The sequence below is a fragment of the Pigmentiphaga aceris genome (assembly GCF_008119665.1).
Lineage (GTDB): Bacteria > Pseudomonadota > Gammaproteobacteria > Burkholderiales > Burkholderiaceae_B > Pigmentiphaga > Pigmentiphaga aceris.
Map to the genome: position 1 here is coordinate 6,097,121 of NZ_CP043046.1, position 57,671 is coordinate 6,154,791.

50 protein-coding genes and 1 tRNA gene (2 of these 51 running past the window's edge) are annotated in these 57,671 nt (G+C 61.1%); 22 read left to right on the forward strand and 29 right to left on the reverse strand.

Annotated elements, in window-relative coordinates; translation table 11 throughout:
* The 3 genes in view from FXN63_RS26360 to FXN63_RS26370 are tightly spaced (each overlapping or abutting the next) and all read left to right on the forward strand, a layout consistent with a single transcriptional unit that may run on beyond the window.
* A protein-coding gene (locus tag FXN63_RS26360; RefSeq protein WP_148818647.1) for an MHYT domain-containing protein crosses the window boundary here: on the forward strand, nt 1-587 show its final stretch. It extends 2,758 nt beyond the left edge of the window; only the last 587 of its 3,345 coding nucleotides appear in the window; the start codon falls outside the window, past its left edge; the stop codon is at nt 585-587.
* A complete protein-coding gene (locus tag FXN63_RS26365) occupies nt 574-1,617 on the forward strand; it encodes a response regulator (protein ID WP_148818649.1) in 1,044 nt (347 codons plus the stop codon). Before FXN63_RS26360 ends, FXN63_RS26365 begins: the two co-directional genes overlap by 14 nt.
* Nucleotides 1,598-2,914, forward strand: coding sequence for a methyl-accepting chemotaxis protein (locus tag FXN63_RS26370; protein WP_148818651.1), 1,317 nt, complete (start codon nt 1,598-1,600; stop codon nt 2,912-2,914). The genes FXN63_RS26365 and FXN63_RS26370 overlap by 20 nt, the downstream gene beginning before the upstream one ends.
* Nucleotides 2,915-3,040: 126 nt before the next feature.
* Here the strand turns inward: FXN63_RS26370 and FXN63_RS26375 are convergent.
* Nucleotides 3,041-3,116, reverse strand: a tRNA-Arg gene (locus tag FXN63_RS26375).
* Between the two features lie 325 nt (nt 3,117-3,441).
* On the opposite strand from FXN63_RS26375, the gene FXN63_RS26380 reads away from it, so the two are divergent.
* The gene (locus tag FXN63_RS26380) at nt 3,442-4,008 is read left to right on the forward strand and encodes a c-type cytochrome (protein ID WP_148818653.1); all 567 of its coding nucleotides are present in this window, start codon (nt 3,442-3,444) and stop codon (nt 4,006-4,008) included.
* Nucleotides 4,009-4,169: 161 nt separating this feature from the next.
* On the opposite strand, the gene FXN63_RS26385 is transcribed toward FXN63_RS26380, so the two are convergent.
* The 21 genes from FXN63_RS26385 to FXN63_RS26485 form a co-directional block, all read right to left on the reverse strand.
* Nucleotides 4,170-6,200: a UvrD-helicase domain-containing protein gene (locus FXN63_RS26385; RefSeq protein WP_148819868.1), complete on the reverse strand. Its 2,031-nt coding sequence runs from the start codon at nt 6,198-6,200 to the stop codon at nt 4,170-4,172.
* A 205-nt stretch (nt 6,201-6,405) separates the two neighbouring features.
* The gene (locus tag FXN63_RS26390; RefSeq protein WP_148819870.1) at nt 6,406-8,517 is read right to left on the reverse strand and encodes a primosomal protein N'; all 2,112 of its coding nucleotides are present in this window, start codon (nt 8,515-8,517) and stop codon (nt 6,406-6,408) included.
* Nucleotides 8,518-8,969: 452 nt separating this feature from the next.
* Nucleotides 8,970-10,046, reverse strand: a complete 1,077-nt coding sequence (gene hemE, locus FXN63_RS26395; RefSeq protein WP_148818655.1) for a uroporphyrinogen decarboxylase — start codon at nt 10,044-10,046, stop codon at nt 8,970-8,972.
* A 171-nt stretch (nt 10,047-10,217) separates the two neighbouring features.
* A complete protein-coding gene (locus tag FXN63_RS26400; protein ID WP_148818657.1) occupies nt 10,218-10,919 on the reverse strand; it encodes a helix-turn-helix domain-containing protein in 702 nt (233 codons plus the stop codon).
* Nucleotides 10,920-11,390: 471 nt separating this feature from the next.
* A complete protein-coding gene (locus FXN63_RS26405) occupies nt 11,391-11,807 on the reverse strand; it encodes a F0F1 ATP synthase subunit epsilon (RefSeq protein WP_148818659.1) in 417 nt (138 codons plus the stop codon).
* A gap of 25 nt (nt 11,808-11,832) precedes the next feature.
* On the reverse strand, nt 11,833-13,254 hold the full coding sequence (atpD, locus tag FXN63_RS26410; RefSeq protein ID WP_148818661.1) for a F0F1 ATP synthase subunit beta: 1,422 nt from the start codon (nt 13,252-13,254) through the stop codon (nt 11,833-11,835).
* 43 nt (nt 13,255-13,297) lie between these two features.
* Nucleotides 13,298-14,176, reverse strand: coding sequence for a F0F1 ATP synthase subunit gamma (gene atpG, locus FXN63_RS26415; RefSeq protein ID WP_148818663.1), 879 nt, complete (start codon nt 14,174-14,176; stop codon nt 13,298-13,300).
* 76 nt (nt 14,177-14,252) lie between these two features.
* Entirely contained in the window at nt 14,253-15,794 is a 1,542-nt protein-coding gene (gene atpA, locus FXN63_RS26420) for a F0F1 ATP synthase subunit alpha (protein WP_148818665.1), read from the reverse strand.
* Between the two features lie 47 nt (nt 15,795-15,841).
* Nucleotides 15,842-16,381, reverse strand: a complete 540-nt coding sequence (locus FXN63_RS26425; RefSeq protein ID WP_148818667.1) for a F0F1 ATP synthase subunit delta — start codon at nt 16,379-16,381, stop codon at nt 15,842-15,844.
* A gap of 84 nt (nt 16,382-16,465) precedes the next feature.
* Nucleotides 16,466-16,936 (reverse strand): F0F1 ATP synthase subunit B, encoded by a 471-nt coding sequence (locus FXN63_RS26430; RefSeq protein ID WP_148818669.1) that lies wholly within the window; start codon nt 16,934-16,936, stop codon nt 16,466-16,468.
* 96 nt (nt 16,937-17,032) lie between these two features.
* Nucleotides 17,033-17,287, reverse strand: a complete 255-nt coding sequence (gene atpE, locus FXN63_RS26435) for a F0F1 ATP synthase subunit C (RefSeq protein ID WP_148818671.1) — start codon at nt 17,285-17,287, stop codon at nt 17,033-17,035.
* 134 nt (nt 17,288-17,421) lie between these two features.
* Nucleotides 17,422-18,294: a F0F1 ATP synthase subunit A gene (gene atpB, locus FXN63_RS26440; protein ID WP_148818673.1), complete on the reverse strand. Its 873-nt coding sequence runs from the start codon at nt 18,292-18,294 to the stop codon at nt 17,422-17,424.
* Nucleotides 18,295-18,351: 57 nt separating this feature from the next.
* Complete coding sequence (locus tag FXN63_RS26445; protein ID WP_148818675.1) at nt 18,352-19,080, reverse strand: ATP synthase subunit I; 729 nt, start codon at nt 19,078-19,080, stop codon at nt 18,352-18,354.
* Between the two features lie 455 nt (nt 19,081-19,535).
* The gene (locus FXN63_RS26450; RefSeq protein ID WP_246164978.1) at nt 19,536-20,456 is read right to left on the reverse strand and encodes a ParB/RepB/Spo0J family partition protein; all 921 of its coding nucleotides are present in this window, start codon (nt 20,454-20,456) and stop codon (nt 19,536-19,538) included.
* 39 nt (nt 20,457-20,495) lie between these two features.
* Nucleotides 20,496-21,308 (reverse strand): GNAT family N-acetyltransferase, encoded by an 813-nt coding sequence (locus FXN63_RS26455; RefSeq protein WP_148818677.1) that lies wholly within the window; start codon nt 21,306-21,308, stop codon nt 20,496-20,498.
* A 6-nt stretch (nt 21,309-21,314) separates the two neighbouring features.
* Nucleotides 21,315-22,169 carry a ParA family protein gene (locus FXN63_RS26460; protein WP_148818679.1) on the reverse strand — a complete coding sequence of 285 codons (855 nt, stop codon included), beginning with the start codon at nt 22,167-22,169 and terminating at the stop codon, nt 21,315-21,317.
* A 62-nt stretch (nt 22,170-22,231) separates the two neighbouring features.
* Complete coding sequence (locus FXN63_RS26465) at nt 22,232-22,777, reverse strand: lipocalin family protein (protein ID WP_148818681.1); 546 nt, start codon at nt 22,775-22,777, stop codon at nt 22,232-22,234.
* Complete coding sequence (gene rsmG / locus FXN63_RS26470; RefSeq protein ID WP_246164979.1) at nt 22,774-23,484, reverse strand: 16S rRNA (guanine(527)-N(7))-methyltransferase RsmG; 711 nt, start codon at nt 23,482-23,484, stop codon at nt 22,774-22,776. Before rsmG ends, FXN63_RS26465 begins: the two co-directional genes overlap by 4 nt.
* Nucleotides 23,481-25,403 carry a tRNA uridine-5-carboxymethylaminomethyl(34) synthesis enzyme MnmG gene (gene mnmG, locus FXN63_RS26475; protein WP_148818683.1) on the reverse strand — a complete coding sequence of 641 codons (1,923 nt, stop codon included), beginning with the start codon at nt 25,401-25,403 and terminating at the stop codon, nt 23,481-23,483. The genes rsmG and mnmG overlap by 4 nt, the downstream gene beginning before the upstream one ends.
* A 1,553-nt stretch (nt 25,404-26,956) precedes the next feature.
* The gene (locus tag FXN63_RS26480) at nt 26,957-27,730 is read right to left on the reverse strand and encodes a sulfite exporter TauE/SafE family protein (RefSeq protein ID WP_148819876.1); all 774 of its coding nucleotides are present in this window, start codon (nt 27,728-27,730) and stop codon (nt 26,957-26,959) included.
* Between the two features lie 311 nt (nt 27,731-28,041).
* Nucleotides 28,042-28,503 carry a fasciclin domain-containing protein gene (locus FXN63_RS26485; protein ID WP_148818684.1) on the reverse strand — a complete coding sequence of 154 codons (462 nt, stop codon included), beginning with the start codon at nt 28,501-28,503 and terminating at the stop codon, nt 28,042-28,044.
* A 184-nt stretch (nt 28,504-28,687) separates the two neighbouring features.
* On the opposite strand from FXN63_RS26485, the gene FXN63_RS26490 reads away from it, so the two are divergent.
* A complete protein-coding gene (locus FXN63_RS26490; protein ID WP_148818686.1) occupies nt 28,688-29,707 on the forward strand; it encodes a D-2-hydroxyacid dehydrogenase family protein in 1,020 nt (339 codons plus the stop codon).
* 121 nt (nt 29,708-29,828) lie between these two features.
* Here FXN63_RS26490 and FXN63_RS26495 read toward each other — a convergent pair whose 3' ends face one another.
* Nucleotides 29,829-30,035, reverse strand: coding sequence for a cold-shock protein (locus FXN63_RS26495; RefSeq protein ID WP_148818688.1), 207 nt, complete (start codon nt 30,033-30,035; stop codon nt 29,829-29,831).
* A 325-nt stretch (nt 30,036-30,360) separates the two neighbouring features.
* Between FXN63_RS26495 and FXN63_RS26500 the strand changes: the two genes are divergently transcribed.
* From FXN63_RS26500 to FXN63_RS26515, 4 genes are all read left to right on the forward strand, one after another.
* Nucleotides 30,361-31,527: a methionine aminotransferase gene (locus tag FXN63_RS26500; protein ID WP_148818690.1), complete on the forward strand. Its 1,167-nt coding sequence runs from the start codon at nt 30,361-30,363 to the stop codon at nt 31,525-31,527.
* A gap of 936 nt (nt 31,528-32,463) precedes the next feature.
* Nucleotides 32,464-33,597: a metallophosphoesterase family protein gene (locus FXN63_RS26505; protein ID WP_148818692.1), complete on the forward strand. Its 1,134-nt coding sequence runs from the start codon at nt 32,464-32,466 to the stop codon at nt 33,595-33,597.
* The gene (locus FXN63_RS26510; RefSeq protein WP_342791216.1) at nt 33,594-36,257 is read left to right on the forward strand and encodes an AAA family ATPase; all 2,664 of its coding nucleotides are present in this window, start codon (nt 33,594-33,596) and stop codon (nt 36,255-36,257) included. Before FXN63_RS26505 ends, FXN63_RS26510 begins: the two co-directional genes overlap by 4 nt.
* Nucleotides 36,258-36,745: 488 nt before the next feature.
* Nucleotides 36,746-37,654, forward strand: coding sequence for an EamA family transporter (locus tag FXN63_RS26515; protein ID WP_148818694.1), 909 nt, complete (start codon nt 36,746-36,748; stop codon nt 37,652-37,654).
* 63 nt (nt 37,655-37,717) lie between these two features.
* On the opposite strand, the gene FXN63_RS26520 is transcribed toward FXN63_RS26515, so the two are convergent.
* On the reverse strand, nt 37,718-38,617 hold the full coding sequence (locus FXN63_RS26520; protein WP_148818696.1) for a LysR family transcriptional regulator: 900 nt from the start codon (nt 38,615-38,617) through the stop codon (nt 37,718-37,720).
* Nucleotides 38,618-38,761: 144 nt separating this feature from the next.
* Between FXN63_RS26520 and FXN63_RS26525 the strand changes: the two genes are divergently transcribed.
* Nucleotides 38,762-39,868 carry an NADH:flavin oxidoreductase/NADH oxidase gene (locus tag FXN63_RS26525; protein ID WP_148818698.1) on the forward strand — a complete coding sequence of 369 codons (1,107 nt, stop codon included), beginning with the start codon at nt 38,762-38,764 and terminating at the stop codon, nt 39,866-39,868.
* 151 nt (nt 39,869-40,019) lie between these two features.
* Here the strand turns inward: FXN63_RS26525 and FXN63_RS26530 are convergent, their stop codons facing one another.
* Complete coding sequence (locus tag FXN63_RS26530) at nt 40,020-40,673, reverse strand: GntR family transcriptional regulator (protein ID WP_148818701.1); 654 nt, start codon at nt 40,671-40,673, stop codon at nt 40,020-40,022.
* A gap of 272 nt (nt 40,674-40,945) precedes the next feature.
* On the opposite strand from FXN63_RS26530, the gene FXN63_RS26535 reads away from it, so the two are divergent.
* The 10 genes from FXN63_RS26535 (at nt 40,946) to FXN63_RS26580 (ending at nt 52,796) form a co-directional block, all read left to right on the forward strand.
* Nucleotides 40,946-41,998, forward strand: a complete 1,053-nt coding sequence (locus tag FXN63_RS26535) for a TRAP transporter substrate-binding protein (RefSeq protein WP_148818703.1) — start codon at nt 40,946-40,948, stop codon at nt 41,996-41,998.
* 85 nt (nt 41,999-42,083) lie between these two features.
* Nucleotides 42,084-42,722: a TRAP transporter small permease subunit gene (locus FXN63_RS26540; protein ID WP_148818705.1), complete on the forward strand. Its 639-nt coding sequence runs from the start codon at nt 42,084-42,086 to the stop codon at nt 42,720-42,722.
* Nucleotides 42,719-44,002, forward strand: a complete 1,284-nt coding sequence (locus FXN63_RS26545) for a TRAP transporter large permease (protein ID WP_148818708.1) — start codon at nt 42,719-42,721, stop codon at nt 44,000-44,002. The genes FXN63_RS26540 and FXN63_RS26545 overlap by 4 nt, the downstream gene beginning before the upstream one ends.
* Nucleotides 44,003-44,114: 112 nt before the next feature.
* Nucleotides 44,115-44,801, forward strand: a complete 687-nt coding sequence (locus FXN63_RS26550; protein WP_148818710.1) for a DUF2848 domain-containing protein — start codon at nt 44,115-44,117, stop codon at nt 44,799-44,801.
* Between the two features lie 49 nt (nt 44,802-44,850).
* Nucleotides 44,851-46,146, forward strand: a complete 1,296-nt coding sequence (locus FXN63_RS26555; protein ID WP_148818713.1) for an amidase — start codon at nt 44,851-44,853, stop codon at nt 46,144-46,146.
* A 259-nt stretch (nt 46,147-46,405) separates the two neighbouring features.
* Nucleotides 46,406-47,101: a hydrolase gene (locus tag FXN63_RS26560; RefSeq protein WP_148818715.1), complete on the forward strand. Its 696-nt coding sequence runs from the start codon at nt 46,406-46,408 to the stop codon at nt 47,099-47,101.
* Between the two features lie 141 nt (nt 47,102-47,242).
* Nucleotides 47,243-48,154, forward strand: coding sequence for an alpha/beta hydrolase (locus FXN63_RS26565; protein ID WP_148818717.1), 912 nt, complete (start codon nt 47,243-47,245; stop codon nt 48,152-48,154).
* Nucleotides 48,111-51,389, forward strand: coding sequence for a sensor histidine kinase (locus tag FXN63_RS26570; RefSeq protein WP_148818719.1), 3,279 nt, complete (start codon nt 48,111-48,113; stop codon nt 51,387-51,389). Before FXN63_RS26565 ends, FXN63_RS26570 begins: the two co-directional genes overlap by 44 nt.
* A 67-nt stretch (nt 51,390-51,456) precedes the next feature.
* Entirely contained in the window at nt 51,457-52,077 is a 621-nt protein-coding gene (locus FXN63_RS26575) for a response regulator transcription factor (RefSeq protein ID WP_246164980.1), read from the forward strand.
* A 137-nt stretch (nt 52,078-52,214) separates the two neighbouring features.
* Nucleotides 52,215-52,796 (forward strand): helix-turn-helix domain-containing protein, encoded by a 582-nt coding sequence (locus FXN63_RS26580; protein WP_187395044.1) that lies wholly within the window; start codon nt 52,215-52,217, stop codon nt 52,794-52,796.
* Nucleotides 52,797-52,881: 85 nt separating this feature from the next.
* On the opposite strand, the gene FXN63_RS26585 is transcribed toward FXN63_RS26580, so the two are convergent.
* The gene (locus tag FXN63_RS26585; RefSeq protein ID WP_148818722.1) at nt 52,882-54,111 is read right to left on the reverse strand and encodes an acyl-CoA dehydrogenase family protein; all 1,230 of its coding nucleotides are present in this window, start codon (nt 54,109-54,111) and stop codon (nt 52,882-52,884) included.
* Between the two features lie 380 nt (nt 54,112-54,491).
* On the opposite strand from FXN63_RS26585, the gene FXN63_RS26590 reads away from it, so the two are divergent.
* Both FXN63_RS26590 and FXN63_RS26595 read left to right on the forward strand, forming a co-directional pair.
* Nucleotides 54,492-55,058, forward strand: coding sequence for a cysteine dioxygenase family protein (locus FXN63_RS26590; protein ID WP_148818724.1), 567 nt, complete (start codon nt 54,492-54,494; stop codon nt 55,056-55,058).
* Nucleotides 55,059-55,244: 186 nt separating this feature from the next.
* Nucleotides 55,245-55,694, forward strand: coding sequence for a hypothetical protein (locus FXN63_RS26595; protein ID WP_148818726.1), 450 nt, complete (start codon nt 55,245-55,247; stop codon nt 55,692-55,694).
* Nucleotides 55,695-55,764: 70 nt separating this feature from the next.
* On the opposite strand, the gene FXN63_RS26600 is transcribed toward FXN63_RS26595, so the two are convergent.
* The 3 genes from FXN63_RS26600 to FXN63_RS26610 all read right to left on the reverse strand — a co-directional run.
* Nucleotides 55,765-56,580 (reverse strand): MetQ/NlpA family ABC transporter substrate-binding protein, encoded by an 816-nt coding sequence (locus tag FXN63_RS26600; protein ID WP_148818728.1) that lies wholly within the window; start codon nt 56,578-56,580, stop codon nt 55,765-55,767.
* A 108-nt stretch (nt 56,581-56,688) separates the two neighbouring features.
* Nucleotides 56,689-57,150 (reverse strand): Lrp/AsnC family transcriptional regulator, encoded by a 462-nt coding sequence (locus FXN63_RS26605; protein ID WP_148818730.1) that lies wholly within the window; start codon nt 57,148-57,150, stop codon nt 56,689-56,691.
* Between the two features lie 441 nt (nt 57,151-57,591).
* A protein-coding gene (locus FXN63_RS26610) for a hypothetical protein (protein ID WP_148818732.1) crosses the window boundary here: on the reverse strand, nt 57,592-57,671 show its final stretch. It continues 322 nt past the right edge of the window; the window shows 80 of its 402 coding nt (coding positions 323-402); its start codon lies beyond the right edge, outside the window; its stop codon occupies nt 57,592-57,594.

A 57,671-nucleotide genomic window follows, 5' to 3' on the forward strand; every position in this document is an offset into this window, starting at 1 on the left:
ACTGGACCCGGGGCCTGGAGCTGTGGGGCGATTCACATGCCTTCGAGCAGACCTTGCGCCGTTTCTGTGATGAATATGGCGACGTATCTGCCCTGTTCACCCCCATGCTCGATCGCAGTGAATTCACCGAAGGATCGATGCGTGTGCACCGCTTGCGCGGTGCCGCCGCCAACTTGATGCTGCCGCGCGTGGCCGCCGTGGCGCTGGTGCTTGAACAGGCCTTCCGCAGCCGTGACGAAGTGGGGGTGCGCACCGCCATCGATGGCCTGACCACAGAGATCGCTGCGGTCCGGGCCGCCAGCGCCTTGCACCATCACGACACGCCGATCGCAACTGGTGGCATCGACCGCCCGGGGCTGGTGCGCCATTGCATGGAAGCACTGAACGCCCTGCGCCACGGCGAACTGGTGGAATCTGCGCTGCAGGCCATCGAACTGGGACTGGAAGGCCTGGGGCGTACGGAAACCCTGGCCCGCCTCCATGCGAGCCTGGCCGGCTTCGATCTGGTCGACGCCACCCTGATCATCGAAGCACTGCTGAAAGAGCTCGAACCGGAAACTGCCGAGGACGGTTATGCAAGCGCTTAAGGACTCCCGGCCCAAACTGCTGCTGGTCGACGACGAACCGACCAACCTGCAGGTCTTGCGCCACATCCTGCGAGACGATTACCGCCTGCTGTTCGCCAAGGACGGCATGACGGCGCTGGAACTGGCGCGCAACGAGCATCCCTCGTTGATCCTGCTCGACATCATGATGCCGGACATGACGGGCTACGAGGTCTGCAAGACCCTGAAGCTGTCGCCGGAAACCCGCGACATTCCGGTGATCTTCGTCACCGCGCTGGCCGACATGAATGACGAGGCCGAAGGGTTTGCCGTCGGCGGCGTCGACTATCTGACCAAACCCGTCAGCGCGCTGATCGTGAAGGCGCGCGTGCGCACCCACCTGTCGCTGGTGACCGTTGATGAACTGCGCCAGAGCCGTCTGCTGATTGTCCAGCGCCTGGGCCTGGCTGCCGAATACAAAGACAACGAAACCGGCCTGCACGTCATTCGCATGAGCCATTACGCGCAGGTGCTGGGACGGGCAGCCGGCCTGACCGAGCGCGAAGCCGAAGACCTGCTGCACGCAGCCCCCATGCACGACGTGGGCAAGATCGGCATCCCCGACGCCATTCTGAAAAAACCGGGCAAGCTGGACCCCGAGGAATGGGCGGTCATGCAGCAGCATTCGTCGATCGGTGCCGACATCATCGGTGAACACAAGAACGGGCTGCTGAAGATGGCCCACACGATCGCCTTGCACCACCACGAGAAGTGGGATGGCACGGGCTATCCGAATGGCTTGCGTGGCGAAGCGATTCCGCTGATTGCCCGCATTGTCGCCATCGTGGACGTATTCGACGCCTTGAGCAGCGAGCGCCCCTACAAACGGGCCTGGCCGCTGGAAGACACCCTTGCCCTGCTGCGTCGTGACAGCGGCACCCATTTCGATCCGAACCTGGTCACCCTGTTCCTGGATGTGCTGCCGGCCATTCTGGAAATTCAGGCCAAATGGCCTGAAGGTTCAGTCGCGGCTCCTCTTTCCTCGGTCCCCCATGTTCAACACCCAGCTTAAGTCCACGCTGCTCGCCACCCAGACCAGAAACGCTGCACTCGAAGCGTCGCTGGATGCGGTGAGCAATACGATGGCCATGATCGAGTTTGCGCCTGACGGCACGATTCTCGACGCCAACAGCCTGTTCCTGGACGTGATGGGCTACACCTTGCCCGAAGTGCAAGGCCATCACCACCGGATGCTGTGTGAAACCAGCTACACCAGCAGCGCCGCCTATACGGACTTCTGGCGTCGCCTGGCGGCGGGTGAAAGCTTCAGCGACCAGTTCATGCGCCTGGCCAAAAACGGCAGCGAACGGTGGCTGGAAGCGAGCTACATGCCGGTGCGGGATGCCGAGGGACGCATCACACGCATTGAAAAGATCGCCACCGACATCACCCGGCGGGTGCGCGAGGCCGACAAACAAGCCAGCCTGGGCAATGCGATCAACCGTTCACTGGCGATGATCGAATTTGACCTGCAAGGCCATGTGCTGGAAGCCAACGACAACTTCCTGAGCACCATGGGCTACCGGCTGGACGAGATCGTCGGCAAACATCACCGCATGTTCTGTGAAGCTAGCGAGGCCGACAGCGCGCCCTACCGCGCCTTCTGGGCACAGCTCAATCGCGGCGAATTCGTGGCGGGCCGCTTCAAGCGCCTGGACCGGTCGGGCAAGACGGTGTGGCTGCGGGCAACCTACAACCCCTTGTTCGACGCCAAGGACCGCCTGTATGGCGTGATCAAACTCGCCACCGACGTGACCGAGCAGACCTTGCAGCGCGAAGCCGAATCCCAGGCCGCGCTGCTGGCGTATGTGACCGCCCAGCAAACCGACAAGATCGCCCAGCAGGGCAGCACTGTCGTGCAGCAGACGGTCAGCGTGGTGCAAGGGATTGCCGATGAACTGCAGGGCATGGCGCAGAACATCAGCGCGCTGAGCGAGCAGTCGGACCGCATCAGCGCCATCGTGCAGAGCATTCGCGGCATTGCCGACCAGACCAACTTGCTGGCACTCAATGCCGCGATTGAAGCAGCGCGGGCCGGCGAACACGGTCGCGGCTTTGCGGTGGTGGCCGACGAAGTTCGCAACCTGGCCGCGCGCACCAGCCAGGCAACAGTCGAGATCGTGGACGTCGTCAAACAAAACCATGCGCTTGCCCAGCAGGCCGTGGCCCGCATGCAGGTCACCCGCGACAAGGCAGCCGAGGGCGTGGGCCTGGCCACCGATGCCGGTGGCGTGATCATGGAAATCCACGACGGGGCGCAGAAGGTGGTGTCGGCAATCGGGCAGTTTTCCGACACGCTGAAAGAATAGGTGCGAAAGAATAGGTGCGGAAGGGATAGCGCGCCTGGAACAGGCGCGATGTCAGCACCAGAAAGCAAAAAACCACCGTGAAGGTGGTTTGCGTCGTAGTGCGGTTTTCTTACATGCATCTTTCGATGGCGCGCCCGGCTGGGATCGAACCAGCAACCCCTGCCTTCGGAGGGCAGTACTCTATCCATTGAGCTACGGGCGCATCTGTACTGCTGGGTATTGCTGCACGGGGTATCGCTACACGTCGTGCTACTACGGCCTTGCCTGCTTTTCACTGCCGTTTTTTTACTACTCAGTGCCCACCTATATTGCACAGATTTGATCTGGCGCAAACAGGTGAAAACCACATGCTGAGTAGCCCGCAAGGATACCGCTTTTGGCCCTTCCCGTCCATCGACCACGCGGGCTTTGCCGCTATACTTGACCGGCTTCGTGGCGACACGAAACGATTCCGGCTGAATTGCAAGCATACCCCGCAACGCCAGGCACCCCGCCGATGTAAGCCGGTCGACCTACAGGATTTGGCAATGAGCAACGTGCAGCAAACTCACTCGGAAGACCACGAATCGCCCATCCGGACACCCAAGCAATTGGCAGTGGTTGTCCTGCTGTCATTTGTGGTTCCGATCGTGGTCATCATCTTGCTGGTCAAGTTCGTGACCGCCGGAAATAGCGTTGGGGCGGGCTCGGACAGCCTGACGGAAGAATCGGTCGCCAACCGCCTGCGCCCGGTGGCCGGCTTCGAGCTGCGCGATGCCAACGCACCGCGCGTGTTCCAAAGCGGCGAAGCCGTCTACAAAGCCGTCTGTGCCACCTGTCATGCCGCCGGCGTCGCCGGCGCGCCGAAACTCGGTGATGCGGGCGTCTGGGCTCCGCGCATTGCCGAAGGCTTCGACACCATGGTCAGCATCGCCATCAAGGGCAAGGGTGCCATGCCCCCGAAGGGTGGCAACCCCGACCTCGACGACATCGAAATCGCACGCGCCGTGGCCTACATGGCCAACGGCTCCGGTGGCAAGTTCGAAGAACCTGCCGCCCCGGCCCCGGCCGCAGCGCCCGCAGCAGAAGGTGCGGCACCGGCTGCGGCCAAGTAATCGATTCGTTCAAGCGGTGTCAGCCGCTTGAACATCGCCAAACACGCCGAAAGATGTGAAAAATCCCCTGGTGATCTCTGATCACCAGGGGATTTTGCGTTTTTAGCTACATAACAAGGCAGCCAGCCTTCCAGCTGGCCGCGACCCCTACCTGACAACCCCTAGGTTTTCTTCAGCAATCCCTTCAGCCTGGCCATGCGTTCGCGCGGGCTGAGCGTGGGTTCGGTATCCACGATCTTGTCGGTATCCAGGCCCATTTCCTCAATGAAACGCGAAGGCTCCCGCGCCACGTCTTCCCGCGCGCGACGACGCTTGCGGCACCAGGTCACGTTCAGGCTGCGCTGGGCGCGTGTGATGCCCACATACATCAGGCGGCGCTCTTCCTGCACCCGCGACGCAAGCGATTCGGCTGCCTTGGCGGGGTCACCATCTTCATCGTCCTTGCCCAGGTGCGGCATCAAGCCTTCCTCGCAGCCCACCAGGTACACGTGCGGGTACTCCAGCCCTTTGGACGCATGCAGCGTGGACATGCGCACCGCATCCGGGGCTTCTTCCTCGTTCTTTTCCAGCATGGTGACCAGCGCCACGTGCTGCACCAGGTCAACCAGCGACAGCCCGTCTTCTTCTGCCTTGCGGCCCAGCCACCCGATCAGTTCCAGCACGTTCTGCCACCGGGTCTGCGCAGTGCGCTCTTCACCGCTGTCATACAGAAAACGCTCGTAGCCGATCGCACTCAGCAAGTCGCTGATGATCGGGCCTGCCGGTTCGGCCGGAGCCGGCGGCTCTTTGTTGGCAGCGCCACGCCCGGCACGCCACTGCATGCGATGCATGAATTCACCGAATTCGCGCAGCGGCGTCAGTTGTCGCGGCGCCAGGCGCTGGGCCAGGCCTTCCTCGAACACCGCCGCCAGCAACGGAATTTCGCGTTCCCCGGCGTAGGTGCCCAGCACGTCCAGCGTGGCTTGGCCCACGCCACGTTTCGGCGTGGTGATGGCGCGGATGAAGGCCGGGTCGTCCTCGTCATTGGCGATCAGCCGCAGGTACGACAGCACGTCGCGGATTTCGGCCTTGTCGAAGAAGCTCTGCCCGCCCGACAGCAGATAGGGAATCTTCATGTTGCGCAGCGATTGCTCGATCACCCGCGCCTGATGATTGCTGCGATACAGGATCGCGAAGTCTTTCCACTGCGCCTGGTAATCGAACCGGGCGGCCGAGATGCGCACGCACACCGACTCGGCTTCGGCTTCGTCGTTTTCCATCGGGATGATCTTGATCGGGTCCCCTGCCCCCAGGTCGGACCACAGCTTCTTCTCGAACAGCTTGGGGTTCTTCTCGATCACCCGGTTGGCGGCAGCCAGAATGCGCTGCACCGACCGGTAGTTCTGTTCAAGCTTGATGACTTTCAGGCTTGGGTAGTCGGTCGTCAGCTTGGCCAGGTTTTCCACCGTGGCACCGCGCCAGGCGTAAATCGCCTGGTCGTCGTCGCCCACCGCCGTGAACATGGCACGCACGCCGGTCAGCAACTGCACCAGACGGTACTGGCAGGCGTTGGTGTCCTGATATTCGTCCACCAGCAGATAACGCAGGCGCGACTGCCAGCGCTCACGCGCCTCGGCGTCGCGTTCCAGCAGCTGCGTGGGCATGCGTATCAGGTCGTCGAAGTCGACGGCCTGATACGCCTTCAAGGTGGCGTTGTAGCTGCGATAGGCGCGTGCGGCCTCGGCTTCCGCCGCGGTAGCGGCGATTTTTTCGGCCTCTTCCGGGTCGATCAGCGAGTTCTTCCACAAAGAAATCGTGCTTTGCACCTGGCGCAGCCGACCCTTGTCGGTGGTGGCGATCAGGTCTTGCACGATCGCCATCGCGTCTGACGAATCCAGAATCGAAAACTGCGGTTTCAGCCCGACCTTGCGCGCTTCTTCGCGCAACATGCGCACACCCAGCGAGTGGAAAGTGCTGATGGTCAGTCCCTTGATCAGCTCCTTGCTGGCGATCTTGCGCACCCGCTCGTCCATTTCACGGGCAGCCTTGTTGGTGAAGGTCAGCGCCGCGACGTTGCGTGCGTGATAACCACAGTCACGCACCAGATACGCGATTTTCTGGGTGATCACGCGGGTTTTACCGCTACCGGCACCGGCCAGCACCAGACACGGGCCATCCAGATAGCGCACGCCCTCACGCTGGGCATCGTTCATGCCGGCATCAAGTGGCACGGGGCTGGGGACTGGGGCCGTGCCGTCCGCGCGTGCATCGGCGCGCGCCAACGCGCGCGAGGCGAAGGTGGGGCGTTCATCACTCATTTTGCGGTCCTACCGGTTGCACACCCGATTGCACACTCCCACTCCACCCCCACAGGCGCGAACCCGGACGCTGCTCAGTCATGCACGGCACATTCATGCGTCATATCTCCAACGGATCCACTTCCAGTTGCCAGCGCACCCGCGCCGACCCAGGCAAGTCGGCCAGACACGGGGCCCAGGCGCGCAGGAAGGCCTGCAAAGCCGGGCGGCTATCGCTTTCGACCAGCAACTGCGCGCGCTCCAGGTCGGCCACCTTCACGACCCGCAGCGGCACCGGATCGTAGACCATGACCTGCTCGGCACCCGGCAGATCCGGGCGCGCAGTGGGCAGGTCGCGGGCTTCGGTCAGGAAGGTCACGGCGGTCGCCAGTTCACGCGATTCGGCCGTCAATAGCGCCTGAAATGCGAAAGGCGGCAAACCCGCGCTGCGACGCTCATCCAGCGCGTACGCAGCAAACCCCGCATAGTCGTGGCGCACCAGGGCTTGGTACACCGGCTGTTCGGGGTAGCCCGTCTGAATATATACATCAGCCCCGCTGCCGCGCCGCCCTGCCCGCCCCGCCACCTGCATCAGTTGCGAAAACAGGCGCTCGGGCGCACGGAAATCGTGCGAAAACAACATGGCATCGGCGTTCAGTACCCCGACAAAACCCAGGTTGTGAAAGTCGTGTCCCTTGGCCACCATCTGCGTGCCCACCAGGATATCGACCTCATTGGCATGCACTTGCGCAAACAAAGCCTCGGCGCTTCCTTTGCGCCGGGTGCTGTCGGCGTCGATGCGCGCCAGTCGGGCATTCGGAAAGCGCGCCGCCAGGAATTCTTCCAGCCGCTGCGTGCCCCGCCCCATCGGTTGCAAGTCCTGGTTGCCGCAGTCCGGGCAGGCAGGCGGCACCCGTTCATGTGCACCGCAATGATGGCAGCGCAGCATGTGGCCGCTACGCATGCCCCGATGCAGCACCATGAAGGCCGAACAACGCTTGCAGGTGCTCATCCAGCCGCAGGCTTCACAATTGAGCACCGGCGCGTAACCACGGCGGTTCAGGAAGATCAGCGACTGCTCGCCACGTGCCAGCCGGTCTTCGATTGCCGCCACCAACTGCGGGGACAGCCCTTGTTCCAGCTTCAGACGGCGGGTATCGATCAGGGACACCGTGGGCGGCTCGGCTTCGCTGGCACGTTGCGGCAGCGACAGCTTCACGTAACGGCCAGACTCGGCGTGATGCCAGGTTTCCAGCGACGGCGTGGCCGATCCCAGCACAATGGGCACGTTGCGGTCGCGCGCGCGCCAGATCGCCAGGTCACGCGCCGAATAACGCAGGCCGTCTTGCTGTTTATAGGACGGATCGTGCTCTTCATCGACCACGATCAGGCCCAGCGCGGGCAAAGGCACGAACAAGGCCAGACGCGTACCCACGATCAGGCGAGCCTGCCCGCGCACCGCACGCAGCCAGGCTTCCAGCCGCTCGCCATCGGCCAGCCCGCTGTGCAACACGGCAACCGCGCCTGCCCCCACCGCCTGTTCAAGCCGGCGCGTGAGCACCCCTTCCAGCTGCGGCGTCAGGTTGATTTCCGGCACCAGCAACAGCACTTGCCGGTCGCTGCGCAACACGGCTTCTGCGGCGCGCAAATACACCTCGGTCTTGCCGCTGCCGGTCACGCCGAACAATACAAAGGTCTCGAACCCTGTCGCAGCAGCCAAGGTGTCCACCGCGTGTTGCTGTGCGGGGTTGAGCGTAGGCGCTGCCGCAACCGGGGCGGCATCCCCCGTCTTGCGTTTGGCAGCCCGGGCGTCGATGCGCGCAATCGGGCCGCCCGCCGAGCGGGCACCTTCGTAGGCAGCGGGCTTGCGCAAGGCACCGGGCAAGGCCGGCAGAATCACTTCCCCCAGGGGCCGCTGATAATAATCGGCCGCAAAACGTGCCAATTTCATCCAGTCGGCAGCCAGCGGTGGCATGTCGTCCAACACGGCATCAATCGCGCGGACCTGGGCGGGCGGGTACGTGGGCGCAAGCGGCGTGTCGGCCACCACCCCCACCATGCGACGCGGCCCGAAGCGCACGATTACCCGCGTGCCGATGGCAACAGGCCGATCGGCACGGTAGTCGAACAGACCCGGCAAGGGCACGTCCAACGCGACGCTCAACCAATGGGTGTCGGCTGATGCACCCGTACTGACAGCCGCGATATCGTCGCGCTGCCCGGGCACAACCATGCCCCCGCGCGAGGCCTCAGGTGCCGCGCTGTCGTCATCGAGCGGGAGATCAGGCAGCGCCATACGGGTCCATCGAACTTAAAGTGAATCCTTGAAGTTTGCCGTAAGCGCAGGCGCGGGCTGCGGATTTCAAGGTTTCCCACAGAACCTGTGGACAACTTTGGGGACAACGCAGAAAAAAACCGCTTGAGTGCCGCTTGCATGTACAGAAGCGTGGTAAGGCACTTAAATCGAGTTTTTTATGTTCCCTTATAAATCAAGGACTTAATGCGTTTTCTCAGGCGCTGCCTGGGACAGCGCTGACTTGACAGGCAGGAAAAGCCGACATGTGTATAAGTACCGTTTACCGGTACGCTGACTTGCGGGTACTTATGGGTACTCGCACAGAAGTGCCCACTCACACCGCTGGACGGCGGCAGTGGTGGGTGTCCCGACTCGGGACACCCTGCAGACTATTGATGCCAGCGACGGCTGTGCGAATGTACGGTTTCCACCAACTCGACCACTGCTTCGGGCGGCGTGAATTGTGAAATCCCGTGACCGAGATTGAAGACGTGCCCTGCGCCCGGGCCAACTTGCCCAAAGCTGTCGAGCACCTTGATGGCTTCGCGGGCAATGTTGCCCGGGCCGCCGAACAAGGCCATCGGGTCCAGATTGCCTTGCAAGGCCACCCGGTCACCGACGCGCTTGCGTGCGGCACCCAGATTGACCGTCCAGTCAACGCCGACCGCATCGCAGCCCAGATCGGCAATCGATTCCAGCCACAGCCCGCCGCCCTTGGTGAACACCACCACCGGCACCTTGCGGCCGTCACGTTCACGCGTCAGGCGCGACACGACCTGCTGGGTGTATGCCAGCGAAAACGCCTTGAAAGCATCATCGGCCAGCACACCACCCCAGCTGTCGAACAGCATGACAGCTTGCGCGCCCGCTTCGATCTGGGCATTCAGATATTGCGCCACCGCTTCGGCATTGATCGCCAGAATACGGTGCAGCAGATCCGGGCGCTGGTAGAGCATGGTTTTCACGGTACGGTAGTCAGACGACCCTGCACCCTCAACCATGTAACAGGCGAGCGTCCACGGGCTGCCGGAAAAACCGATCAAGGGCACACGGCCGTTGAGCGCACCGCGAATCTGGCGCACGGCATTGAACACGTAATCGAGCGAAGCCATGTCCGGCACCGCCAGCGCATTCACGGCTGCCTCGTCGCGAATCGGACGTGCAAAGCGCGGACCTTCACCAGCGGCGAAGTCCAGGCCCAGACCCATTGCGTCCGGCACCGTCAAGATGTCAGAGAACAGGATCGACGCGTCGAGCGGGAAACGCTCAAGCGGCTGCAAGGTCACTTCGGTCGCGTAATCGGGATTCTTGGCCAGCGACAGGAAAGAACCGGCGCGTGCGCGGGTGGCGTTGTACTCGGGCAGGTAGCGTCCGGCCTGACGCATCAACCAGATCGGCGTGTACTCGGTAGGCTGGCGAAGCAGCGCGCGCAGGAAGACGTCGTTCTGAAGAGGCGTGGCAGACACTGGGCAAGGCCTTGAAGGTAGCGCGGAACCCGCAATTCTAACCTGTGCGGCAGACCCGACCAATGATTTGGGACAACAGTGGGCCATGAACCACCCGTCGTCCCGCTTCCGCCCGATCAATTGTCTGCCTGACCTGCTGTGTCGATCTTTGCCGCAATCAAACTGGGGCATTCAGCTCGCGCTGCGAAACGGCTCGGCGGCGATTTCGTGTTTGCGCATCAGTTGCCAGAACGCACGGCGGTTCTTGTCGGCGGCACGTGCTGCCTTCGAGATGTTGCCCTGATGGTGCCGCAACATGTTCTTCAGATAACGACGCTCGAACTCGGTGACGATGCGCGCCTTGGCGGCCCGGAAAGGCTCGTCAGCGGTCAGACGCGAGCGCAGCGGCGGGGCTTCGGTTTCTTCGACACTGACCGTGCTTGCCTCAATAGGCGCTGCGCTCGGTGCCGCTGCACGCGACCACGTGCACTGCCGCAGGCGCACCTTCAAGTCGTCTGCAGTGGCCGGGTCACGCAAAAAGTCGCGCATGCCCAGCCCCAGCAAGTCTTGCAGGCCAGCCGCCTGAAGATCGCGAGCCAGTCCCAGAATGGGAGTGTTCAAGGTACCCAGGGCATTGGCAAGCGCCAGCCTGGTCCACCCCAGCGTCAGCGGCGTGACGGGCATCAGGCAGACGTCGAAACGGCGCAATGCCAGCGCTGCGTCGCGCAGACTCCCGGCGCTTGCCCGCCCCAGTCCGCCGTAACGTGCGTCACCCAGATCCACCATGTGCAAGGTAATACCGCCCAGCTGTCCCGCGTGCATGTCGATGAAGCTGCGCATCCAGCTTTCCTGGCCAGGCAACACCAGCACTGCACAATCAACTGACTCTCTCATACCCCAAAACCTGTAACAAGTAAGTAACACCTGAAGGCTACTTGGGCGTAAAAGTGCTTTCCATTCGCATTTCACACAACGTAAAAATGCCTAGTCCAAATAGATGATTCACAGGGACAAAGCAGGTCTGCGCCGGTCGACCGACAGCAAGATGCAGGCAACTTTCAGCGACAGCGGTCTACACGTAATCAACGGCAAAACTTCTGAATGTGATCACCTAGATAAATCGATCACAAAATACGAAGCTTTTTTGCCCATTGGGGTCGGCTGCACGTTGGCTCGCAGGGAAAGCGCCGCAACAACGCGGCAGCCATCCAGGGCCAGTGTTGGGTAGATACCGCACGAATACGGCCCCCCCCAGCGCGGCAAACCTGAGCACACATCCAGCACAGACAAAAAAACAGGGCAGACCCTTTCGGCGTCTGCCCTGTTTTTCCTCACCACCTGGGTGGTGAGCACTGCCGGCGCGTCTTAGCGCCCGCGCAGCTTGCGGATCGCGGCCAACTGAGCTGCCAACATGGCCAGCTCGGCTTCGACCACGGCCACTTCGGCCTTGTCAGTCGCGTTGCGCAGGGCCTCTTCGGCACGCACGCGTGCTTCGTTGGCCTTGGCTTCATCGAGATCCTTGCCGCGGATTGCGGTGTCGGCCAGGACCGTCACCACATTCGGCTGGATTTCGATCAGACCGCCGGCCACGAAGATCGACTCTTCCTGACCGTTGTCTGCGCGGGTGATCTTGACCGTACCCGGACGAACGCGCGAGATCAGCGGGGTGTGACCGGGCAAGATGCCCAGTTCGCCCGACTCACCCGGCAAGGTCACGAACGTTGCCTCACCGGCAAAGATCGAGGCCTCGGCGCTGACCACGTCAACATGAATGGTTGCCATAAGATCCTCTGTGAAGCGTCAGTGATTACTGCAGCTTCTTGGCTTTCTCGAAGGCTTCGTCGATCGTGCCGACCATGTAGAAGGCTTGTTCCGGCAGTGCATCGCACTCGCCGTCCACAATCATCTTGAAGCCACGAATGGTTTCCTTCAGCGGCACGTACTTGCCCGGTGCGCCGGTGAACACTTCGGCGACGTGGAACGGCTGCGACAGGAAACGCTGGATCTTACGAGCGCGCGAGACGGCCTGCTTGTCTTCCGGCGACAGTTCGTCCATGCCCAGAATTGCGATGATGTCGCGCAATTCCTTGTAGCGCTGCAGCGTTTGCTGCACGCCACGTGCGGCGGCATAGTGCTCTTCGCCAACGATCTGCGGGTCGAGCTGACGGCTGGTCGAATCGAGCGGATCGACGGCGGGGTAGATACCCAGCGCAGCGATGTCACGCGACAACACAACGGTCGAGTCCAAGTGCAGGAAGGTGGTTGCCGGCGACGGGTCGGTCAAGTCATCCGCAGGGACGTACACGGCCTGGATCGAGGTGATCGAGCCAGCCTTGGTGGACGTGATGCGCTCTTGCAGCTTGCCCATTTCTTCAGCCAGCGTCGGCTGATAGCCCACGGCCGACGGCATACGACCCAGCAGTGCCGACACTTCGGTACCGGCCAGCGTGTAGCGGTAGATGTTGTCGACGAAGAACAGGATGTCGCGGCCTTCGTCGCGGAACTTCTCGGCCATCGTCAGGCCCGACAGCGCCACGCGCAGACGGTTGCCCGGGGGCTCGTTCATCTGGCCGAACACCATCGCCACTTTCGACTCGGGCAGGTTGTCCAACTGAATCACGCCGGCTTCCGCCATTTCGTGATAGAAGTCGTTGCCTTCACGGGTACGCTCACCCACGCCGGCGAACACCGACAAGCCCGAGTGCTGCTTGGCGATGTTGTTGATCAGTTCCAGCATGTTCACGGTCTTGCCCACGCCGGCGCCGCCGAACAGGCCGACCTTGCCGCCCTTTGCGAACGGGCAGACCAAGTCAATCACCTTGATGCCGGTTTCCAGCAGTTCCACGGAAGGCGACAGTTCGTCGAACTTCGGTGCTGCCTGGTGGATGCCGCGACGCTCTTCGGTCAGGATCGGACCGCGTTCGTCGATCGGACGACCCAGCACGTCCATGATCCGGCCCAGGGTGGCGGTGCCAACCGGAACCTGGATCTGCGCGCCCGTGGCGGCCACGGCCATGCCGCGGCGCAGGCCGTCGGACGAGCCCATTGCAATAGTACGCACCACGCCGTCGCCCAGCTGTTGCTGAACTTCGAACGTCAGACCTTTCTCTGCGAACGAGGCGCTCTCGTCGGCCAGGGTAAGGGCGTCATAGACCTTGGGCATCTGGTCGCGGGGGAACTGAATGTCCACCACGGCGCCGATGCACTGAACAATGCTTCCGTTGCTCATATCGATTCCCGATTGCTGATTTCTTGAGGTGAGTCGCTACTGCTTAGACTGCAGCAGCGCCACCCACGATTTCGGAGATTTCTTTGGTGATCGCTGCTTGACGAGTCTTGTTGTAGACCAGTTTCAGCTCGCCGATCACCTTCTTGGCGTTGTCCGAGGCGGCCTTCATCGCCACCATCCGTGCAGACTGTTCCGATGCCATGTTCTCGGCCACGGCCTGGAACACCAGCGCTTCAACGTAACGAAGCAGCAGTTCATCGATCACGGTCTGCATGTCCGGCTCGTAGATGTATTCCCACGAGTAGGCTTTTTTCTCGTCAGCGGTCTGCGAGAACCGATCGTCCGCCAAGGGCAGCAGCTGCTGGAATACCGGCTCTTGCTTCATCGTGTTGATGAAGCGGTTGTAGGCCAGGTAAACCGCATCGATGCGGCCTTCGGCGTACGCGTCGAGTTGCACCTTCACGGCACCGATCAGGCGCTCCAGGTTCGGTGCATCGCCCAGCTGGACGACTTCCGACACCACGTTGGTATTCAGGCGGGTCAGGAAACCCAGGCCCTTGTTACCGATCGCAGTGGTCTGAACCTTCACACCAGACGCGTCATACTCTTTGAGCTTGTTCAGCACAATGCGCATCACGTTGGTGTTCAACGCGCCGCACAAGCCCTTGTCCGTCGTGACCACGATCACGCCAACCGCCTTGCTGTCCGTACGAACGGTCAGGAAGGGATGCTCGTAATCGGGCGCAGCTTCGGCCAGGTGCGCGGTGATATTGCGTACCTTGTCGGCGTACGGGCGAGCAGCGCGCATGCGCTCCTGCGCCTTGCGCATCTTGGACGCGGCGACCATTTCCATCGCCTTGGTGATCTTGGACGTGTTTTGCACGCTCTTGATCTTCGTCCGAATTTCCTTGATTCCGGCCATTTCGTCTTCCCTTGTCAGTAGCGCGTGGGATGCAGGGTCTGCATCATGAACGGACCCGCATCACACGCGGCCTGCCTCAGAACGCTCCGTTTTTCTTGAAGTCTTTGACCGCTTCGTGCAGCTTGGCTTCGTCATCCTTGGACAGTTCTTTCTTGTCCTCGATGCGGCCAACCAGATCGGCGTACTTCGACTTCAGGTAGTCCTTCAGGCCCTTCTCGAAGGCCAGGACCTTCGGCACATCCACGTCGTCCAGGTAGCCGTTGTTGGCTGCGAACAGGGACACGCCCAGTTCCCAGACTTGCAGCGGCTGGAACTGGGGCTGCTTGAGCAGCTCAACCACGCGCTTGCCGCGCTCCAGCTGGCGACGGGTCGAATCGTCGAGGTCGGAAGCGAACTGCGCGAACGCAGCCAGTTCACGATACTGAGCCAAGTCGGTACGGATACCGCCGGACAGCTTCTTGATGATCTTGGTCTGTGCTGCACCACCAACTCGCGACACCGAGATACCGGCGTTGATTGCGGGGCGGACACCAGCGTTGAACAAGTCGGTTTCCAGGAAGATCTGGCCGTCGGTGATCGAGATCACGTTGGTCGGCACGAATGCCGAGACGTCGCCTGCCTGGGTTTCGATGATCGGCAGTGCCGTCAGCGAACCGGTCTGACCCTTGACTTCACCCTTGGTGAAGGCTTCGACGTAGTCGGCGTTCACACGTGCCGAACGCTCCAGCAGACGCGAGTGCAGGTAGAACACGTCACCCGGGTAGGCTTCGCGGCCCGGCGGACGGCGCAGCAGCAGCGAGATCTGGCGATAGGCCCAAGCTTGCTTGGTCAAGTCGTCATAAATGATCAGGGCGTCTTCGCCACGGTCGCGGAAGTACTCGCCCATGGTGCAGCCGGCGTAGGCCGACAGGTATTGCATGGCAGCGGAATCAGACGCCGTGGCAGCAACCACGATCGTGTATTCCAGCGCGCCGTTTTCTTCCAGCTTGCGCACCACGTTGTTGACGGTAGCGGCCTTCTGACCGATAGCGACGTACACGCAGGTGATGCCCTTGCCCTTCTGGCTGATGATCGTGTCGATCGCCACCGCAGTCTTGCCGGTCTGGCGGTCGCCAATGATCAGTTCGCGCTGGCCGCGGCCGATCGGCACCATGGCGTCGATCGACTTCAGACCGGTCTGCACCGGCTGCGACACGCCTTCACGGGCGATCACGCCCGGCGCGACTTTTTCGATCACGTCGGTGAGCTTGGCGTTGACCGGGCCCTTGCCGTCGATCGGCTCGCCGAGTGCGTTCAGCACACGGCCTTTCAGTTCCGGACCCACCGGCACTTCCAGAATGCGACCCGTCGTCTTGACGATGTCGCCTTCAGAGATGTGCTGGTAGTCGCCCAGAATCACGGCGCCGACAGAGTCGCGCTCGAGATTCAGCGCGAGGCCGAAAGTATTGTTGGGGAACTCGAGCATTTCGCCCTGCATCACATCGGACAAGCCGTGGATGCGGGTAATACCGTCGGTCACGGAAACGACCGTGCCCTGGGTACGCACGTCAGCCGACGTGCCCAGCGCCTGGATACGGCTCTTGAGCAGCTCGCTGATCTCGGACGGGTTGAGTTGCATGTTGACTCCTGGAATCCTGATTCGCTGTGGCGTCGATCGATATACGGTTAAGCGACGAGGGCGTCGCGCAGTTCGGCCAACCGGGCACGCACCGAAGTGTCGAGCACCTGATCGCCGACCAGCACACGTACGCCGCCAATCAGCGAAGCGTCCACGCGCACCGTAGGCTTGATTTTCACGCCGAATTTTTTCTCGAGCCCGGCGACCAGGTCGGCAACCTGGGCAGCGGTCAAGTCGAACGCGCTGATGATCTCGGCGTCTGCGCTTCCCTCGTGGCGGTTTTTCAACCAGAGGAATTGCGAGGCGATCTCGGGCAGCAGCAACAACCGGTCGTTGTCGACCAGCAGTTCGATGAAGTTGCGGCCAGCGGCATTCAACGGCGACTTCAACACGGCCGAGAACAGTTCGATGCGCTGGGCATGGTCGAGGTGGGGGTCGGTAACGGCAGCGCGCACATCGGGATGTGCGGCAGCCTGCGCCAGCTCGGAAACAAGCTCAGCCCAGCCGGCGAGGCCGGCGCTGTCTGCGCGGGCAACGCCGAACAGCGCTTCGGCATACGGCCGGGCGATGGTGGACAGTTCAGCCATGTTGGCTCTCGATGCCTGATATGGGGTTTACGGACACGGCGCGCGCCCGATAGGGCGCTGCGCCGTGCAGAAGAAACGCAGCGATTACAGCTGCGCCTTGAGCTGACCGAGCAGGTCCGCGTGCGCGGCGGCGTTCACCTCGCGCTTGAGGATCTGCTCTGCACCCTTGACCGCCAGCTCGGCAACCGCATCGCGCAATTGCTCGCGCGCACGTTGTTGCTCTTGCTGGGCATCAAGCTTGGCTTGCGCCAGGATGCGTGCGCGCTCGGCTTCAGCTTCTTGACGAGCCTGTTCGATCACGGCGGCGGCCTGCTTGTCGGCATCGGCCAGGCGCGACTGGTTGTCGGCCTTGGTGGATGCTTCGATCAAGCTGACGCGCGCCTGTGCCTGTGCCAGTTCGGCCTTGCCGCGATCGGCAGCCGCCAGGCCATCGGCGATCTTCGCCCGACGTTCCTCGATGGCCTTCATCAGGGGCGGCCACACGAATTTCATCGTGAAGACAGCCAGGATGAAGAACACGAGCGTCTGGAAGATAAGAGTCGCGTTCAGATTCACGGTAAGTATCCTTCTTCGTTAATGAACATCATCCGCATGCGGCAGGTTAGGCCTTCTAGGGGGCCTGCCACAAGGGAGGCATCTTGAAGGAGGCTATTAACGTGCGAGCGGTTCGATGAACGGGTTTGCGAACGCGAACAGCATGGCGATACCAACACCGATCAGGAAGGCGGCGTCAATCAGGCCAGCCAACAGGAACAGCTTGGTTTGCAGCGGGTTCATCAGCTCAGGCTGGCGTGCCGATGCTTCGATGTACTTGCCACCGACGATCGCGATACCGAAGCAAGCGCCAATGGCACCCAGACCGATGATCAGACCGCAAGCGAGAGCGACGAAAGCGACGTTGGTCATGACAACTCCTAGATTGGATTCAGAGATTAAAACTTGGGATTTTGGAGGGTAGAACTTGTAGAGCAATAACTTAGCGCGGCGTGCCCGGAGCAGGCTTGAACCCAAGGGCCCAGCCTGCCGCGCAACCGTCCAGGTCAGTGACCTTCATGCGACTGGCCGATGTACACCAGGGTCAACATCATGAAGATGAAGGCCTGGAGCACGATGACCAGAATGTGGAAGATGGCCCACAACGTACCGGCGACCAGGTGACCAGCGCCGAGAGCAATCCCGGTTCCAGTCGTAGCCCACGCAGCACCCAGCAAGGCGATCAACATGAAGATCAGTTCGCCGGCAAACATGTTGCCGAACAGCCGCATACCCAGCGAAACGGTCTTCGCTGCGTACTCGACAAGGTTGAGCAGGAAGTTGGCCGGTGCCAGCAGCACCGCACCGATTCCGTGCCCGTGGAAGGGAGCCGTGAACAGCCCCTTCACAAAACCGCCAGGCGTATGGATCTTCATGCCGTAATAGAGCATCAGCAGCAGCACGCCGAAGGACATGCCGATCGTGCCATTCAGGTCGGCGGTCGGGACGATACGGTGATAGGTACCGATGGTCTCGTGCAGGCCGGTGGCGTGGATGATCCAGCCCGGCAGATCGACCGGCAGCAAGTCAAGCGTGTTCATGACGATGATCCAGAGGAACACGGTCAGGGCCAGCGGCGAGACGAATTTGCGCGAGGTTTCGTTCAGAACGATGCTTTTTGCCTGCTCGTCGACCATTTCGACGACGATTTCGACGGCTGCCTGGAACTTGCCAGGCACGCCGGACTGGGCGCGACGCGCGGCCAGCCACAGGAAGAAGCAGACCAGCACGCCGGACGTGATCGACCAGAACAGCGTGTCGTAGTTGATGATCGAGAAGTCGGCGATCAACTTCTGCGGTGCACCAGAGCTATTCAAGTGTCCAAGGTGATGGACGATGTATTCAGAAGCGTTCGAAGCGCCGTGCTCGGAGGAAGCCATCGTGAAAAGCGACCCTTACCTAAAAATGACCAGCTAGATTTTTCGGCCGGAAGGGGCTTAACGCCCTTTCCGCTGGATGCTGTCCAAGGCCAGCATCACCCAATAACTTTTCAGAGCGGCGATCAAGCCTGCCAGCAATGCCGGCCAGACAATCAGCGCGCCTCCCAACTTCACCACCAGTACCAAGAGCAGTACGACGGCGCCAATCTTCACAAACTCACCCACCAGGACGGTGGTACTGCTGCCGCCATCGGGTCGCAGCGAATTCATCAGCAGCTTGAAAGCCAGCAGGGAATTCGGCAACGTCACGCAAGCTGCGCCCAACAACCCCGATAACCCGGCATTCACGCCGCCGATCAACAACGCGATCAGCGCAACGACCACACACACCGTCCACTGCACTGCCACCGATCGCACCAGACTTTGCTGCGATTCCCGCCGCAATTGCGCCACCACTTCGGGCGACACCGGTACAACGGGTTCTTGTATTTCGTCTTTCCCGCGCCTGCCGCCGGCAAACGCGTCGTCATCTTCCCAGGTCTTCCAGCCTTGCTTCGGTGCGCCCGCATTGCTGCGTCTTGCCGCCCGATTGCTGCCGGAACTGCCTGCACTCCGAGGAAAATCTTTCCCGGCACCCTTGCCGCCAGCAGATTTGCCCACAACTACATTGCCTGGATGGGTGGTACGGGCCGATGAGCCTGCGCCGCCCGCATCCGTGCGGGTATTGCCGGTCTTGCTGCTACTGGTCTTACGAGAATTTCGGATATTGCCGGTCTTTTTTGACATTCAGCGCACTGCCACTCCACTACCACTCAGCGGATAGATGTTCAGAAACTTCCACCCGCTGCCGTCATCGTTCGTAGCGCCATGACAAGGTTGGGATCAGCTTGGGGCAACGGCTCAGTGCTTGTTGCTCAAGTCTTATGCTCAAGACTTGCTAAGCCCGTTCTACCCACCATCTCGGCCCAACTCGCACCTATCACGCGCAAACACAGCAGAAAATAGGGTGCCGTCAAACCCAAAGAGTATAGCCTTATATCAAGCTGTAAGGCAAACGACAGCAAGTAAAAAGCGCTTTTGAATCAATCACCTGTGTAACAACCAGGGGAAAAAGCCTCACGATGGTGCAGCGTTGGGGGGCGAGTATATCGCCCCTTGCCCGCTCGTGGTCTTTTGTCGCAATGCAGCACGCACAAGCCATTCGGTAGTGAGTGCTTGCTTTACAACAATTCGATGCTTGATCAGCTATCGATGGCGCTGCCCAGTCCCTGCTTTTCCAGCAACGAAGACAGGTGCTCCCAGCCGTGGAAGGCAATCACGATCTGTCCTTTGTCACGCGCACCAAGCTTGAGCTTGACCTCCGTGCCCAGCTGATCGGACAGGGCCTCTTCCAAACGCGTCACGTCACGCGCCTGGACCTTGCTGCGGCGAACGGGTGCGTCCCCTTCGGCAAGCAGTTTGGCCACCAACTTTTCTGCCTCACGAACCGACAGACGGCGTGCCACGATCTGGTTCGCCAGCTGAATCTGTGCTGCTGCGTCCACAGCCAACAGCGCGCGGGCATGTCCCATCTCCAGATCGCCGGCCAGCAACATGGTCTGCACCGGTGCAGCCAGGTTCAGCAGACGCAACAGGTTCGTGGTGGCTGACCGGGATCGGCCAACGGCTTGCGCCGCCTGCTCGTGAGTCAGACCGAATTCGTGGATCAGCCGCTGCACGCCTTGCGCCTCTTCCAGCGCGTTCAGGTCTTCACGCTGCAGGTTTTCGATCAAGGCCATGATCGCTGCGCGATCATCGGCCACGTCGCGGACCATCACCGGTACTTCTTCAAGCCCCGCCAGTTGCGCAGCGCGGAAGCGTCGCTCACCGGCAATGATCTCGTAGCGCCCTTCCCCGATCGGACGCACCAGCAGCGGCTGCATCACGCCCTGGGTGCGGATCGAGTCCGCCAGTTCGGCCAGCGCACCTTCGTCCATGCGGGTACGGGGCTGATATTTGCCTGCTTGCAGCACCGTGACCGGCAAGGACGACGGACTCGTATCCACCTCGCGGGCAACCAGCGAGAGTGCGCCGGGTGCGTCTTCGCCCAACAACGCATCGAGGCCGCGGCCGAGTCCCTTGGTTTTCTTGACCATGTCGATAAGACCTGTTTCGTGATTCATGTGAAGCGCCGCAGCGTCATGCGCGCGGTCGAGCGGGTGTCAGCCCGCAAAATTATCTGGCGCTCTGCGATACCAGTACGCAAAGCGATCTTGAAAACCATATTGGCAATACAGGTTGCGCGCGGGAGTGTTGCTGGCTGCCACCTGCAACACGGCATGTTGTGCCCCGTGCGCCACCGCTGCCCCCATGGCCGATGCCAGCAGGCTTCGGCCGATTCCCAGCCCACGGGTATTGGGATCGACCACCAGGTCGTAGATGCCCGCCAGCGTATCGTCCAGCACCACCAGCACGCCGCCCACACAACGTCGGCGATGCATGGCCAACAAGGGCATCGCATCCATCGGCAGCTGCAATAGCTGGGCGACGTTGCTTTCGCTGTATTGCTCTGGCACCCCCAGCCGGCGGCCGATCTCGCGGGCGAATCGTTCGCGATCGACCAGCTCGAAATGCAGGCCGGTGTCAGGCATTTCAGGTGGATGCGACAGATCGGCCGCCATCATGCGCCGATCGTCCACGGCTTCGAAACCACGCAGCGCCAGTGCTGCGTCGAGTTCTATCGGCTGGGAAAACGGCGAAATCCGCACTGTGGTCTTCATGCCATGCCGGGCATACCAGCGCGCGCAGAAACCAAGGCGGGCATCCAGCGTGCCCTGCCCCGGACCCAGCGCGTTGACACAACGCGTGCGCAACATGTGGCCGTTGTTCCAACGGATCAGCCACCCGTCGTACATCATCTGTTCACGCGTTGCCGTCGCGTTCAGAAAACTCTCCTCGATCCGCAAGGACAATGGGTCCTCGACCCGCAGCAACGCGGGCGCAATGGTGGTCGGATCGAAGACCGTCAAGTGCATATGCAATCAGAACAGCGAATCGACACGCGTGATCATTTCTGCACCAAAGGACAGGTAGGCCTGTGCGCCCTTGGATGCCTTGTCGAACACCACACCCGGCAGTCCATAACTAGGCGCTTCGGCCAAACGCACGTTGCGCGGAATGAGCGTGGAAAAGACCTTGTCACCGAAGTGGTTTTCCAATTGCGCAGATACCTGCTGCTGCAAGGTGACGCGCGGATCGAACATCACCCGCAACAAACCGATGATCGCCAGGTCAGGGTTGATGTTGGCGTGCACCCGCTTGATCGTGTTCACCAGGTCCGACAGACCTTCCAGTGCAAAGTACTCGCACTGCATCGGAATGATCACGCCATGGGCGGCGGTCAGTCCGTTCAGCGTCAGCAAGGACAAAGTCGGCGGGCAGTCGATCAGCACGAAGTCGTAGCTGTTCGACACCTCGGCCAACGCGGTCTTCAACTGCTTCTCGCGCGCTTCCAGTTCGACCAGATCCAGCTCGGCACCCGCCAGTTCTCGATTGGCAGGCAGCACGTCGTAGCCACCCGCCTCGGAACGCACCCGTGCCGTCGCAATATCGGTCTCGCCGATCAGCACCTGATACAGGGTGGTGCTCAGGCTGCGTTTGTCGATGCCGCTTCCCATCGTGGCATTGCCCTGCGGGTCCAGGTCAACCAACAGCACACGTTTGTCATGCTCGGCCAGCGCAGCAGCCAGATTGACTGCCGTGGTGGTCTTGCCGACACCGCCTTTCTGATTCGCGATGCAGAACACGCGTGCCGTCGTCGTCGCCGTTTTCTTGGCGGATTTTTTTGCAGGCGCGGTGCCAGCGTCAGAGGAAGATTGAGTACGGGAGTCTGCCATCGGCATCTGCTTGAATCTGCTTTCTAGAAAAAGGGTCGGGCGAGCACAGCCCGCCGGACCGGTCAGCGCGCGGTCTGCGGCGTGCGAACCAGCTTCGAGGCGTCGTAGCCGTGGCTGGGCAATTGAGCAAGAATGGTCTGCTCATCGGCCGCAGCCAAGCTCGGCGTGCGGGACAGTATCCACAGGTATTCGCGCGACGGGGTGCCCACCACTGCGTAACGATAATCATCCGCAAGTGCAATCACCCAGTAGTCTCCCCACACCATGGGCAGCCACGACAGCCATGCCGGCGCGAACCGCACCTCAAGGCGGGCCGGCGCACCAGCTGGTCGCGCCAGACCGACCGCTACATCCTGCTTGCCGTCGGCATGGGTACATTGATTGGTGACCTCGATGCGCTCCGCATCGATCAGGCGATAGGTCGCCGTGGTGTCACGCACGCAGTCTTTCTGGAACCGGTTGGGGTAATTGGCAACTTCGTACCAGGTGCCCATGTAACGCGTCACATCCAATGTCGGTATCGATTCCAGCGGTGCAACTTGCGCTGTCGCGCTGGCGCACACGCTGACGATCAGCGCGGCAAGACCTCGGCGCACCCAGGTCGTCATGAGGCCACCTCGTTGTCCGCAGTGCGCTTCATCCAGACGATGCAGCGCTGCGCCGACAGGCGCGGCACGAACAAGTTGGTCACGCCTTCCACCGCCCACTGCTTCTGGTCGCGGATGGCTGCCATTTCATCATCGGGCTGATGCCCTTTCATTGCCGTCAACAACCCGCCCGGGCGGACATGACGGCCAGCCAGTGCCGCGAAATCCTGCAAGGACGCAAAGGCGCGCGAGACAACGATATCGGCATTGGCCAGCGGCATCGCTTCCACCCGCGAATGCACGGCGCTCAGGTTAGGCAACTTCAAGACGCTGGCAACCTGACGGACGAAGGCAACCTTCTTTTCCACCGCGTCAACGCAGCACACTTTCCACTCGGGCTGGACAATCGCCAGCACCACGCCCGGCAAGCCGCCGCCCGATCCGACGTCCAGGAAACTGGCGGGACCACCTTGCAGACGTTGTGCGAATTCCGGCACCACGGTCAGGCTGTCGACAATGTGATGCAGCAACATCTGCTGCGGGTCACGGATTGCCGTCAAGTTGTAGGTTGCGTTCCAGCGCATCATCAGCGCCATGTAATTCAGCAAGGCGTCGATCTGTGCGTGGCGCAAGGGAAGACGCAGTTTGGCTGCGTCGGTTTCAAGCTGGGCTGCAAATACTGCGCCGTTGAAAGGTGCGGTCGTCGGGTTCTGGGTGGTATCCATCATGCCGCTGCCGTGGTGTCACGGCGTCCGTATTGCAAACGTTTCAGATGAATCAGCAGCAGTGAAATCGCAGCCGGCGTCATGCCGGAGATGCGACTGGCCTGGCCTACCGTTTCGGGCAAATGCGTCTTGAGTTTCTGGCGAACTTCAAAGGACAGGCTGCGCACCGCGTCGTAGTCGATATCGGCGGGGATGCGGTGATTTTCGTGGCCAGCCTGTTTCTGCACTTCATCCAACTGACGTGCGATATACCCTTCGTACTTGACCTGGATTTCGATCTGTTCGGCCACGATGGGGTCAGCTTCACCCGGCCCAGCCAGCAAGCTGTCATCGGCCAGGCGGGCAGCCATCAGTGCCTCGTAAGACACGTTCGGGCGCTTGAGCAGATCGAACAGGGAATATTCACGCTCGATCGCCTTGCCCAGCAAGGGTTCGGCAATGGCCGCCGTCAAAATGCGCGGATTGACCCAGGTAGCGCGCAGGCGCTGCACTTCCCGCTCGATGGCATCACGCTTGCGGTTGAAGGCATCCCAGCGGATGTCATCGACCAAGCCCAGTTCGCGTCCGACTTCGGTCAGACGAAGATCGGCATTGTCTTCCCGCAGGCTCAGGCGATATTCCGCGCGCGAAGTGAACATGCGATACGGCTCGGTCACCCCCCGGGTGATCAGGTCATCTACCATCACGCCCAGATACGCTTCATCGCGACGCGGTGTCCACGGTTCGTCATTGCGTGCAAATCGGGCAGCGTTGATGCCGGCCAGCAGACCTTGGGCAGCCGCCTCTTCGTAGCCTGTGGTGCCGTTGATCTGGCCGGCGAAGAACAGCCCTTCGATTTGGCGCGATTGCAGCGACGAGGTCAGTCCACGCGGGTCGAAGTAGTCGTATTCGATCGCATAACCCGGACGCAAGATGAATGCGTTTTCCAGGCCGGGCAACGAGTGAATCAACTCAAGCTGCACATCGAAGGGCAAGCTGGTCGACACACCGTTCGGATAAAACTCGTTGGTGGTCAGGCCTTCGGGCTCCAGGAAAATCTGGTGCGATTCCTTGTCCGCGAAGCGATGGATCTTGTCTTCGATCGACGGGCAGTAACGCGGCCCCACGCCCTCGATCACACCGGTGTACATCGGCGACCGATCCAGACCAGCACGAATGATGTCGTGGGTGCGGGCGTTGGTATGGGTCACCCAGCACGGCACTTGTTTGGGATGCATCGCGGCATTGCCCAAATACGAGAACACCGGCACCGGGTCCAGGTCACCGGGTTGTTCAGCAAGCTTGCTGAAATCGATGGTGCGCCCATCGATACGCGGCGGCGTACCGGTTTTCAACCGACCTTGCGGCAACGCAAGTTCCTGCAGTCGCTTGCCCAAGGACTGCGCCGGCGGGTCCCCTGCCCTGCCTGCCGGATAGTGGGACAGGCCCACGTGAATCAATCCGTTCAGGAAGGTACCGGCCGTGACCACCACCGAGCGCGCGCGAAAGCGCAGACCAACCTGCGTGACTGCGCCGACAACCTTGTTGCCTTCAACCATCAGGTCGTCAACAGCTTGCTGGAAGAGCCACAGGTTTGGCTGATTTTCCAAGCGGCTTCGAATCGACTGCTTGTAGATAATTCGATCTGCTTGAGCACGCGTGGCACGTACTGCCGGGCCTTTCGATCCGTTCAAGATACGAAACTGGATGCCGGCCTCATCGGTGGCAATGGCCATCGCTCCGCCCAGGGCATCGATCTCTTTGACAAGATGGCCTTTGCCGATCCCGCCAATGGAAGGATTGCAAGACATCTGCCCCAGGGTCTCGATGTTATGGGTGAGCAGCAGGGTTTTGCTGCCGGAACGCGCGGCGGCCAATGCTGCCTCGGTGCCGGCGTGACCGCCGCCCACGACAATGACGTCGAATTCGCTTGGGTACAACATGAGAGAAATCCAGAAGAAGACCTGCAGGACGCGCGACGCGCTTATCTGACGTTAAAAACGTAGACGCTTGTATGGGCCAGAACCAAAGATTATAGGAGTGCACGCAGTGATAAGCGAGCCCGCCGGTACTGTCAGGTCTACATCAAGGGGCTGTTTCTATCGATGTTCCACGTGAAACAACAGTCTGGATAAGCTGACTGAGGTTTGGAGATTGGTCCCTTCACGAAGATTAACGGGACTATGTTTCACGTGGAACATTGGAAGTGGGATGCTTTGTTCCAGTGTTGGTGCTGAGTTGATTGCGTGCGCGGCGGGTATGTTTCACGTGGAACATTGTTGGATTTGCGCCGGATATACATGGTTCTTGGTTGGTGTTTTATGGCTGGTTTGTAGAGCTATGTAGCGCCATGCAGCCAGTCGCGGGTGTCGGGGGCGCGTCGCCTGCCCCGCTAGACCTACGCGTCGGGTCTCCCGCCCTCCACGTCGTCCAGAAGGGCAGCCGCCACGCCCCCGACACCCACGCCTTCAAAGCGGTTTGGTTAAAAGCTGATCCCGCCTTTGGGCGTGCCGTGATTTTCTGGCTGCCATGTGCTGGATGCGGTTCTCGGCATTTGGTGGCCACCGTTCTTAGCCACAACGCGGCTGGCCTTCGGGATTAGCTGTCCAGGTCGCCACGAAGCGAGTCAGCGGCTCACGTTTCTGACCGTATATCAGTGGCCTTTTGCAGCAGCGCCACTCAACAAGATCGCGCTCCTGCTTGGTGGTGGGGTGACACGGAAGCGGGTGGCCGCGCATCAGGTAATGCGACGAAAAGGCGGGGCGTCGACGATCTGTGCTTTTCAGGTTTGAGCGTAAGCGGGCCGAGCGGCAGCTTGAGTACGGACGTACCCTGACGGATACGTTTTTGGCAGCGAGCTGCTGCTGGCAGAACGTCGTGCAGTCCGAGCAATGGGTCTGTCTCGTTCGATTGTCAGCATGCTCAACCTACCAAGCGTTCCTCAATTTCACGTTAGCAATCGACGTTCACATTAGGCTTTCAACTCTCACGCTTAGCCGCCCCCACCACGTTTGCCGCCACCCTTCTCCGCATGCCGTGACGCGGCGGCCACCCGCTTCGGTGTCACCCCACCACCAAGCAAGCGCGCAAATTTCCTTGAGTGGCATTGCTGTAAAAGGCTGCTGAAGAACCTACCGAATTGCGAGCCGGAGGCGTCGCTTCGTGGCGACCTAGCCAGCCAATCCCCCGAGGCCAGCCGCGTGGCGATCAAGAATGGTGGCCAATAAATGCCGAGAACCAAGTCCAGCACCAAGCAGCCAGAAGAACAAAAACCGCCCAAAGGCGGCATGCGCAGCTAACCAAGAAAGCCTGAAGGCGTGGGTGGTGGGGCCGGGTCGGCTGCCCTTCTGGACAAGGTGGAGGGCGGAGACCCGACGCCAAGGTCAAGCGGGGCAGACGAGCCGGCCCCACCACCCGCGACTGACTAAAGCACAGCTACACCATCACCAAAAAACTGCCACCACCCCAAATTGCTGCAGTGCGACAACCTCAGCAATCATCGGAAAAAAGCGTCATACATAGACTTAACAATCAGCGCCGAGACAACAACCAAAAACAGCCGCCGAACAAACCCCGTTCCATGCTTAAGCGCCATCCGACTGCCAATCTGCGAACCCGCCAGATTGAACACCGCCATCACCGCACCCACCGCCCACCACACATGGCCATCCGCACCAAACCACAATAGTGCCGCCGCATTACACGCCACGTTAACGATTTTGGCCGACACCGACCCAGACAGAAAATCAAACCCGAAAAAGCGCACAAACATAAACAGCAGAAAACTGCCCGTGCCAGGCCCGAACAAACCGTCGTAAAACCCAATCGCCCCACCCATCAGCAAGGCCATGAACAACTCTCGCCGACCATCAAACTTCGGCGCATGCACACTGCCCAAATCCTTCTTCGCCAAGGTATAGACAAACACCGCCATCAACACAAAAGGCAAAATCGGCCGCACCGTCTCAGGCGGAATTCGCGTCACCGACCATGCGCCCCAGAATGCGCAAAAGAAAGCCGCACACGCTGCCGGCAACGCCGTGCGCCACGGCACCCGCGTCGAACGAGCGTATCGCCATGCCGCCGAACCGGTCCCAATGATGCCCGCCAGTTTGCTGGTCCCCAACAAGGTCGCCGGTGCTTCACGTGGAAAAATCGAGAAAATGGCCGGGACTTGAATCAGCCCTCCCCCACCCACAATCGAATCGATATAACCCGCCATAAAAGCGGCACAAGCCAACATGAGCCATTGCGTGCTCGATAAGTCCATAGCAAAACCAGCGCAAAAAGTCGGGTAGAAGAAGAACCGCAGATGAATAATCAAGGCGAAAAAAAACGCGGCCTCTGATCGAGACCGCGCTTCCTTACCGACAAAAATGTTTGCCTGAGTGCTTAACTGGATGCTTAACGGAATGCTTGCGTGCGTATCCGGGGATACCTGAATTCAATACCCGAATTCGCTACCTGAAAGCACCCACGTTCATCGCTAAACCACCTCAGCACTCGTCAGCCAAGGCCGCCAGATTGCGCCGCATGCTAGCACGCAAGCCACCTTCAATTCCCCAACCCGGCGCAGCCGGATCACTTGGGGAAAATCACCTTGTCGATCAAATAGACCACACCGTTATCGGCTTCCACATCTGCCTTGACCACCGACGCACCGTCAATCTGCCAACCCTGTGGCCCGTTCACCATCGCCAGCGTCTGCCCCTGCACCGTCTTCAGATTGCCCTGCTTCAAGTCATCCGCATGCAAGACCCCCGGCACCACGTGGTACTTCAACACCTCGGCCAACAAGGCCTTGTCAGCCAGCAACTGCTCGACCGTATTGGCAGGCAATTGCGCCCACGCCTCGTCAGTCGGTGCAAACACCGTATATGGCCCGGCCTTGCGCAAGGTGTCAGACAATCCCACTGACTGAGCGGCCTCCACCATGGTGCGCGCCTGACCCGTTGCTGCTGCCGTATCGACCACATCGGCAGCCTGAGCACCTGCTATGCAGCCTGCGCTCAGCAATACACCTGCTATCCAGATTCTGTTCATGTCCCGGCCTCCCGAAAAAATGGCGGCTGAGCAAGGAAACTCACCGTCTATCAATTGGCATCATGGACGTGTAGGCTGTAACCAGGCGCGGGCGCTTGGCAAGCGTTCGCAACAGCAGCGGCCAGGCAATGCTTGCGATGATAGTATCCGCTCACTTTAAACATCGACGTATGAGTCCGCGTTCATGAATATCACTATCCTCGACGACTACCAGGATGCAGTCCGTAAACTGGACTGCTTCAGCATGCTGGAAGGCCATGAAGTGAAGGTGTTCAACAACACCGTCAAAGGTATTGGCCAGTTGTCGGTACGACTGCGAGATACCGAAGTCCTGGTGCTGATCCGTGAACGCACGGCCATTACTCGCCTGCTGCTGGAAAAGCTGCCGAAACTGAAGCTGATCGCGCAGACTGCACGCGTCGGTCCGCATATCGATCTGGACGCCTGCACCGCGCGTGGCGTCATCGTGACTGAGGGCAAAGGATCCCCGATTGCCGCCTCGGAACTGACCTGGGCACTGATCATGGCGGCCTTGCGCCGCATTCCCCAGCACGTGGCTGCGCTCAAGCACGGCGCCTGGCAGCAACCGGGCATGAAGGCCGCGTCGATGCCGGCCAATTTCGGCCTGGGCCAGACGCTGCATGGCCGCACGCTGGGCATTCTGGGCTATGGAAAGATCGGCCAGCGCCTGGCCACCTACGCCACCGCCTTCGGCATGAAGGTCCTGGTATGGGGCCGCGAAGGGTCACGGGAACGCGCACAACAAGATGGTCACGAATTTGCCACCAGCAAATCGGCCCTGTTCGAAACGGCAGACGTGCTCAGTTTGAACCTGCGCCTGAATGACGAAACGCGTGGCAGCGTGACGCAGGAAGATCTGCTGCGGATGAAACCCACTGCGCTTCTGGTCAATACCGCGCGTGCCGAATTGATCGAACCCGATGCATTGGTGGCTGCCCTCAACCGGGGCAAACCGGGTCTGGCTGCCATCGACGTGTTTGAGTCCGAACCCATTTTGCAAGGCCACCCGTTCCTGCGCATGGAAAACGTGATCTGCACGCCGCATATTGGTTATGTCGAGCAGGACAGTTATGAGTCCTACTTCCGTCAGGCATTCGGCACGATCCTGGCTTGGGCAGAAGGTCGACCGGAACACGTGGCCAATCCCGATGTGCTGAAACGCTGGCCGCATCAGAATATGTAAATCGCTGATCCCGACCAGCCTGGAACGTGTATAAAAACCAAAATAAAACGCCCCGCATCAGCGGGGCGTTTTGTTTATCGGCGGGACAAGCGCCGATATCAGGTCTGACAGGACACCGCGCTCAAAGCGGCTTGATGTCCGATGCCTGGGGGCCTTTCGGGCCGTCCTTGACTTCGTATTCCACTTCCTGACCTTCCGTCAGGCTGCGATAGCCGCGGCCGGTAATGGCGGAAAAGTGTGCAAAAACGTCAGGTCCGCCGGCATCGGGAGTAATGAAACCGAAGCCCTTGTCGGCGTTGAACCATTTAACCTTGCCCTTCTGTGCCATGGGTGGCGTCCTTTAAATAAAGAAAAGTGCACTGAAACCAAGAACGCCGACACCAACTGGAATGCGGAAAGCCTCCGCATAAGGCAGACGGGACTTGCGCACTACTGGAATTCAACTGCGAAATGCAGCATACCCGCGCAAAACAGACGAATCAAACCTTTGCCAATGAAATTGTTAGTAATTCGCAATACGTATCGGGAAAACCCTTAAAGTCACGTGGGGCTTGGATATGCGGGTATTGAACGGGGGTCCGGCAGCCCATTTGAACCATCATCGCGTGGGCTAGACTGGCACCTCTGCCTGAACAGTTACCAAGTTGCCAACCATGGTCCTTTCCAAGCTGCCGGATGTCGGCACCACCATTTTCACTGTCATGAGCCGCCTGGCGACCGAACGCCAAGCGATTAATCTCGGACAGGGATTTCCTGACTTCAATCCGGATTCGCGCCTGATCGCGCTGGTCGACGAAGCGATGAAGGCGGGTCATAACCAATATCCGTTCATGCCGGGCGTCGCCCCCTTGCGCCAAGCCATCGCCGACAAGATCGAAACGCTTTACGGCCACGCCTACCACCCGGATACCGATATCACGGTCACCAGCGGTGCCACCCAGGCGCTGATGACGGCAATCATGGCCACTGTGCACCCTGGCGATGAGGTCGTGGTGCTGGAGCCCTGCTACGACAGCTACGTGCCTGCCATTCGCCTGGCTGGCGGCACACCGGTACCCGTGCCGCTGCGTACGCCCCAGACGGACGACCCGTATTACCGGGTGGAATGGGATCGCGTGCGTGCGGCCATCACCTCGCGCACCCGTCTGCTGCTGATCAACTTCCCGCACAACCCCACCGGCGCGGTATTGAACGACGCCGATCTGGATGCGCTGGAAAAGATCGTGTCGGATACCGGTGTGATTCTGCTGTCGGACGAAGCCTACGAACACATCGTGTTCGACGGCGTGCTGCATGCGTCGATTGCACGTCGCCCTGCCCTGGCGGCCCGTTCCATCCTGATCGGTTCGTTCGGCAAGACTTTCCACATCACTGGATGGAAACTGGGCTATTGCTGCGCACCAGCGGCGCTCACGGTGGAATTGCGCAAGGTTCACCAGTTCATGGTGTTCACCGTCTCGTCCCCCATGCAGTTTGCGGTGGCGGAATATCTGAAAGACCCCCTGCCCTACCTGAATCTGCCCACGTTCTACCAGGCCAAGCGCGACCGCCTGTTCGAAGGCTTGAAGAAAACCCGTTTCCGTCCGCTGCCCAGCCCGGGCACGTTCTTCCTGCTGGCAGATTACTCGGCGATTTCCGACGTGCCGGAAGCCGAGTTTGCCAAATGGCTGACGACTGAGCACGGCGTGGCCGTCATCCCGATTGCAGCGTTCTACGGCAAACCGGATGCGCCCTCTTCCAACCGTCAGATGGTTCGCTTCTGCTTCGCCAAGCAGGACGCCACGCTCGACACCGCACTGGAACGCCTGCAACGGGTGTGATTGGCCAGAACCCCGTGTAGGACCGGTGTGATTTGCGATTGCGCTGAATCACACCGGCATAAAAGACCACGCTGCGGCTGATTGCCGCACCGTGGTCTTTTTTCGTTCAAAACACGGTTTTCAGTAAATGGCGATGTGAGCCTTGCTCGCAGGATCAGACGCGCTCGTCTGACTTCCCCTCAGCCAGAGCGTCAGCAGCGCTTCCTGATGCCACTACAAGCGTCTGGACCACCCCAGGGTGGGCACAAGAGCCCCAAATGCCGTGACGGCCCGCTGAGCGCTTCCTGAGCCTTCTCACCCTTGTCTTGCAGACCAGGGCTTGTACACCGTCGATTTCCTTCGACTTGTTCACGGTTTATCCACTGTGAATCTGCCTGGTGAGCCCGGCAGGTACCAGCGCATCAGTTTCCCATCCCCTTGCACGTCCGTTTTGCACGGCTTGTTCCACATGCCTGTTCTGCATGTCTTCAAGTCGGCAATCCCCTTTGCATCGCCAAGACGTGATCCCTGCATTGCCAGGAATCCTTGCCTTTGGTCTTCAGCAAGTCCCGGAGGGACGCGTCGTCGCAGCTAGGAAGGTTGTTATACACATTACTATCTATCTTGATAGTAGTAGGTAATAGGTGTCTGTGGATAACTCGAAGTTCTTCACTTTATCTTTATTTATCAACAACCTGCGCGATTTTTTTGGCGTGGAAAAGTATGAACCTGTAGTGTATCTGGAAAATGAACAACTTTTTCCACAGAACAAATAAGCAGCCTTATCCAGAAATTATCAACAGGCTGTGCACAAGTTCTTTTCCCTCACGTTGTCCACAGGCGTGTTGATAAGTTTTTGCACCAGAACTGCGGATAACTTCAACATTTCGCCGTCATCCACAGCCCCAACTTTTCGGCTTGTCCACGTGTCGTGGCCGCCATTGCTCCAGGATCTGCATGCTTCGTTTTATCCACACCGCCGATTGGCAGATTGGTCGCCACTACGGTCAGTTCGATGTCGAAGACGGCGCGGTGCTGGCCGATGCCCGAATCGACACCGTTGGCCGGATTGCCCAGCTGGCGGCATCCCGCCAGGTCGATGCCGTGCTGGTCGCCGGTGATGTGTTCGACACCCAGGCGGTGTCGGACCGGACCATTCGCCGCCTGTTTGCAGCGCTCGCACCGTTTGCCGGCCCGTGGATCATGATTGCGGGCAACCACGACGCCGCGCTGGCCGACAGCGTGTGGACTCGCGCCGCGCAACTGGGCTGCGTACCCGCCAATGTCCATCGACCGAACGGCCTGCTGGTGCTGCCGGACCTGCGCGCAGCCGTGCTCGCCGCCCCGCTGACCCAGCGTCATACCTACGACGATGTGACCGACGCCTTCGACCGGCTGGAAAGTCCGGACGACCACCTTCGCATCGGCATTGCCCATGGCAGCGTGACCGGCCGCCTGCCCGACACCATCGATTCGACCAACTCGATTGCCGCAGACAGGGCCAGCCGGGCACGTCTGGACTACCTGGCGCTGGGCGACTGGCATGGCTGCCTGCAGATCGACGCCAACACCTGGTACGCCGGCACGCCGGAACAGGACCGCTTTCGCGGCAACGAACCGGGCTTCGTGCTGGAAGTCGCCATTGATGCGGTGGGCGCAGTGCCCGCCGTGACCCGTCACCAGATCGGCCGTTATGTCTGGTCGTCCTGGTCGGTGCATATCTCGGTGCCCAGCGATGTCGATGAACTCGCCCAACGCTTGGCGCAACTAGGTCCGCAGGACGTGTTGCAGATCGAGGTGGGCGGACACGTCAATCTCGCCACGCGAGATCGGCTGGATGCCTGCCTGGCCGATGCCTCGGCACGGGTGCGATCGCTGCGCAGCGATGTGACGGCCATGGTGCTGGAGCCGGACGAACATGATCTGGTCACGCTCGGCGCGCAGGGTTATGTCTCCGATGTGCTGCAGCAGTTGCGGGTCTTGCAGGAAGACCCCGCCAAGGCGGACCTGGCTCGCGAAGCACTCGGTCTGCTGGTTCGTTATCAACGTGAACTGACTGTGGATGCGCCTGCGAAGGAGGCCGGGAAATGAGTCAGGACCGCATGGACCAAAACCGCATGAAACTCGACCGCATCGCACTCGAAGAATTCCGCCGCTTCCGCGCCCCCTTTGCGCTCGATGGATTGCAGCCTGGGCTCAATCTTTTTGTCGGTCCGAACGAAGCCGGCAAAAGCACCATTGCCGCTGCCCTGCGCGGTGCGTTTCTTCAGCGTTTCAAGACCTCGAAAGTCGAAGACTTCGCCCCCTGGAACAGCAGCGGTGCCCGCCCCACCGTCACCGTGCAATTCCGCGTCGGTGCCCGCGAATACGAACTGCGTAAATCCTTTCTGACCAAGGCCCGTTGTGAACTGCTGATCGACGGCGGTGCCCAGCGACTGGAAGGCGAACAGGCAGAAGACGCGCTGGCTGAACTACTGGGTTTCGAGTTCGCCAGCAAAGGACAGAGCAAAGCCGAACACAGTGGTGTGCCCGGCCTCTTGTGGATACAGCAAGGCGAGGGACAGAACCTGTTGGAACCGGCCGCCTACGCCGGTTCCCATCTGCGCGATGCGCTCAGTCAGTTGTCGGGCGAGCTGGTCACGGGTGACAGCGACCGCGTGTTCGACCGTGCCGTCGAGGCGCGCGCCGCCCTGCGTGATGCCCGCAGCAACCGTCCCAAAGGCGAGTACAAAGCGGCGGAAGATGCCTTGGCCGAAGCGATGGCCAGACAAAGCACATTGCTGGCAGAAAAAACCCGCCTGGATACCGATGTAGACCAGCTGGCGCAACTGCGCGACACCCACGAAAAAGCACGCCAGGCCCAGCCCTGGACCGAGCTGGAAAAACAGGCGGCACAGGCACGTGACAAGCTGGCCACCATCCGTCGTGACCAGGATGCCGCCGACGCCTTGAAACGTGAATCGCTGCAGGCCGCACAGACCCTGACACTGCTGCAGGAACAGGTTGCACGCGACCAGCAGGACGAAGACGAAGTCGCTGCGCTGGCGCGCGAGCTTGAAAAGGCCGACCAGGCGGTCACCCAGGCCCAGGAGACGCGTCAGCGTACCGAGACCTCGGTCGCAGGCCGTACCGAGGCTGCAAACGCCGCCACGGCGCTTCTGGAGGCAGCACAGGCCGAATCCGAGCGGCGAGACCTGTCCGACCAGATCGTCCGGGCCGAGCGCGAACTGGGGCGTCTGGAGACGGCACACCGCGAAGCTCAGGTGCTCACCCAGCGCATTGCCGAATTCGATGCCCAGGTGCAGGCCAATCATCTTGATTCCGCACAGCTGACGGCATTGCGCACCGGCAGCCAGCAGCTTGCCCCCCTGCAATCCCGACAAAGCGCAGGGGCGACACGCCTGTCTTTCCATCTGGACTCGGCAAACACCACGGACGTCAGTCTGGATGGCGTGAGCCTGCAAGGCACTGGCGAGCGGCAACTGAGCGCGGAAACGCTGCTTGCGATTGCCGGTATCGGCCGTTTCCAGATTGCCCCCGGTGGTGCCGATCTGCCGACACTGCGGTTGGAAATCGCAAGCCTGCAGCGTGAACAGACTTTGTTGCTGGAAAAGCTTGGTGTGGCCGATCTGGCCGCAGCCGATGCCCGCGCAATGAGCGGTGAACGGGCACGGCGCGATGCACAGGCTGCGCGCAAGGAACTGGCCATCCATGCACCCGACGGGCTCGATGCCTTGCTCGCATCGATCCAGGAAAACCGTGCGCGCATCACCCAATTGACTGCACGCGCGCAGGCCTTGCCGGTACTTGCCGAAGCCCCGTCATCGCTGTCCTTGCCCGAGATCACGGCCGCTCAGCGAGAAGCCCAAACCGCCTTGATCCACGCGCAAAAAGCCGTGACGCAGGCGCAGCGTGCCTTCGATCAGGTCCACGCCCAGGCACAACTGCTGCGGTCGCAACTGGATGCGCGTCGTTCAGTGCGTGAACAACCCAGCAACCTGGACGCCCGTGCACAGCGTGGCAGTCGTCTGGTCTTGGCGCGTGCAGCACGCGACGATCTGCAGTCCCGTGTGCAAGCCGCCGAAGCCGCGATTGCAGCCCATCAGCCTGCGCTGATCGAACAGGACATGAAGCGCTTCGAGCAATCGGCGCGCATTGCCCGGGAAACCCACGAAGCCAGACACGCATCGATCCTGCAATTACAAGGTCGTCTGGATCAGGCGGGCAGTCAGGGCGTGGGCGAAAACCTGGCGCAAGCCGCTGCCGATGTCGAGCGCCTGCAACGCAGGCGCGACGAATTTTCGCGGCGTGCCCTGGCGCTGGATCTGCTCGTCGATCTGCTGCGCACGCAGCGAGATGCCGCGACTCAACGTCTGCAAGCACCTTTGGCCAGGCGCTTGAACCACTACCTGCATCTGCTTTTCCCGAATGCTGCCCTGCGTCTGGACGACAGCCTGATGCCAACCGGCTTGCAACGGGGTGACAACGAAGACCTGCTGCGAAGCCTGAGTTTCGGTACGCAAGAACAGCTTGGGGTGCTGGTCCGTCTGGCCTATGCCGATTTATTACAGGAAGCAGGACGACCAACGCTGCTGATTTTGGACGATGCCTTGGTACATGCCGATGAATCACGGCGTGCCCTGATGAAACGTGCCTTGTTCGATGCCGGTGAACGTCACCAGATCCTGATCTTCACTTGCCACGGAGAGATGTGGCAGGACTTGGCAGTTGCGCCAAGAAGTCTGGGTTGAGAAAGCAGGTTGAAGAAAGAACGCAGTCGAGTTTTACGTAGTCCACAGCAGAAAAACGGGAAGTTCTGCGCCGTCAGGCGCAAATTTCTCTTGAAGGGTTCTTATGTAGATAACTATCTACATAAATAGTAGTAGGTAATAGGAGTCTGTGGGTAACTTCAACTCGGACCAAAAACTTAGCGTTATCAACAACTTAGATCGAAATTTTGACTGTGGAGAACTCTGGTCCGGTGGTGTAGCCGCAAAATGAACAAGTTTTCCCCAGCCGGAAAATCGTCGGATTTGTCCCTGATCATCAACAGGCTGTGCACAACTCGATTCCCAGCGCTTATGCACAAGCTGGAAATCCCAGGTTTTCCCTGACCATGCACAGCTGATCCCGGCGGCAGCCACCTGTCCCGTACACTTGCAGCCCCAGTCTGGGGACATCTTTTTCGGGCTTTTTTTGAGCTCTTTTTGGGCGTACGGGCCTTGCCCTGTCGCAATGCATGACTGCCGCCACCTCTGTTTCATCCGTGCCCCACGCCTCCCGCGCCACCGCCATCGCCTTTGTTGCACTGATCTCGTCGATGGTGTGCCTGTGCATCGGCTCCTCGTTCGGCAAGACCCTGTTTCCGCTGGTGGGAGCCCAGGGCACCACGACCTACCGACTGGTCGGCGCATCCCTGATCCTGTTGGCGATCTGGCGGCCCTGGCGCATGCCGCTGGCCAAGCGCGATGCCATCGCCATCGTGGGTTATGGCGTGGTGCTGGGCGTGATGAACCTGTGCTTCTACCTGTCTCTGCAGACCATTCCGATTGGTTTGGCGATTGCGCTCGAATTTTCCGGTCCGCTGACGCTGGCTGTGATCCTGTCGCGTCGCCTGATCGACTTCGTGTGGATCGGCTTTGCGCTGTGCGGGCTGGGTTTGCTGCTGCCGATTGGCGATGCCGCCACCAATCTCGATCCGGTGGGTGTGGCGTACGCCTTGGCCGCCGGGGTGTTCTGGGTGGCCTACATCCTGCTCGGCAAACTTGCGGGCAACACCCACGGTGGCCAGGCGACGTCACTGGGCATCACGGTGGCGGCGCTGGTGGTGTTGCCGTTCGGGGTGGCCACGGCCGGGACGAGTCTGCTGAACCCGTCATTGCTGGTAGCGGGCCTGGCGGTGGCCATCCTGTCGGCCGCGTTGCCCTTCTCGCTCGAGATGGTGGCCCTGAAACGCCTGCCGCGAAAAACCTACGGCATCTTGCTCAGCATGGAACCGGCAATCGGCGCGCTGACTGGCGTGGTGATGCTCAGCGAACACCTGACCCGCACCCAATGGCTGGCAATCGCCAGCATCATCGTGGCGTCGATCGGTTGCACGGTGACGGCGCGCCGCAATCAAGCTGCGCCTACGTCTACGCCTGCCTGATCGTCTGAATACTCAACATCATCCGGTCAGAATCGGGTCTGACCGACTTGTCGAAGCGATCGCTCATATCCCGGCCGTCAACACATCGATCAAGGCCCGCGCCGCCGCCGACAGGCTGCGATGCGGCGCATAGATCACCGAAAACGGGCGTGTTCGGCCGCGATATTGCGGCAGTATTTCAACCAAACACCCGCGCGCGATCCGCTCATGGGCAACGAAATCGTAGGTCTGGCAGATCCCCAGACCTTGTTCGGCCAATGACACCACCCCCAGCACATCGTCGGACACGTTGATGTATGAGTTCGGCGTCCAATCGAAATGCTTGCCTTGACGCCGGAACGACCAGGGCATGATGCGGCCGTTGTGCGGCATGACATACGACACGCACAGGTGATGCTGCAAGACTTCCACGTCCTGCGGCATACCGGCCTGCGCGATGTAGTCGGGTGACGCAACCAGGCAGATGCTGGCGTCTTCGAGCTTGCGTGCCACCATGCCGCTGTCGGGCAGATCGCCGAAGCGGATGGCCAGATCAAAACCATCGGCCACCAGGTCCACGTTGCGATTGCCGATATGCAGGTCGATCTGCACCTGCGGATAAAGCTGTGCAAACCGCTGCAACAGCGGTGGCAGCCGATAGTGGCCGTAAGTGGTGGATGTACTGAGCCGCACACGGCCGCGCAAGCCGCCTTCCTGTCCCTGGATTGCCCGTTCCGCGTTGTCGATCAGCGCAAATGCCTGGCGCGCCTGTTCCAGGTATTGATGCCCTGCGTCGGTAAGCCCCAGGCGTCGGGTGGTCCGACGCAAGAGCTGCGTGCCAAGCCGGGCTTCCAGCCTGGCAATGGCCCGGCTGACTACCGACGGTGTGGTCGACAAGGCCACGGCAGCTGCGGTCAGCGAGCCATGCTCGACCACGGCAACGAACACCTCCACGTCACCCACATGATCAAAGCGACGGGCCATGCTTTTGCCCCCTCACTGGTTCCGCGGGTGGTGTCATTGGTGGCTTCATTCATGCCTCACGAGAACAAATCATTTGCGTGAAGACCAGTTTATCGCCGCAAGATGACTGAATACACTGCGCCTATCAACTTCATGACGTGAACCATGACCGCTCTGTTTACCCCGTTTTCGCTGAAAGACGTCACCCTGCGCAACCGCATCGTGATCCCGCCGATGTGCCAGTACTCGGCGCAAGACGGCGTGCCCAACGACTGGCACCTGACCCATCTGGCGCAACTGGCGCGTGGTGGTGCGTCATTGGTCATCGTGGAAGCGACTGCCGTATCGCCGGAAGGCCGCATCACCCCGGGTTGCCTGGGCCTGTGGAATGACGAACAGGCCAGGCAGTTCGTGCCCATCGTGGAAGCCATCAAGGCAGCCGGCTCGGTGCCCGGCATCCAGATCGGCCACGCCGGTCGCAAGGCCAGTGCGAACAAGCCCTGGGAAGGCGACGACCACATCTTCGGCGAAGCTGGTTGGGACACCATTGCGCCCTCGGCGATTGCGTTCGACGACAAGACCTTGTCCAAGGTGCCGAAGGCCATGACAGTGGCCGACATCCAGCGCGTCACGGCCGATTTCGTGGCGGCTGCAATCCGTGCGCGTGATGCTGGTTTCCAGTGGCTGGAACTGCACTTTGCCCACGGTTATCTGGCGCAAAGTTTCCTGTCGCCGCACTCCAACCAGCGCACTGACGAATACGGTGGCAGCGCTGAAAATCGTGGCCGCTTCCTGCGCGAAACGCTGCGCGCCGTGCGCAAGGTGTGGCCGGAAAACCTGCCGCTGACCCTGCGCATGGGCGTGATCGAATACGACGGTCACGACGAAGAAACCTTGTCCGAAGCCATCGAGCTTACCAAGGGTTTCAAGCAAGATGGCCTGGATCTGCTGAGCGTCAGCGTAGGCTTCTCGACGCCCACCGCCAACATCCCGTGGGGCCCGGCTTTCCTGGGCCCGGTTGCAGAACGCGTGCGTCGTGAAGTCGGCATTCCGGTCAGCTCGGCCTGGGGCATGGATACGCCCAAGCTGGCAGAAAGCCTGATCAGCAAAGAACAGGTCGATCTGGTGATGGTAGGTCGCGCGTCGCTGGGCAATCCGCACTGGCCGTATTACGCCGCGCAGGTGCTGGGTGTTGATCGCCCGTCGTGGACCCTGCCCGCGCCGTATGCGCACTGGCTTGAGCGCTATCGACCGACCGTCGACGCGGCGTAAGTCGGCAGGATCTGATTGGTCGAACCAAGTCAGTCAAACCAAGTCGGGGCGATGTCCCGACTTGGCATCAAGACAGCATGCCTGATCGCCATGCCGAAGCGCATCAACCGGACGTCACACCGACGCCTGTTTGATGCGCTTTTTTTCGCCCTCAGCGCCCGCGCAGCAAAGACTGGCGGAACGACTGAATGTGCGCGTCGACCGTGCGGACGGCAGCGTCGACATCATTGGCCGCCAGGGCAGCGACGATCTCCTGATGCTCGACCATCACCTCGGCCAGGTGGCCTTCTGCCGCCAGGGAAATCGCCCAGAAACGCTGCGATCGGGCGTGCAGCACCTTCAGTATCTCGATCAGGATGGAATTGCCCGATGCCGCGGCAATCCGTTCGTGAAACAGCCGATCGCAATTCATGATCAACGGCATGTCGCGCGTGGATACCGCCGCGTCGAACGCGGCTGCCACCTTGCGCAGGTCTTCCACCTCGGCCGCCGTGATGCGCTCGGCGGCCAGGCGCGCACAGAGCCGCTCATTGGCCAGTCTGACCTCGATCAGATGCAAGGCATCGTTGATCGACAGCGGTGACACCACCACGCCCTTGCGCGGAATCACCTGCACCAGGCCTTCGGTGGCCAGCCGGTGCAAGGCGTGGTTGATCGGCGTTCGCCCGATCTCCAGGCTTTCCACCAGGGTGGCGATGTTCAGGAATTCTCCTGGCGGATAGGCAAGCGTGGTCAGTCGGTCCTTCAGCAGCACATAGGCCTGCTCGTTTCGGGATAGATCGACCGGGTCGGATTCGCGATTCATTGATTTCGGCTTGGGGGGCACGCCCGCTCCTGTCTTCTCGTGAAGCGGCACTCGTCCGCAGCCGGGTGGCGCTCACGCCCTCTCCCGACCACGTCATCGTACTCCTTGCGTGGCATGAAATTCGCATGGGCTAGTGTTAACACCATTGTGAAATTTCACGTAAGCATCACAATGGTGCGCAGGCGGCTCAACGTGCGCCAGTGTGGGTATGCGTGACCGATGTTGGTGCGGGCGCGTACGGGCTCAACGAATCTTCTCCCTTGGATGTTTTCATGCAAAAGCGTTTTCTTCTCTCCGTCGTCATGGTCGCCGGTGCCATGCTGGGCACGGCTGCCCATGCCCAGGACCTGCCCAAGACGAATCTGAAGATCGTCGGCGGTCTGAGCAACCTCAGCGCCTACCAGGAATACGAAGTGCCGTTCTGGACCAAGACGGTTCCCGAACTGTCCAAGGGCCAGATCACGGCCGACATCAAGGGGTTCAACGAAATGGGTCTGAAAGGCCCGGAATTGCTGCGCTTGATGACTCAGGGCGTGGTGCCCTTCGGCACCGCCACCATGTCGTACTTCGCCAGCGACAACCCGGTCAATGAAGCCATCGATCTGGCCGGTCTGGCACCCGATGCCGCCACCGCGCGCAAGATCACCGACGCCTTCATGCCCACCTACACCCAGTTCTACGCGGGCACCGCCAACGTCAAGCTGCTCGGCATCTCGACTTACCCGGCGCAGGTGCTGTTCTGCAATGCCGACATCACCGGTCTGGAAAGCATCAAAGGCAAGAAGGTCCGTACCAGCAGCCGTACCCAGGCTGAGTTCATTGAAGCCCTGGGCGGCACCAGCGTGACCATGGCCTTTGGTGAAGTCGTGCCCGCCATGCAGAACAAAGTGGTCGATTGCGCCATCACCGGCTCGCTGTCGGGCTACTCGGCCAAGTGGTACGAAGTCGCCACCCACCTGTATGCGCTGCCGATCAACTGGAACCAGCAGATCCACGCAGTCAGCAACAAGGTCTGGACTGGCCTGGACCCGAAGGTGCAGACCTTTGTCCAGACCAACATCAAGACCATGATCGATTCGATCTGGGACGCCGCTGCCAAGCAGACCCAGCAAGGTTATGACTGCAACACCGGCGCTGCGGCGTGCACGCTGGCGGTCAAGGGCAAGATGAAGCTGGTCACCCCGACCGATGCCGACCGCGCACTGCTGAAGAAGGTACTGAACGAACAAGTGCTGCCGAAGTGGGCATCGCGCACCCGTGACACCTACGTCACCGCGTGGAACAAGGACGTGGGCTCGACCCTGGGTCTGACGGCCGTTAAGTAAGCAGTACGTCCCCGACGTACCTCCGCCCCCGGGCCGGCACGCTGTGTTGCCGGCCGGGGGCATCGTCACTACGAGCATTCCCATCATGCCAACCGAGAAATTCCTCGTCTTCGGCCGCCTCCTGCGGGCCGCCGAAGGCATGTCGCGTGCAGCGGTCTGGGCCGGCGGTCTGCTGACCATCGCCAGCGTCCTGCTCATCTCCTACGACGTGATCGTGCGCAAGCTGTTCTCGATCACCGTCGGCGGTGCCGACGAACTGTCGAGCTACGCCTTTGCGATCAGCACCTCCTGGGCGCTGGCCTTCGCCACGCTGCAGCGCGCCAACGTGCGCGTCGACGTCATCTACCAGATGCTGCCGGTGCGCGTGTCCGCCGTGATCGACTGGGTCTGCCTGGTGTCGCTCGGTGTCTTCATGGCCTACCTCACCTGGTATGCCTACGACGTGGTTGCCATGTCCTGGATCCAGGGTTCGCGCTCCAACACCACCATGGGCACGCCGCTGTGGATTCCGCAGGGCTTGTGGTTCGTTGGTCTGGTGTGGATGTGCATCGTGCTCGCACTGATGCTGTGCCGCGCGTCCGTCGCGCTCGTCAGCGGCGACATCGAGACCCTGAAGGCGATCTGCGGTGTCCGCAGCAGCCAGGAAGAAGCCGCAGAAGAAGCGGCAGCCGGTGAACGCATGGTTCACGGCGATGCCAATCAACGCAAGGGAGCCGCCACATGATTCCGGTGACCATCGTCTTGTTGCTGGTGCTCATCGGCATCAGCATTCCCGTCGGCGCCGCACTCGGCCTGCTCGGGCTCATCCTTGATCCGCTGTACTCCATGCTGCCGCTGTCCAGCGCCATGGGCGAACTGTCCTGGAGCACCAACAACGAGTTCCTGCTGGTGGCGATTCCGCTCTTCATCATGCTTGGTGAAGTGCTGCTGCGTGCCGGTTTCGCCGAACGCATGTACGCCGCAATGAGCCTGTGGCTGTCGTGGCTGCCGGGCGGTCTGATGCATGCCAACATCGGTGCATCGACGCTGTTCTCGGCGACCTCGGGATCGAGCGTGGCCACCGCCGCCACGGTCGGTACCGTCGCCATTCCGCAGATCCGCAAATACGGCTACAACGAACCGCTGTTCCTGGGCAGCCTGGCTGCGGGCGGCACGCTCGGCATCCTGATTCCGCCGTCGATCAACCTGGTGATCTATGGCGTGCTGACGAATTCGTCGGTGCCCAAGCTGTATCTGGCCGGCATCATCCCCGGCTTTGCCATGGCAGCGCTCTTCATGCTGACCATCGTGATCGCCTGCATGTTCAAGCCGTCCTGGGGTGGCAAGACCATCAAGGCGAGCTGGGGGCAGCGCATGGCCAGCCTGGTCGACCTCGCGCCGCCGATGGGCATTTTCCTGCTGGTGGTGGGCTCGATCTATGCCGGCCTGGCCACGCCTACCGAGGCGGCCGCATTGGGGGTGTTCGGCGCTTTCCTGCTGGCTGCGTGGTTCAAGCGCCTGTCGTGGAAGATGCTGGGCGAAGTGATCGAAGGCACGATGCGCTCGACTGCGATGATCATGCTGATCGTCATCGCCGCTGCCTTCCTGAACTTCATCATGGCAGCCACTGGTCTGACCGATGCGCTCACCTCATCGATCCAGGGCCTGGGTCTGTCGCCCGGCTGGATGCTGCTGATCATCATCGTGTTCTACCTGGTGCTCGGCTGCTTCATGGAAACGCTGTCGATGATGATCACAACGATTCCGATCGTCGCGCCGATCATGCTGGCACTGGGTTACGACCCGATCTGGCTCGGCATTCTGATCATCGTGCTGGTGGAAGCCGCGCTGATCACCCCGCCCGTAGGCCTGAACCTGTTCGTGGTGCAAAGCCTGCGCAAGAGCGGGTCCATGAACGCCGTGATCATCGGTGCCCTCCCCTTCGTCGCGGCCATGTTCGTGATGCTGGCCTTGCTCGCTTTCTTCCCCGACATCGCGTTGTGGTTGCCGCGCGTGTTCGGCTGATCGCGTTACTGCCGTTGCCCGATTGACGCCTCCCCCTTAACGCTTCCTTTGTTTCGCACGTGGTCTGCATGATGCCGGCCACGTGTCTCCTCATTCGTGTTGGACATATGCCATGAAAGCTGAATTCACCCTGATCACCGACACCGGTTCGCAAGCCCTGGTCGCCGACATCTCGCAACTCGTCGTCGCCGGTTGGGCCGGCCGCGATCGCGCTGCCATCGACCATCACATCGAAGAGCTTGCCGCCATCGGCGTGCCGCGCCCCAGCAGCGTGCCGCTGTACTACCGCATCGGCCACAACCAGCTGACCCAGGAAGAAAACCTGCAAGTGCTGGGTGGCGATTCTTCTGGCGAAGTCGAAACCTTTGTGTTCGCCGTGAATGGCGAATTGTTCGTCAGCATCTCGTCGGACCACACCGATCGCAAGCTGGAATCGGTCAGCGTGGCCTTCTCCAAACAAGCGTGCATCAAACCGGTTGGCCGCGACGCCTGGCGTCATGCCGACGTGGCCGAATACTGGGACGAACTGGTGGTGCGCGCCTGGATCGAAGAGAATGGCGAACGTGTGCTGTACCAGGAAGGCACGCTGGACTCCCTGCAGAACCCGCTGGACCTGATTGCCGGCTACGTGGGCGGCGCAGGCACCTTGCCTGACGGTACCGGCATGACCTGCGGCACCATGGGAGCCATCGGCGGCATTCGTCCTTCCGCCGTGTTCGACATGGAATTGTTCGACCCGCGTCGCAAGCGCAGCATCCGTCACCGCTACGTGACCGATTCGTTGCCCGTCATTGCTTGATCGTTCTTAACCACCGTTTTTTCTGCCCCTTTTTTTCTGACGGAAAAAGATGACTACCAGCTCCACCCAGCGACTCGACGCGGCTTTGTCGGCCATCGAGCAGGCCGGCGACGAAGGCCGCCGCATTTTCACGCGTGTCTATGTCGACACGGCCCGCGCGGCGGCGCGCGCAGCCGATGAACGTGCGGCCAGCGGGCTGTCGCTGGGGCCGCTGGACGGTCGCATCGTCGCCGTGAAGGACCTGTTCGACGTGGCGGGTGAACCCACCACCGCGGGCTCGGCCTTGCTGCGCGATGCGGCACCGGCCACGCAGGATGCACCGGTCGTGCGTCGTCTGCGCGCGGGTGGTGCGGTGATCATCGGCAAGACCAACATGACTGAATTTGCGTTCTCGGGCGTGGGCCTGAATCCGCATTACGGCACGCCTGGCAATGCCCACGACTTGCTGCGCATTCCGGGCGGATCATCCTCGGGTGCAGGCGTATCGGTGGCGCGTGGCATGGCGGAAATCGCCATCGGGTCGGATACCGGTGGGTCGATCCGCATTCCGTCCGCGCTGAACGGCCTGGTCGGCTTCAAACCCAGCCTGTCGCGCGTGCCGCGTGAAGGTGCCTATCCGCTGTCGTTCACGCTCGACTGCCTGGGTCCGCTGGTGCAAAGCGTGGCTGACGCCGTGGCCACCGACAGCGTGCTGGCCGGCATCGATCACGTGCCGGTGGAAGCGCGCAGCGTGCGTGGTCTGCGTCTGGCTGTGCCGCGCGGTCTGTTGTTCACGCAGGTGGAAACCGAGGTCTCAGACGCTTTCGAACAAGCCGTCGCCGCACTGACTGAAGCTGGCGCGCGCGTCAGCGATGAATCGCTCGACAGCTTGCTGGGTGCTCCCTTCCAGTTGCAGGAAAAAGGCACGCTGATCGCAGCCGAAGCCGCGCACATCCACCGCGAGGCCGTGGTGCAACGCCCCGAGGCGTATGACCCGATCGTGCTGGGCCGCATCCGTCGTGGTCAGACGCTGGACGCCGCCACCTACGTGGGCATTCAGCAGGCGCGCAATGCACTGCTTGGCGAGCTTGATCGGGCACTGGCCGACTTCGATGCGCTGGTGCTGCCCACGGTGGCATTCCTGGCTCCGTTGATCGCCGATGTGCAGAACGAAACCGACTTCATGCGTGTGAACGCATTGGTCCTGCGCAATACCTCGGTGTTCAACTTCTACGACCTGCCCGCGCTGTCCCTGCCCTTGCCGCGCGACGGCAAACTGCCGGTCGGGCTGATGGTGGTCGGCCGTCGCAATGCCGACCGCGACCTGCTGGCCATCGGAGCGGCGATCGAGGCCTTGCTGGGCTGATTGCAGGGCTTGATTGCAAGCTTGAGTCGCAAGCTTGAATCGCAAGAAAGATCGGAAGGGGTAAATCGACCTGCCTGGCGAACACCAGGCGGGTCTTTGCAGACGATCAGGGATCCATCCAAGAAACGCAGGCACGTCCTAGGCGACGCGCGCGTACTGCGCCACAGTTCGGACCAAACCGGACTGGCGCAGAAATCTGCGATCTCCGGGCACACGCAATACGCGACGGTGCCCGCTTACCCCCAAGGACCCGATCATCATGAATCCGAATCCCAAGCTCGACGTACTGACTCCGCACAACTCGCAGCTGATCATCATCGATCACCAGCCGCAGATGGCATTCGGCGTGCAGTCGATCGACCGCCAGGTCTTGAAGAACAACACCGTGGCGCTGGCCAAGTCTGCCAAGGTTTTCGACATTCCGACGCTGATCACCACCGTCGAGACCGAGAGCTTCTCGGGCCACACCTACCCCGAACTGCTGAACGTGTTCCCGGACCACAAGATCCTGGAACGCAGCTCGATGAACTCGTGGGATGACCAGAAAGTGCGCGACGGCTTGAAGGCCAACGGCCGCAAGAAGGTCGTGGTTGCCGGCCTCTGGACCGAGGTCTGCAACAACAGCTTCGCCCTGTGCGCCATGGCCGAAGGCGACTACGAAATCTACATGGTGGCCGATGCCTCTGGCGGCACCAGCAAGGAAGCCCACGACTACGCCATGCAGCGCATGATCCAGGCTGGCGTGGTGCCGGTGACCTGGCAACAAGTCATGCTGGAATGGCAACGTGACTGGGCCAACAAGGGCACCTACAACGCCGTGATGGACATCGTGCGCGAACACTCCGGTGCCTACGGCATGGGCGTGGACTACGCCTACACCATGGTGCACAAGTCGCCTGCCCGCCTGCCGGGCAACCACGAAACCCTGGCACCGGTTCCCGCACCGATCCGCTAAGCCGCGGGCGTCTTGTCTGATCAAAGACTCGTCTGATTAAAGGCTGGCGTCTTGTCCAGTCAAGTCGCTTGGTGTTCCGTTCGCGCGGGACGCCAGGTCATCGGACAGCCCGCATGACGCAACGACTGCGGGAATGCCGGCATGCATAGAACGGTTGTGTTCATCCATGACGCCTGGTTGAGTCCAGGCGTCTGGCGTCACTTTGCAGACCGCTTTGCGGCCTGTGGATACACGTGGATGGCACCGGCATGGCCAGGCATTGAGACCTCAGCGCCCGAGCACAAACACCCGGATCATATTGCGACCCGTCAGCCTCCCGCAGGGCTGGTGGAACTTGGTATGGACGGGCTGCTTGCGCACTACGCCTTCCTGATTCGCACGCTGGTAGAACCACCCGTGTTGGTCGGGCACGGCGTGGGTGGTCTGCTGGTTCAACTGCTGATCGATCGTGGCTTGGGCGCAGTCGGTATTGCGATTGCGCCTACCCCGCCAAGCGGTGTGCTGCCCGGGTGGTCTGCGCTGCGCCGCATCGCACCGCTGTGGTCGAGCTGGTCAAGTCGGTTGTGCATGCGTGTCATGCACCGGACGATGAAGACGTCGCCTGCTGCATCCGCATCAACAGGCGTTGCTCGGCATCCCGCCGTTCCCGCTTCATTTTCTCCTTCCTTCTGCCCTGCCATACCGCTCACGCGCGCTCGTTTCGACCACGATGTGGCGCAGACGCTGCCCCTTGAGCAACGCCAGCAGGCTTTTGACGATTGGGTCGTCCCTGCGTCGGGCCGATTGCTCTGGCAGACCCTGCTGGGGATCGGCTGCAAGGTAGACTTCGGCAACGATTGCCGCGCGCCCCTGCTCTTCATCGCAGGTGAACAGGATCGCAGCGTGCAGGCGTCCACGGTGGCTGCAAGCTTCCGCCAGCATCGCCGCTCGGTCGCCGTCAGCGCCATGCGCCTGTACGCAGGCCGTAGCCACCTTCTTATCACTGAGCCAGGCTGGGAAGAAATCGCCGATGCCTGTATCGACTGGGCCAACCAACAACTGGGCGGGTTCTGAGGCCACGGGAGCGCGCCGCGCCACGTGGCGTCGCCGGCTGCTTGCCTGTGCATCGGCGCTGCTGATGCTGACGGCCGGCAGCATCGCCGCGCGCGATCTTGACGAGCTTGAGCATCGCCGCTGGAGCGGCAGCGATGGCGGTCCCAGCCAGGTCGGTGCATTGGCACAGACCGCAGACGGTTATCTGTGGCTCGGCACCAATGACTCCCTGTTCCGCTTCGACGGCCTGCGCTTCGTGCGTTACGCCACGCCCGATGGCAAGGCGCCGGGCATCGTGTCCAGCCTGCTGACCGTGGATGATCGGCTGTGGGTGGGCCTGCGGGCGGGTGGCATCAACGTCATCTCACGCGACGCCATGCAGCGTCATGTGACTGGTGCAAAGCCAGGTGCAGGTTCAGATTCAGATGTCATTGCAGGTCTGCCTGCCGGGGCCATCTACGGCATGGCGCGGGATCGGGACGGCACCGTCTGGGCAGCAGCCGATGACGGCTTGGCAGGCTTCGATGGCACCCGCTGGCAACGCATGGCTGGCGCGCAGAATTTTCCCGGAAAACATGCGCGCGCCGTCTTCGTCGACCGTGACGGGATATTGTGGGCTGCCAATGAAAGCCAGCTGTTCTATCGCCCGCCCGGCACTGCGTCATTCATCGATGCTGGGATGAATATCGACTGGGCAAGCCATATCGCACAGGCCCCTGATGGTGCCATATGGATCAGCGAACGATATGGGACAGATCTGCATCGGGTAATGCTTGTTGATGGCAAGATCAGTCGTGCCACGCATGCCATTGCCAGCAGTGCGAACGGCTTGCTGTTCGACCGCCGGGGTGCCTTGTGGATAAGTACACTCGGCAATGGCCTGCTGTATGTGGGAGATCCGGCGGCGGACAAGCTAGCTGTGGACAACCCAGACGTCGATTTGCCCAGCGACCCATCCAGCAATCCGTCGAGCACCACGCCCCACCTGCCCACCCCCCGCACCTTCACCGTGCGCGAAGGTCTCAGCGGCAATCATCTCTGGCCCTTGCTGGAAGACCGCGAGGGCAATGTGTGGGTGGGCAGCAATGCTGGTATCGATCGTTTCCATCCTCGGGAACTGATGCCTGGCGGGTTTCCTGCGGACGCGCTGAACGTGGCCTTGGTCGCGGGTGATGACGGCAGTCTGTGGGCCGGCACCAGCAATCGTCCCGCGATGCGCATGGTGGGCGATCGCATCGACACCATGCAGATGCCTGCACCGGTCACCAGTGCCATGCGTGATGCCGACGGCAGCATCTGGATGGCCGGGCCGGCTGGCATCTGGCAAACGCAGGGGGATCGTCAGGTGCGCGTAGCGGGGCTGCCAGCTGCTGCCACGCCGGGTTCATCGGTACGTGCGATGGCGCGCGACCACCAAGGTGGCCTGTGGGTATCGATCAACCGGCTTGGCCTGTTCGAACTGCGCGACGGCATCTGGCGTGCCATGCCGCCGCCTTCTATGCGCGGTAGCCAGATCATGCCGGTTGCGGCCTCTGCCGACGCGCAAGGACGCCTGTGGTTCGGTTATCGCGACAACCTGCTGGTAATGCGTGATGCGCAGGGCGAACGTCGCTGGGGCGACGCAGACGGCATGCGCATCGGGCACATCACCGCCATCACGCACCAGGGCACGCGTACCTGGGTGGGCGGGCAGCACGGGGCGGGTTATATCGAAGACGACCGGTTTCATCCACTGCCCTTGCCCGACAACGATCTGTTCGACAACATCTACGCGATCATCGCTGTGCCTGGCACAGCAGCGGCGTCACAGGAAACTGCGTCACGTACAACTGCTTCACGTAAAACTGCATCACCTGAACCCGCGTCAGACGGGGCTGCTTCGACGTCAACCTCCGACACGAGCACTGCAGCCCGCAACGACGCTCCTGAACTCTGGATTCACGCGAAGGCAGGGATATTCCAGCTGTCCGCCATCGAGATTGCGCAGGTGTTTGCCGACAGCCGCCATACCATCCGTTATCGCGCGCATGACCTGATGGGCGGGCTGGCCAACGATCCCTATCAGGTACTGCCCTTGCCGACGGCCGTGCGTGCCGATGACGGTCGCATCTGGTTTTCCACCAGCAACGGGGTGGTCTGGCTTGACCCGGCGCAGCAGCCCGTGAGCAAGGACATGGTGCCGCAGGTGACCATCGAATCGGTCAGCGCCGATGGCGAACTGCTGCCCGCTGCGGCATCGGGCGCGCCCTTGCTGCTGGCGACCGACACCAAGCGTCTGATGTTCGACTACACGGCGCTCAGCCTGTCGGCACCAGAAAGCCTGAGTTTTCGTTATCGCCTGGATGGCTACGACACCACCTGGCAGGACGTCGGCCGCCAGCGGCAAGCCGTCTACACCGGCCTGAACGCGGGCAACTACCGGTTCCGTGTGATTGCCGTCAATGGTGATGGCGTGCCAAGCGAACAAGAGGCCACCACCGCGTTCACGATCCCGCCGGTCTTCTACCGACGTCCGCTGTTCTATGTGCCGGCGGCTGCGCTGGTGGTGTTCATGTTGTGGCTGTTGTATCGCGTGAAGCTGCGGCGATCTGCCGACGCCTTGCGTGTCCGCCTGGAAGCCCGCCATCACGAGCGCGAACGGATCGCACGCGAGCTGCACGACACCTTGCTGCAGGGCGTACAAGGCGTGATGCTGCACTTCCAGGCCGTCGTGAACATGTTGCCGCCAAACCTGCAAGCGCGACAACGCATGGAAGATGCGCTCGACCGGGCCGACATCGTGCTCAGCGAAGGCCGTGATCGGGTACGTGATTTGCGAAGCCCTGTGCGCGGCCCTGCGGCGCTGGATGACGCGCTGCAAGCCCTGGGTGCCCAACTGGCCCAGAACAGCACCACGGCCTTTTCCTTGGCTGTACGGGGTGATCCGATATTGCTGCACCCTGTGGTGTGCGACGAGGCGTATCGCATCGGGCACGAGGCGCTCGTCAATGCCTTTGCCCATGCACAGGCCAGGCAGGTTGTGGTCGAGATCGACTATGGAACGATGATGTTCACGCTTGGTATTCGGGACGATGGTCGTGGCATCGACGCCCGCTATCTGACCCCCTACGGTCGACCGGACCACTGGGGGCTGCGAGGCATGCACGAGCGCGCGCGCGAGTCGGGCGGAACACTGCAGATAAGCAGCCAGCCCGACGCAGGCAGCGACGTCCGGCTGCGGGTGAAGGCGACGCTGGCTTATCGTTCGCAGGCATGATCAAGACCGCGCCGAATAAAAGAAATAACCCATGCATCAATCAACACAGGACCGCATGACTCAGGATATGCCCCTCATTCGCGTGCTGGTGGTCGACGACCACCCGCTGCTGCGTGAAGGTATCAAGGCCGTGCTGGCTGGCTCCCACGACATTCAGGTGGTTGGCGAAGCCGGCAATGGTCATGAAGCCATCGCCGCCTATCGGCTGCTTCAGCCCGACGTGACCCTGATGGATCTGCAGCTGCCCGAGCTCGATGGCATGGAAGCCATCCGAGCCATCCGTGCCGACTTCCCCCAGGCGTGCATTGCCATTCTCACCACCTACCGTGGGGATGTCCGCGCCCTGCATGCGATCCGCGCCGGTGCCCAGGCCTATCTGCTGAAAAGCACACTGCGCAAGGAACTGACCGAGGTGATTCGCGCGCTGGCGGCCGGCGAGCGCCATATTCCGCCCGAGATCGCGGCCGATGTTGCCCGTGCACTGGGGCGGGAAGCGCTGAGTGCGCGTGAGGTCGAAGTCCTGCAGTGCGTGGCGCAAGGCCAGGCAAACAAGCAGATAGGCACGCAGCTGGGGCTGTCGGAAGATACGATCAAGGGACACGTGCGCAGCATCATGGACAAGCTGGGTGCAAACAATCGCACCCATGCAGTCAGCATTGGTATCGAGCGCGGCATCATTACATTTTGAGGTCAAGGCAGCGCACTTTAGTGTGGCCGCCACCTCCCTCTTTCGGGGCTATCCAGTACGACGCCAGCCGCGCATCATGCCGGCTTGCCGCCAACGTTTGCTACGCGTCCACCGGCTGATTTTCCGAGGACAGATCGATGCACACTATCCCTCGTTGTCAGACCCCGATCATGGATGGATGCCACCGTTCGTCGGCCTGCTCAGCCGCCACGATTGCCGCCGTCTCCCTGTTGCTCAGCGATGCCGAAGCCAGCCTGTCATCGGACAGCGACTCTGCATGCCGGCACTTGATCCGCGCCATCGACCTGTTGCATCAAGCCCATGACGGCCTGCCCCCTGCCGGGCGTGGCCCGGGCGGGCTGGCCCGCTGGCAGATCAAGCGGCTGAACGACTACATCGACACGCATCTGGACACGCGCATCCGCACCGAGGAACTGGCGGCGCTGCTGCAACTCAGCCCTGGCCATTTCTCGCACGCCTTCAAGCAGGCAATGGGCGTGCCACCGCTTGCGCATGTGGCACGCCGACGCATCCAGGCTGCGCGTGAAATGATGCTGTCCACCGATGAGCCGCTGATCCGCATCGCACATTTGCACGGCTTTTGCGATCAATCGCATTTCACCCGTATCTTCCGGCGTGAGACAGGCATTGCACCCCAGGCATGGCGCAAGATTCGCGCGGGTCATGCGGTCGAGTCAGGCGCTGTGATGCACGCCTGAGTCCGTTGGCATCTGCGTGAACGCAAGTCGGGCCTTCCTGTTTATGGAATGATCTCCGCGCGGCTTGCGGCACGTGTCTACTGCTTCAGAAAACGCGACCTTCTTTCAGGTGTGTGGTCACCCCGTTCAAGTGGTAGTCGCCGATCACCCGTGCTTTGTGCAGCAGCGGGTTGTGGCTGAAAATGGTGCGCAGGTTTCGCCAATGGCGATCGAAATTGTGGGTGGTAGATGTCGCCGATGCACCGCCCGCTTCGAACAGGCGTTCGGCAGCCTGCAGTGCAAGCTTGCTCACGATCAATTGCGTCTGCGCGGTGGCCAGCGCGCCTTCCAGCACCCGTTCTTCTGCATCCGCGTGCCCAGCCGCAATCGCCACCGCCGAGCGATCCAGCGTGCGCGCATTCTGCTCCACCAGCGCATCGATGGCATGCGCATAGGACGCCAGATCACCAATCACCTGGTGGATGAACACATCATCGCGCGGGGAGTCGACCCCGCTGTGCGCAGCAGGACGACCATGGTGTCGCACATACGACAGCGCATCGGCCAACACGTTGTGGACAATGCCAGACGCCGTGGCTACCAGGTGAAGCTGGCGCAGCGCGCCGTTGTGGCGGCCCGGCAGGTTCTCGTATTCACGCGGGACGACTTCATCGTCGTAGACCTCGACTTCGTCCAGCAGCAGGCTGCCGCTGGCGGTCAGGCGTTGGCCCATGCCGTTCCAGTCATCGATGATGCGCACCCCCTGGCGTGACACCGGAATGATCACGATCACGTAGTCGCCGGCCTCGTTGAGCATGTTGATGCGCGCGTAGTCGGAGAACGCCGTGCCCGTCGAATAGAACTTGCGCCCGCTGACCACGAAGTGATCACCCTGACGACGCAACACGGTCTGGAATTCACCCGGCTTGGCGGTTTCCCGCTCGGTCGATGCACCCCCGAATATCGCGCCATCAAGCACACGTCGCACCTGGACGGCCGTGAATGGGGTTGGCCGCTGCAGGGCCAGTGCTTCGGTCAGGTCGTAGTGCAGGCGCAGCGCGTGGGCCACGTTGGAGTCCGCCGCTGCCAGCGTCACGATCACATGGAACACGTCCACCAACGACCCGCCCGGGCCACCTTGTTCAACCGGAATACGCAGCGCACCCAGGCCCGATTCACGAAACTTGGCAAAGGCATCGAACGGCAGGTCGTGCAGGCGTTCGCGGTCTGCTGCGCCGATGGCGATCTGCTGCGCCAACACCGGCAGGCGCGCGAGCAATTGCTCGCGTGTGGGATACGGTTGCGGTGCAAGCGGTGCTTGGGCCAGGGCGCTCATGGACGTTCCTTGATGACAAGAAAAAAGAGGCGAACGCCCTGCACGCCATCGACGCATTGGCGTCATCCACGGGGTCATCTGGAAGTTAAGCGAGGGCCATTCAGCAAGGCGCACTCTATCGGCTGCGACCGCTTGGACCTAAGACCGATTGGCTGTTTGAAAAGAGATGAGCGGCATAACTGCCAGCACCGGCTTGTCTGGTTCATCTAGGACTTTTCGAAGCCGATGCTCGCTGATCCATTGTTAGAAGTATTTTTTTCCTATCTAAGCCATGTTCTTGAAATCAGATTCCAAGCAGCGAATGATTCACGTGAAACATTGAGAGCAATTTGCGGGTGCCCGCGCCTAGCATGGATGCATGCCCCCATCGGTATTCAGCCATGTCCGCCGTCCTGCGTGATCTACCCTGTTTTCAACGCACATTTACCCTCGATGAGTTGGTCGATGACGTCGGCCGTGCAGTCAGCCTGTCGGCCCGTCGTCCCGGCAGCGACGTGTCAGAGGCTGTGCGCCAGGTACTGGCCGAGCACGCGGACGTTACCCTGCCCTTGTCCCATGCACAGTGGGCGGGCAGTCCCGAGCGCTACACCCGCCATCTGCTGCATGCAGACCCGGCTGGCCGCTTCTCGGTCATCGCATTGATCTGGCACCCCGGTCACCGCACACCTGTGCATGGTCACCGCACCTGGTGCGCGTACCTGGTCTTGCGCGGCATCTTGCGCGAGGCGCGTTTTGCGTGGCACGCCGCGCAAGACTGTGCGGTGCATACCGACACCGTGACTCGCCATGCCGGCCAGACGCTGGCTGCCCCGGCGGGCTTGGCAGACATCCACAGCCTCGGCAACGACAGCAACGAGATCGCCGTGTCCATTCACGTTTATGGGGTGCAAGGCGATCAGATCAGCACCCATGTGAATCACCTGGTGCGTGGCGAGATGGCTGGCTGATTGGGCGACTGAGGGGCGGCTGATGGCGGGGCGCGCATCGTCGCTAAGTGCTACGTTGCGAAGGCCTGCCTGAGCGGATGCTTGGTGTGCAGTGGGACGTGGTGTGTAAATTGGCCATGCAGTGCGTCTTGCATCTTGCAAGCCGTCTGGGCAATAGTCGCCCTTCTGCTCACCGGATTCTCGCGCATGCATGTCACCCACTATCCCCTGCACGATGGTCATCTGACCTCGGTAGCTATCGCGGACGACCGCGCAGTGCTTGGTCTGCGTCAGGCTGACGGGACGTCGTGGACGATGACCTTGCAGGGGGTAGACGCTCTGAATATTGATGGATTTCGGCTGGGAAACACCATTCTCACGCTTCGTTCGATTCGGGGTGTCGGACGCGAGGATCGTCCTGGTGAGGACTTGCCGGTCGCGCAAGATGTGCACGCCGCGCTGGATGCGCTGTTCCCGGCACCGCACGCATCGGCACGGCCGGACATTCACGCTGCGCATGCGGCATTTATTGCCGCCAAGCTGGCGGGATTGTCCGCGGGCCAGGCTGTCTTGCTGGTGCTCTCACCCGCTTATGGGGCCGAGCTGAGCGCCTATTGCCTGACGGTCGATCTGCAGGCCGACCGTCAGACAGGATGACCACGCCGCGCCTGACGGCACCCGTGGTCATCTGGGGCTGATTTAAAGGCTTACAGGCTAAAAGGCTTACTTACAGACCTTGCGGGTAGGTGTAGCCCGGGAAGTCCTTGGTCAGCACGTCCTTGAAGAAGGGCGACTTGAAGGCGGCGGCCAGGTCCTTGGCCCACACGGTGTCCTTGTCGGCGGTGCGCACGGCAACCACTTGCTGGTAGGCCACCGGCGGCTTTTCTAGGGTCAGTGCGCCGGTGAACTTCAGGCCGGCCGAGGTCGCGAAGTTGCCCGGCACCACCACGAATTCCACGTCATCCAGCGTGCGCGGCAGTTGCGCAGCTTCGATGGGTTGCAGCTTGACCTGCTTCGGGTTCGACACCACATCTTTTTCGGTCACGCGCAGCGGATCGATGTCCGACTTCACCGTCAGCACGCCGTTTTGCTGAAGCAGCAGCAGCGCACGCGCCAGGTTGCTCGGGTCATTCGGCAGCGTGATGCGGTCGCCTTGCTTGGCTTCAGCCAGGCTCTTGCGCGACTTCGAATACACGCCCATCGGTGCGGTGGTGCTTTGCACGATGTCCACCAGATCCAGCTTCTGGTCGGTCTTGAAGCGGTTCAGGTAGGTGATGTGCTGGAACAGGTTCGCGTCCAGCGCGCCTTGGGCCAGCGCCATGTTCGGCTGCACGTAGTCGTTGAACTCAACCAGCTTGACCTTGTAGCCCTGCTTTTCCAGCTGCGGCGCAATGCCGCGCTTGAGCACGTCGTAGTTGTAGCCCACGGTGGCACCCAGGGTCAGGGATTGCTTGGCCGGGTCGGCAGCGAAGCTGGCTTGGGCAGCTACGCCCAGCGTCAGCGCGACTGCGCTCGCGAGGAATTGGCGACGGACGAAAGACATGGATATCTCGCTTCGATATGGGTGTGGATAGACGGAAGGCGGGCCCAAGGGTCAACCCTGCCAGCCCGCAGACGCAGCAGAATATCAAATCGTCTGGTGGGGGCTAATTCACGGCGCGTAGTCCACCGGCAAGGCGGTCGAATACTTCAGCTGTTCCATCGCAAACGATGAACTCACATCGTAGATGTCGGAGATTTTGATCAGCCGTTTGTAGACGCGATCATAGGCAGCGATGTCGGGCACCACCGCCCGGATCAGGTAGTCCACATCCCCGCTCATCCGATAGAACTCCACCACCTCGGGAATGTCCTTCACATGCTGGGCGAACTTGTCGAGCCAGGCTTGCGAGTGCTGGCTGGTGCGAATCGAAATGAAGACCGTGACCCCGACATTGAGCTTGGTGGCATCGCACAGCGCAACCTGCTTGCGGATAACCCCCGCCTCTTTCAGTTTCTGAATGCGCCGCCAGCAGGGCGTGACCGACAGACTGACGGTTTCCGCGATCACGCTGATGGGCGTTTCCGCGTCGTCTTGCAGCATGGAAATGATCTTCCGGTCGATGGTATCCATTGGAAGAAATTTCCATGAAGAAGGGGTTGAGCCGCAAATTTTTTGCTGTGTGGAGCAGCATAGGCAGCGTGTTGGTGTTCTGCAAGCGCAGCGCAGGAGAAACCGCGTTTTTTACGTCATCTGCGGCGCGCAGATTGCGCTGAAAATTCGCAATTTTCGAACATATCGGAAGTGGATCAGAAGGTTCGTCTGATGTTCCTGTTGATATGTTGAGATTCAGTGTTTAGGTAAATGCTGGCCTGTGCATAAGGTCTTTTAGCGGAATTTTCGACATATCAAAAGATGGAAATTATCGTATTCGCTTATCAGTTCCTGATATGGAAAACTCGACTCTTTTATCGCTCTGTTTTTGAGGTTTTTATGGCCTCGTTGGTCGGGTGATTTGCATATCGGATATGGATCAAAGCCACCATGAATCATGAAATCCGATATACCTGTAAATCACTCGGAAGGGCCAGGAAGGTTCACCATTCCGTCCCCATCCCCCATGACAACCAGCGCGTCGCCAGCCCAGTGGATAT

Coding starts and splice junctions, on each gene's coding strand:
- FXN63_RS26365 (WP_148818649.1), top strand. CDS start 574: ATGCAAGCGCTTAAGGACTCCCGGCCCAAACTGCTGCTGGTCGACGAC.
- FXN63_RS26370 (WP_148818651.1), top strand. CDS start 1,598: ATGTTCAACACCCAGCTTAAGTCCACGCTGCTCGCCACCCAGACCAGA.
- FXN63_RS26380 (WP_148818653.1), top strand. CDS start 3,442: ATGAGCAACGTGCAGCAAACTCACTCGGAAGACCACGAATCGCCCATC.
- FXN63_RS26385 (WP_148819868.1), bottom strand. CDS start 6,200: ATGAACGATGCCCAGCGTGAGGGCGTGCGCTATCTGGATGGCCCGTGT.
- FXN63_RS26390 (WP_148819870.1), bottom strand. CDS start 8,517: ATGGTTGTGCCCGGGCAGCGCGACGATATCGCGGCTGTCAGTACGGGT.
- FXN63_RS26400 (WP_148818657.1), bottom strand. CDS start 10,919: ATGAGAGAGTCAGTTGATTGTGCAGTGCTGGTGTTGCCTGGCCAGGAA.
- FXN63_RS26405 (WP_148818659.1), bottom strand. CDS start 11,807: ATGGCAACCATTCATGTTGACGTGGTCAGCGCCGAGGCCTCGATCTTT.
- atpD (WP_148818661.1), bottom strand. CDS start 13,254: ATGAGCAACGGAAGCATTGTTCAGTGCATCGGCGCCGTGGTGGACATT.
- atpG (WP_148818663.1), bottom strand. CDS start 14,176: ATGGCCGGAATCAAGGAAATTCGGACGAAGATCAAGAGCGTGCAAAAC.
- atpA (WP_148818665.1), bottom strand. CDS start 15,794: ATGCAACTCAACCCGTCCGAGATCAGCGAGCTGCTCAAGAGCCGTATC.
- FXN63_RS26425 (WP_148818667.1), bottom strand. CDS start 16,381: ATGGCTGAACTGTCCACCATCGCCCGGCCGTATGCCGAAGCGCTGTTC.
- atpE (WP_148818671.1), bottom strand. CDS start 17,287: ATGACCAACGTCGCTTTCGTCGCTCTCGCTTGCGGTCTGATCATCGGT.
- atpB (WP_148818673.1), bottom strand. CDS start 18,294: ATGGCTTCCTCCGAGCACGGCGCTTCGAACGCTTCTGAATACATCGTC.
- FXN63_RS26445 (WP_148818675.1), bottom strand. CDS start 19,080: ATGTCAAAAAAGACCGGCAATATCCGAAATTCTCGTAAGACCAGTAGC.
- FXN63_RS26450 (WP_246164978.1), bottom strand. CDS start 20,456: ATGAATCACGAAACAGGTCTTATCGACATGGTCAAGAAAACCAAGGGA.
- FXN63_RS26455 (WP_148818677.1), bottom strand. CDS start 21,308: ATGCACTTGACGGTCTTCGATCCGACCACCATTGCGCCCGCGTTGCTG.
- FXN63_RS26460 (WP_148818679.1), bottom strand. CDS start 22,169: ATGGCAGACTCCCGTACTCAATCTTCCTCTGACGCTGGCACCGCGCCT.
- FXN63_RS26465 (WP_148818681.1), bottom strand. CDS start 22,777: ATGACGACCTGGGTGCGCCGAGGTCTTGCCGCGCTGATCGTCAGCGTG.
- rsmG (WP_246164979.1), bottom strand. CDS start 23,484: ATGATGGATACCACCCAGAACCCGACGACCGCACCTTTCAACGGCGCA.
- mnmG (WP_148818683.1), bottom strand. CDS start 25,403: ATGTTGTACCCAAGCGAATTCGACGTCATTGTCGTGGGCGGCGGTCAC.
- FXN63_RS26480 (WP_148819876.1), bottom strand. CDS start 27,730: ATGGACTTATCGAGCACGCAATGGCTCATGTTGGCTTGTGCCGCTTTT.
- FXN63_RS26485 (WP_148818684.1), bottom strand. CDS start 28,503: ATGAACAGAATCTGGATAGCAGGTGTATTGCTGAGCGCAGGCTGCATA.
- FXN63_RS26490 (WP_148818686.1), top strand. CDS start 28,688: ATGAATATCACTATCCTCGACGACTACCAGGATGCAGTCCGTAAACTG.
- FXN63_RS26495 (WP_148818688.1), bottom strand. CDS start 30,035: ATGGCACAGAAGGGCAAGGTTAAATGGTTCAACGCCGACAAGGGCTTC.
- FXN63_RS26500 (WP_148818690.1), top strand. CDS start 30,361: ATGGTCCTTTCCAAGCTGCCGGATGTCGGCACCACCATTTTCACTGTC.
- FXN63_RS26505 (WP_148818692.1), top strand. CDS start 32,464: ATGCTTCGTTTTATCCACACCGCCGATTGGCAGATTGGTCGCCACTAC.
- FXN63_RS26510 (WP_342791216.1), top strand. CDS start 33,594: ATGAGTCAGGACCGCATGGACCAAAACCGCATGAAACTCGACCGCATC.
- FXN63_RS26515 (WP_148818694.1), top strand. CDS start 36,746: ATGACTGCCGCCACCTCTGTTTCATCCGTGCCCCACGCCTCCCGCGCC.
- FXN63_RS26520 (WP_148818696.1), bottom strand. CDS start 38,617: ATGGCCCGTCGCTTTGATCATGTGGGTGACGTGGAGGTGTTCGTTGCC.
- FXN63_RS26525 (WP_148818698.1), top strand. CDS start 38,762: ATGACCGCTCTGTTTACCCCGTTTTCGCTGAAAGACGTCACCCTGCGC.
- FXN63_RS26530 (WP_148818701.1), bottom strand. CDS start 40,673: ATGAATCGCGAATCCGACCCGGTCGATCTATCCCGAAACGAGCAGGCC.
- FXN63_RS26535 (WP_148818703.1), top strand. CDS start 40,946: ATGCAAAAGCGTTTTCTTCTCTCCGTCGTCATGGTCGCCGGTGCCATG.
- FXN63_RS26540 (WP_148818705.1), top strand. CDS start 42,084: ATGCCAACCGAGAAATTCCTCGTCTTCGGCCGCCTCCTGCGGGCCGCC.
- FXN63_RS26545 (WP_148818708.1), top strand. CDS start 42,719: ATGATTCCGGTGACCATCGTCTTGTTGCTGGTGCTCATCGGCATCAGC.
- FXN63_RS26550 (WP_148818710.1), top strand. CDS start 44,115: ATGAAAGCTGAATTCACCCTGATCACCGACACCGGTTCGCAAGCCCTG.
- FXN63_RS26555 (WP_148818713.1), top strand. CDS start 44,851: ATGACTACCAGCTCCACCCAGCGACTCGACGCGGCTTTGTCGGCCATC.
- FXN63_RS26560 (WP_148818715.1), top strand. CDS start 46,406: ATGAATCCGAATCCCAAGCTCGACGTACTGACTCCGCACAACTCGCAG.
- FXN63_RS26565 (WP_148818717.1), top strand. CDS start 47,243: ATGCATAGAACGGTTGTGTTCATCCATGACGCCTGGTTGAGTCCAGGC.
- FXN63_RS26570 (WP_148818719.1), top strand. CDS start 48,111: ATGCCTGTATCGACTGGGCCAACCAACAACTGGGCGGGTTCTGAGGCC.
- FXN63_RS26575 (WP_246164980.1), top strand. CDS start 51,457: ATGCCCCTCATTCGCGTGCTGGTGGTCGACGACCACCCGCTGCTGCGT.
- FXN63_RS26580 (WP_187395044.1), top strand. CDS start 52,215: ATGCACACTATCCCTCGTTGTCAGACCCCGATCATGGATGGATGCCAC.
- FXN63_RS26585 (WP_148818722.1), bottom strand. CDS start 54,111: ATGAGCGCCCTGGCCCAAGCACCGCTTGCACCGCAACCGTATCCCACA.
- FXN63_RS26590 (WP_148818724.1), top strand. CDS start 54,492: ATGTCCGCCGTCCTGCGTGATCTACCCTGTTTTCAACGCACATTTACC.
- FXN63_RS26595 (WP_148818726.1), top strand. CDS start 55,245: ATGCATGTCACCCACTATCCCCTGCACGATGGTCATCTGACCTCGGTA.
- FXN63_RS26600 (WP_148818728.1), bottom strand. CDS start 56,580: ATGTCTTTCGTCCGTCGCCAATTCCTCGCGAGCGCAGTCGCGCTGACG.
- FXN63_RS26605 (WP_148818730.1), bottom strand. CDS start 57,150: ATGGATACCATCGACCGGAAGATCATTTCCATGCTGCAAGACGACGCG.